Source organism: Bacillus sp. JJ1566 (assembly GCF_036962685.1).
Taxonomy (GTDB): Bacteria; Bacillota; Bacilli; order Bacillales; family Bacillaceae_L; genus Ferdinandcohnia.
Window position 1 is genome coordinate 1 of the sequence record NZ_JBALOP010000055.1, and the last position, 42,803, is coordinate 42,803.

The 42,803-nt window shown below is 37.9% G+C and carries 47 protein-coding genes and 1 pseudogene; 10 read left to right on the forward strand and 38 right to left on the reverse strand.

Annotated elements, in window-relative coordinates; all coding sequences use genetic code 11:
- Positions 1 to 234 precede the first annotated feature (234 nt).
- From V7112_RS19445 to V7112_RS19460, 4 genes are all read right to left on the reverse strand, one after another.
- On the reverse strand, positions 235 to 624 hold the full coding sequence (locus V7112_RS19445) for a VOC family protein (protein WP_335422954.1): 390 nt from the start codon (positions 622 to 624) through the stop codon (positions 235 to 237).
- Between the two features lie 164 nt (positions 625 to 788).
- Entirely contained in the window at positions 789 to 1,463 is a 675-nt protein-coding gene (locus V7112_RS19450; protein WP_335422956.1) for an HAD family hydrolase, read from the reverse strand.
- Between the two features lie 18 nt (positions 1,464 to 1,481).
- Positions 1,482 to 2,237, reverse strand: a complete 756-nt coding sequence (locus V7112_RS19455; RefSeq protein WP_335422958.1) for a class I SAM-dependent methyltransferase — start codon at positions 2,235 to 2,237, stop codon at positions 1,482 to 1,484.
- Between the two features lies 1 nt (position 2,238).
- Positions 2,239 to 2,970: a nucleotidyltransferase domain-containing protein gene (locus tag V7112_RS19460; protein ID WP_335422960.1), complete on the reverse strand. Its 732-nt coding sequence runs from the start codon at positions 2,968 to 2,970 to the stop codon at positions 2,239 to 2,241.
- A 146-nt stretch (positions 2,971 to 3,116) separates the two neighbouring features.
- Here V7112_RS19460 and V7112_RS19465 point away from each other — a divergent pair, with 146 nt between their 5' ends.
- Entirely contained in the window at positions 3,117 to 3,557 is a 441-nt protein-coding gene (locus tag V7112_RS19465; RefSeq protein WP_335422961.1) for a GNAT family N-acetyltransferase, read from the forward strand.
- A gap of 61 nt (positions 3,558 to 3,618) precedes the next feature.
- Here V7112_RS19465 and V7112_RS19470 read toward each other — a convergent pair whose 3' ends face one another.
- The 3 genes from V7112_RS19470 to V7112_RS19480 form a co-directional block, all read right to left on the reverse strand.
- Complete coding sequence (locus V7112_RS19470; RefSeq protein ID WP_335422964.1) at positions 3,619 to 4,050, reverse strand: hypothetical protein; 432 nt, start codon at positions 4,048 to 4,050, stop codon at positions 3,619 to 3,621.
- A 155-nt stretch (positions 4,051 to 4,205) separates the two neighbouring features.
- Positions 4,206 to 6,578 carry a polyprenyl synthetase family protein gene (locus tag V7112_RS19475; protein WP_335422966.1) on the reverse strand — a complete coding sequence of 791 codons (2,373 nt, stop codon included), beginning with the start codon at positions 6,576 to 6,578 and terminating at the stop codon, positions 4,206 to 4,208.
- 177 nt (positions 6,579 to 6,755) lie between these two features.
- The gene (locus V7112_RS19480) at positions 6,756 to 7,637 is read right to left on the reverse strand and encodes an aminoglycoside 6-adenylyltransferase (RefSeq protein ID WP_335422968.1); all 882 of its coding nucleotides are present in this window, start codon (positions 7,635 to 7,637) and stop codon (positions 6,756 to 6,758) included.
- A gap of 285 nt (positions 7,638 to 7,922) precedes the next feature.
- On the opposite strand from V7112_RS19480, the gene V7112_RS19485 reads away from it, so the two are divergent.
- Positions 7,923 to 9,740 carry a M6 family metalloprotease domain-containing protein gene (locus tag V7112_RS19485; RefSeq protein ID WP_335423162.1) on the forward strand — a complete coding sequence of 606 codons (1,818 nt, stop codon included), beginning with the start codon at positions 7,923 to 7,925 and terminating at the stop codon, positions 9,738 to 9,740.
- A gap of 102 nt (positions 9,741 to 9,842) precedes the next feature.
- On the opposite strand, the gene V7112_RS19490 is transcribed toward V7112_RS19485, so the two are convergent.
- Both V7112_RS19490 and V7112_RS19495 read right to left on the reverse strand, forming a co-directional pair.
- Positions 9,843 to 12,014: a DNA topoisomerase III gene (locus V7112_RS19490; RefSeq protein WP_335422969.1), complete on the reverse strand. Its 2,172-nt coding sequence runs from the start codon at positions 12,012 to 12,014 to the stop codon at positions 9,843 to 9,845.
- Positions 12,015 to 12,094: 80 nt separating this feature from the next.
- Positions 12,095 to 13,207, reverse strand: a complete 1,113-nt coding sequence (locus tag V7112_RS19495; RefSeq protein ID WP_335422970.1) for a histidine kinase N-terminal domain-containing protein — start codon at positions 13,205 to 13,207, stop codon at positions 12,095 to 12,097.
- Between the two features lie 163 nt (positions 13,208 to 13,370).
- Between V7112_RS19495 and V7112_RS19500 the strand changes: the two genes are divergently transcribed.
- Complete coding sequence (locus V7112_RS19500) at positions 13,371 to 13,817, forward strand: hypothetical protein (protein WP_335422972.1); 447 nt, start codon at positions 13,371 to 13,373, stop codon at positions 13,815 to 13,817.
- Positions 13,818 to 13,882: 65 nt separating this feature from the next.
- Here the strand turns inward: V7112_RS19500 and V7112_RS19505 are convergent, their stop codons facing one another.
- From V7112_RS19505 to V7112_RS19520, 5 genes are all read right to left on the reverse strand, one after another.
- Positions 13,883 to 14,281 carry a hypothetical protein gene (locus V7112_RS19505; protein WP_335422974.1) on the reverse strand — a complete coding sequence of 133 codons (399 nt, stop codon included), beginning with the start codon at positions 14,279 to 14,281 and terminating at the stop codon, positions 13,883 to 13,885.
- Positions 14,282 to 14,374: 93 nt separating this feature from the next.
- A complete protein-coding gene (locus V7112_RS19510; protein ID WP_335422976.1) occupies positions 14,375 to 16,291 on the reverse strand; it encodes a vWA domain-containing protein in 1,917 nt (638 codons plus the stop codon).
- A gap of 10 nt (positions 16,292 to 16,301) precedes the next feature.
- Complete coding sequence (locus V7112_RS19515) at positions 16,302 to 17,186, reverse strand: ATP-binding protein (protein ID WP_335422978.1); 885 nt, start codon at positions 17,184 to 17,186, stop codon at positions 16,302 to 16,304.
- A gap of 266 nt (positions 17,187 to 17,452) precedes the next feature.
- Positions 17,453 to 17,539 (reverse strand): putative holin-like toxin, encoded by an 87-nt coding sequence (locus tag V7112_RS23885; protein ID WP_223254366.1) that lies wholly within the window; start codon positions 17,537 to 17,539, stop codon positions 17,453 to 17,455.
- 104 nt (positions 17,540 to 17,643) lie between these two features.
- Complete coding sequence (locus V7112_RS19520; RefSeq protein WP_335422980.1) at positions 17,644 to 18,882, reverse strand: DHH family phosphoesterase; 1,239 nt, start codon at positions 18,880 to 18,882, stop codon at positions 17,644 to 17,646.
- A 184-nt stretch (positions 18,883 to 19,066) separates the two neighbouring features.
- Between V7112_RS19520 and V7112_RS19525 the strand changes: the two genes are divergently transcribed.
- Positions 19,067 to 20,431 (forward strand): MATE family efflux transporter, encoded by a 1,365-nt coding sequence (locus tag V7112_RS19525; RefSeq protein ID WP_335422982.1) that lies wholly within the window; start codon positions 19,067 to 19,069, stop codon positions 20,429 to 20,431.
- A gap of 166 nt (positions 20,432 to 20,597) precedes the next feature.
- Here the strand turns inward: V7112_RS19525 and V7112_RS19530 are convergent, their stop codons facing one another.
- Positions 20,598 to 21,428 carry a deoxyribonuclease IV gene (locus V7112_RS19530; RefSeq protein WP_335422984.1) on the reverse strand — a complete coding sequence of 277 codons (831 nt, stop codon included), beginning with the start codon at positions 21,426 to 21,428 and terminating at the stop codon, positions 20,598 to 20,600.
- A 231-nt stretch (positions 21,429 to 21,659) separates the two neighbouring features.
- Here V7112_RS19530 and V7112_RS19535 point away from each other — a divergent pair, with 231 nt between their 5' ends.
- Positions 21,660 to 21,785, forward strand: coding sequence for a hypothetical protein (locus V7112_RS19535; protein ID WP_335422986.1), 126 nt, complete (start codon positions 21,660 to 21,662; stop codon positions 21,783 to 21,785).
- Between the two features lie 370 nt (positions 21,786 to 22,155).
- On the opposite strand, the gene V7112_RS19540 is transcribed toward V7112_RS19535, so the two are convergent.
- From V7112_RS19540 to V7112_RS19550, 3 genes are read right to left on the reverse strand one after another with little or no spacing between them, the layout of a single operon-like run.
- Entirely contained in the window at positions 22,156 to 22,440 is a 285-nt protein-coding gene (locus V7112_RS19540) for a hypothetical protein (protein WP_335422988.1), read from the reverse strand.
- Between the two features lie 53 nt (positions 22,441 to 22,493).
- Positions 22,494 to 23,159, reverse strand: a complete 666-nt coding sequence (bshB2, locus tag V7112_RS19545) for a bacillithiol biosynthesis deacetylase BshB2 (protein WP_335422990.1) — start codon at positions 23,157 to 23,159, stop codon at positions 22,494 to 22,496.
- Between the two features lie 50 nt (positions 23,160 to 23,209).
- Positions 23,210 to 23,554 carry a YojF family protein gene (locus tag V7112_RS19550; RefSeq protein WP_335422992.1) on the reverse strand — a complete coding sequence of 115 codons (345 nt, stop codon included), beginning with the start codon at positions 23,552 to 23,554 and terminating at the stop codon, positions 23,210 to 23,212.
- Positions 23,555 to 23,726: 172 nt separating this feature from the next.
- Between V7112_RS19550 and V7112_RS19555 the strand changes: the two genes are divergently transcribed.
- On the forward strand, positions 23,727 to 23,960 hold the full coding sequence (locus V7112_RS19555) for a hypothetical protein (RefSeq protein WP_335422994.1): 234 nt from the start codon (positions 23,727 to 23,729) through the stop codon (positions 23,958 to 23,960).
- A 44-nt stretch (positions 23,961 to 24,004) separates the two neighbouring features.
- Here the strand turns inward: V7112_RS19555 and V7112_RS19560 are convergent, their stop codons facing one another.
- From V7112_RS19560 to deoD, 5 genes are all read right to left on the reverse strand, one after another.
- Complete coding sequence (locus V7112_RS19560) at positions 24,005 to 24,271, reverse strand: phosphocarrier protein HPr (protein ID WP_335422996.1); 267 nt, start codon at positions 24,269 to 24,271, stop codon at positions 24,005 to 24,007.
- 71 nt (positions 24,272 to 24,342) lie between these two features.
- Positions 24,343 to 25,152 (reverse strand): DNA-formamidopyrimidine glycosylase, encoded by an 810-nt coding sequence (gene mutM / locus V7112_RS19565; RefSeq protein ID WP_335422998.1) that lies wholly within the window; start codon positions 25,150 to 25,152, stop codon positions 24,343 to 24,345.
- Positions 25,153 to 25,245: 93 nt separating this feature from the next.
- Positions 25,246 to 25,485 (reverse strand): hypothetical protein, encoded by a 240-nt coding sequence (locus V7112_RS19570; RefSeq protein ID WP_335423000.1) that lies wholly within the window; start codon positions 25,483 to 25,485, stop codon positions 25,246 to 25,248.
- Between the two features lie 93 nt (positions 25,486 to 25,578).
- The gene (locus V7112_RS19575) at positions 25,579 to 27,771 is read right to left on the reverse strand and encodes an amidohydrolase family protein (RefSeq protein ID WP_335423002.1); all 2,193 of its coding nucleotides are present in this window, start codon (positions 27,769 to 27,771) and stop codon (positions 25,579 to 25,581) included.
- Positions 27,772 to 27,832: 61 nt separating this feature from the next.
- A complete protein-coding gene (gene deoD, locus V7112_RS19580) occupies positions 27,833 to 28,537 on the reverse strand; it encodes a purine-nucleoside phosphorylase (RefSeq protein ID WP_335423004.1) in 705 nt (234 codons plus the stop codon).
- Between the two features lie 131 nt (positions 28,538 to 28,668).
- On the opposite strand from deoD, the gene V7112_RS19585 reads away from it, so the two are divergent.
- Together V7112_RS19585 and V7112_RS19590 are read left to right on the forward strand one after the other, a co-directional pair.
- Positions 28,669 to 28,803, forward strand: a complete 135-nt coding sequence (locus V7112_RS19585) for a hypothetical protein (RefSeq protein ID WP_335423006.1) — start codon at positions 28,669 to 28,671, stop codon at positions 28,801 to 28,803.
- A gap of 14 nt (positions 28,804 to 28,817) precedes the next feature.
- Positions 28,818 to 28,964: a hypothetical protein gene (locus V7112_RS19590; protein ID WP_335423008.1), complete on the forward strand. Its 147-nt coding sequence runs from the start codon at positions 28,818 to 28,820 to the stop codon at positions 28,962 to 28,964.
- A 76-nt stretch (positions 28,965 to 29,040) separates the two neighbouring features.
- Here the strand turns inward: V7112_RS19590 and V7112_RS19595 are convergent, their stop codons facing one another.
- Positions 29,041 to 29,211, reverse strand: coding sequence for a YozD family protein (locus V7112_RS19595; protein WP_116350842.1), 171 nt, complete (start codon positions 29,209 to 29,211; stop codon positions 29,041 to 29,043).
- A gap of 144 nt (positions 29,212 to 29,355) precedes the next feature.
- Between V7112_RS19595 and V7112_RS19600 the strand changes: the two genes are divergently transcribed.
- Entirely contained in the window at positions 29,356 to 29,553 is a 198-nt protein-coding gene (locus tag V7112_RS19600; protein ID WP_335423009.1) for a hypothetical protein, read from the forward strand.
- Here V7112_RS19600 and V7112_RS19605 read toward each other — a convergent pair.
- The 3 genes and pseudogenes from V7112_RS19605 to V7112_RS19615 all read right to left on the reverse strand — a co-directional run.
- Positions 29,550 to 30,242, reverse strand: a complete 693-nt coding sequence (locus tag V7112_RS19605) for a hypothetical protein (protein WP_335423011.1) — start codon at positions 30,240 to 30,242, stop codon at positions 29,550 to 29,552. The genes V7112_RS19600 and V7112_RS19605 overlap by 4 nt on opposite strands.
- Positions 30,243 to 30,681: 439 nt before the next feature.
- The gene (locus tag V7112_RS19610) at positions 30,682 to 30,900 is read right to left on the reverse strand and encodes a YozE family protein (RefSeq protein WP_335423014.1); all 219 of its coding nucleotides are present in this window, start codon (positions 30,898 to 30,900) and stop codon (positions 30,682 to 30,684) included.
- A 65-nt stretch (positions 30,901 to 30,965) separates the two neighbouring features.
- Positions 30,966 to 31,183 (reverse strand): annotated as a pseudogene (locus tag V7112_RS19615) (YokU family protein); the annotation flags it as partial.
- An 82-nt stretch (positions 31,184 to 31,265) separates the two neighbouring features.
- Between V7112_RS19615 and V7112_RS19620 the strand changes: the two are divergent.
- Positions 31,266 to 32,705 (forward strand): hypothetical protein, encoded by a 1,440-nt coding sequence (locus V7112_RS19620; RefSeq protein WP_335423015.1) that lies wholly within the window; start codon positions 31,266 to 31,268, stop codon positions 32,703 to 32,705.
- Between the two features lie 317 nt (positions 32,706 to 33,022).
- On the opposite strand, the gene V7112_RS19625 is transcribed toward V7112_RS19620, so the two are convergent.
- The 11 genes from V7112_RS19625 to V7112_RS19675 form a co-directional block, all read right to left on the reverse strand.
- A complete protein-coding gene (locus tag V7112_RS19625; RefSeq protein ID WP_335423017.1) occupies positions 33,023 to 33,301 on the reverse strand; it encodes a YokU family protein in 279 nt (92 codons plus the stop codon).
- Between the two features lie 12 nt (positions 33,302 to 33,313).
- Entirely contained in the window at positions 33,314 to 34,726 is a 1,413-nt protein-coding gene (ablA, locus tag V7112_RS19630) for a lysine 2,3-aminomutase (RefSeq protein ID WP_335423019.1), read from the reverse strand.
- Positions 34,727 to 34,810: 84 nt separating this feature from the next.
- The gene (locus tag V7112_RS19635; protein ID WP_335423021.1) at positions 34,811 to 36,181 is read right to left on the reverse strand and encodes a sigma-54 interaction domain-containing protein; all 1,371 of its coding nucleotides are present in this window, start codon (positions 36,179 to 36,181) and stop codon (positions 34,811 to 34,813) included.
- A gap of 62 nt (positions 36,182 to 36,243) precedes the next feature.
- Entirely contained in the window at positions 36,244 to 37,098 is an 855-nt protein-coding gene (gene ablB / locus V7112_RS19640; protein WP_438823925.1) for a putative beta-lysine N-acetyltransferase, read from the reverse strand.
- Positions 37,099 to 37,136: 38 nt separating this feature from the next.
- Positions 37,137 to 38,408, reverse strand: coding sequence for a peptidase (locus tag V7112_RS19645; RefSeq protein WP_438823926.1), 1,272 nt, complete (start codon positions 38,406 to 38,408; stop codon positions 37,137 to 37,139).
- 17 nt (positions 38,409 to 38,425) lie between these two features.
- Complete coding sequence (locus V7112_RS19650) at positions 38,426 to 39,088, reverse strand: 3-oxoacid CoA-transferase subunit B (protein ID WP_335423168.1); 663 nt, start codon at positions 39,086 to 39,088, stop codon at positions 38,426 to 38,428.
- Positions 39,073 to 39,765: a CoA transferase subunit A gene (locus V7112_RS19655; protein WP_335423169.1), complete on the reverse strand. Its 693-nt coding sequence runs from the start codon at positions 39,763 to 39,765 to the stop codon at positions 39,073 to 39,075. The genes V7112_RS19650 and V7112_RS19655 overlap by 16 nt, the downstream gene beginning before the upstream one ends.
- A gap of 20 nt (positions 39,766 to 39,785) precedes the next feature.
- On the reverse strand, positions 39,786 to 41,141 hold the full coding sequence (locus tag V7112_RS19660) for an aspartate aminotransferase family protein (RefSeq protein WP_335423023.1): 1,356 nt from the start codon (positions 41,139 to 41,141) through the stop codon (positions 39,786 to 39,788).
- Positions 41,142 to 41,243: 102 nt separating this feature from the next.
- The gene (locus V7112_RS19665; RefSeq protein WP_335423026.1) at positions 41,244 to 42,164 is read right to left on the reverse strand and encodes an NAD(P)/FAD-dependent oxidoreductase; all 921 of its coding nucleotides are present in this window, start codon (positions 42,162 to 42,164) and stop codon (positions 41,244 to 41,246) included.
- A 194-nt stretch (positions 42,165 to 42,358) separates the two neighbouring features.
- On the reverse strand, positions 42,359 to 42,484 hold the full coding sequence (locus V7112_RS19670) for a YjcZ family sporulation protein (RefSeq protein WP_335423028.1): 126 nt from the start codon (positions 42,482 to 42,484) through the stop codon (positions 42,359 to 42,361).
- 130 nt (positions 42,485 to 42,614) lie between these two features.
- Positions 42,615 to 42,803, reverse strand: a 189-nt coding sequence (locus V7112_RS19675; protein ID WP_335423031.1) for a hypothetical protein, incomplete at its 5' end; no start/stop codon positions are given.

Below are 42,803 nucleotides of genomic sequence, written 5' to 3' on the forward strand. Positions count from 1 at the left end.
ACTTTTAAGACTAACCTCAAAATCTTTGGATTTTGTCTATTTTAGAGCAGTTAGTCGGAATCTCTCCGCTTATTTCTGCTTCTTAGGCCCCTACTATATGCATTAGCCGGAAATTCTCCGACTACGTAATCTTATACCTCCACGAAAATCAACAATGAACAATAACTATACCTATATTTTTACCATTAATACCATTTACACCATTGGTTTTAGAATCCAAATGGGTTATTAGATTTATCCCGTACAAGCCATAATTACATTTCCATCTGGGTCTTTGAAATTAAACCAAGCAAAGTTCTCTCCTACTCTTTCTATTTCTCTTACGATTTCAATGTCATTCGATTTAATAAAATCGTAAGCAACATCAATATCTTCAACTAGAAAATTAAAGATTGGGTTTGGTGAAGGTCTGTGGATGAATGTTGAATCAAAAGCGTGGTCATCCAGTGTTAAACTTGTTGTCCCCCTTATTGGAATGTTGAATACAGGAGATTGCACTTTATTTACATCGATCTCAAAACCTAAGATGTTGCTGTACCATTCAACTGAATTTCTTAAATCTTTAACGTGAATGAACACCCCGCCCATTATATTTTTAATTGGTGAAACACTAGAGATAGCCATATTTAACACTCCCTTATATAAAAATGTGATAATTCCTTTGGTGAAACTGAATCTGGTGCAATACCTCCGAGTAAAAAAGATGTTCAATCTGTAATAGACAAATAATCTGCTAATTTAGTAGCTATTATGGCATGCATGACCCGTGAACCCAATAGTCTCCCCCCTTAAGAACATTCCACATTTAACGTTTTTATTAGTGATGGCAGTACGCCCAAATCTTCGATTATATAATCAGCATCAACATTGTCCCACTGTGCATCTTTTTTCCATATTCCTTTTATTCCAACATTGCGGGCTGCTTTCACATCGTTTTCTGGATGGTCACCTACAAAAATACACTCAAATGGTTGAACGCCCAGTTGTTGAATGGCCTTGATAAATATCTGAGGATCTGGCTTTTTTATTCCTTCCAATTCAGAGACTAATATAATATCAAAATATTCTTCAATCCCTAGTGCCCTAATATTATCCAACTGAAATTGGCCTCTTCCATTAGTAATCATTCCTAACAGAAGTCCATTTCCTTTTAGTTCTTCTAACATTGATATTAAATTTGGGAAAGGTACACAATAATTCTTAAACATTAAGATATAATCCTGTAGAAGTTTTTTCCAAGTGATTGCCTCAATCTGAAATTCTTCAACTAATTGTTGATACACCTTGTCTTTCCAAACATACCCACGATGATCTAGTTCTATAAATCTCTTAATATAAGTTTCTTTTGGGATATGACCTACAAATTCATTTAGCCTATCATATTGAGTTGTAATAAACTTTTTTACAGATTCATCTCTATTTAATAATGTTCCATCTAAATCAAAAATAGCTGCTTTTATCATGTTAATACCTACTTTTAGTTATAATTTAAGGGCTTTAATAATCATCGTTGTTGGAAATCTTCGTGCTTTGTGTAACGAGTAATAACGGTCGGAAACCTCTTCTTCTATTGAATCAAAGTTACTTGATACATCGCTTTCGATCACCTTATCAATTGTAAAACCCGCTTTAATTAATTCATTTATATATGTACTCATTTTTCGTGTAGGAATGACCATTGGAGCATCTTCACCTTTGAATTTGCTGTAAGTAACCGTGTCTTCGTTTTGATATGAGCCATCCAAATAAATTCGCCCATTTTCACTTTTAAGATAAGGATATAAAGGATGGTCCCAACTGAATACAAAATACCCGCCAGACTTTAAATAGGAATGAATGAATGTAAAGGTGGTAGATAAATCTGTCGTCCAACCAATTGCATAGATGGAATAAACAGTATCAAAATATTCCTTTGGAATACTGATTTCTTTCTCCATTGGTGCACAAAATAAACGAGGATTCAAACCTTTTAGAGTTTCATTCGCAACTGCAATTTGGGTTTCTGATAAATCTACACCCCATAATTCGCCCGCTCCTTTTTCTGCCATATACTTTAATGAATGTCCACTTCCGCAACCAACATCAAGTATTTTTTTATTAGTTATATCATCAAACAGCCGCAACTCTTCTTCTGTTTGAGTAAAAGGTCCGTAACTAGGGAGTGCGTCCTTTCCGTTAAAATGATGTGCCACTATATCCCAGCTCTTCTTATTGTTTTTCAGAATTTCGTTTGTCATTTCACTTACCTCCATTTGTTTTCCCCAATGAAAAGCCTTCAAAATAACGTCCACCAAAAGGTTCTAAAATCTCATCAACCAAATGAATAACTTTAGATTTATCATCATTTCTATAAAAAGAATCAAATGCTGCAACAAAACGCTTAGCAAACTCCTCGTCTAAATCTTTTAGGGCACGATATACCCATTTAGAAGCTCCGACCCATTTTCGATTTATCCTTAAAATAAATTCGCTTGTCAGTTCTGCAAGATTATTTGCAATGAATATTGCTTCTTCTCTTTGTTCACAGCCTATGAAATCGTCAAGGACGTCTGTGATAAAATACCTTTTGAAATCTATCGTTTCCCTCGTCCATTCTTCAGGTCCGTTTTCTAAAATTTCCTTTGCTTCTTTTTTTATTGCTTCAAGTATTCCATCATCCTTAAGTACAATGCCTTCGTAAACCATCCTTGGCATGGACGGTCTTGCCCGCTTTTTATCCGTTTCAAAAAACTGTTTATAGGATGTTTCATTATGTACAAAAACCTCTATTGGCCAACTAAATTCGATTAAAGACTCTCTAAACGATGAAGGTATGTTTTTATCGAAAACTACGATGTCAAGATCAGATGTTTCTGTCGCTTCTCCTCTTGCTACGCTTCCCGCTAATATTGCAGCTTGGCAATTCGGATGATGTGTTTGAATAAATTGTTGGGCTGCCTCTAAAGCATTCTCTTTATGATTAGTCGTCAATATTACCACCTCAAATCTTTACCTTACAAAACCTACATTCTACAAATTTTGATAAATTCCTTTTTATTCCTTTAGAAAATCACGCAGGAAATTAAGCTTGATAATAGAATTATTATCCTAACAGTAATTAAGTGGAGGAAAAAATCATGTTAGTTGTAAAAAAAATCCATCCAGAAATGACATACGAATTAAGGCATAACATTTTACGCCCTCATCAACCGAAGGAGGCATGCATGTATGATACTGATTATCAAGAAGGTGGTTTTCATTTTGGGGCTTTTTATGAAGGCAAATTAATTAGCGTTGCTTCTTTTTGTCCTGAATTAAACCTGGAATTATCAAGCAAAAAGCAATATAGACTGAGAGCAATGGCAACACTTGAGGAATTTCGAAAGCTAGGTGCAGGACGTAAAGTAGTTAGTTTTGCAGAAAGTATTCTAAAGGAAATGGATACGGAGATTTTATGGTGCATGGGCAGAACAAGCGTTCAAGGTTATTATGAAAAGTTGGGCTTTAAACCGCATGGGGAAGTCTTTGATTATCCACCGATTGGTCCACATATTGTGATGGTGAAACAATTAATCTAAATGATAAAAGGAGAGTTCGGGATGAATTGTTTCATATCTCTCAACTCTCCTCCATTTTTCTTTAGAAACAAGTAAACGATTGGATTTGTCTTAGGCTTATACCGAAGTACATCCATCTAAAACCATTCCATCTATACCCGGAGACAGAACTTCTACCAACAAATGTTGGAAAGTACCAGAATTGCTCACGACCTCTCAACCAGACGTAGGTATATCTAAACAAACAACCTCGAATACTACCTGGATCGACTGCAAAGGCTTCCGCTTGCTGTTGTGACTGAGTTGGAACAAAGGATGGTGGCGGTGCTGTTGGTGGTCCTCCTCCCTGTCCTTGACCAGGTGTTCCAAAAGGTGGTCCTCCTCCAGGACTTTGACTAGGTGGTCCAAATGGTGGGAATGAACCCATTTGTCTTTCATAATCGTAATAATAATCGTAATCTGATTGGTATGGTAGTGATGACGCCATTAGACCATTCGGGTCGTAATAATACATCTTTTAATCACTCCTTATTCATAGGCTACTAGCATCCTATTCTATAGGCTTATGCCTTTCAACTTGTACCTCCAAAATGTGCTTTTACCTAGAACTATATAAGGGAGAAAACACCTGTCCTTAATCCTAGTTTAGAATTGAGAAACAGGCATTTTTTAATTGTTCCTATTCACAAAATAATTCAAAATTCGATTTAAAAAAGTTGTTTTAAGGGGTATCATTAGCAATGCTTCTGTCGCTAGACAATAATGTTCCCACATCGCTTTTTTTGCATCGTCTACTCCAAGGATGGAGACAAATGTTGAATGGTTGTTTTCCTCATCTTTACCAACCGATTTTCCAAGTACGTCTGTTGTTCCTTCTACATCTAATAAATCATCCTTAATTTGAAAAGCAATCCCCGCATGATACGCAAACCTTTTTAAAGATTCGATTTCTATTTGGTCAACATTTGCAAGAATGGAAGGCATGATAAGCGCAGCTTCAAATCCCTTTCCCGTTTTTAAAAAGCACATTTGATTTAGCTGTGCGAGCGTCAGTTGTTTTCCTTTAGACTCTAAATCCATCGCTTGACCCTTACACATATCCATCGTGCTCTCAGCCGAGTATTTGATTAACTTAAGCACTATTTTTGGATCGAAATGTGTAAGATTTGCTTGCTCAAAAGTAGCCCTTTGAGTCAGAAAAAGGCCGGTTAATTCCGCAACAGCAGAGTTATACACATGATGAACAGTTGGCTGCCCGCGTCGAAATAATGCATTATCCTGGGATGGAAGGTCATCATAAATTAAAGAAGCTGTATGCATGTATTCAATTGATTTTAAAAGTGGAAAAATAGCTTTTTCATCTAATCCATACTCCCTAACACCCATCATCCAGCTCACAATTGGTCTCAGCCTTTTCCCGTCACCTTCAAGACTATAATTCGCGGCGTTTGTTATTTGTGAAGAATCTTTATCATGATTTTGAATGTGTAATTTCTCATTTATCTTTGTGCGTACTTCATCAATCAACTCTGAAAAATCTTCCTGTTCTTTACTTTCATTTTTCAAATTGGAAACCATATGATCACGCAATAGTTTATCAAAGAAATCAACATCATCTGCTTTTCGAACCATTTTTTGAATCAAGTGATTAAAGGATGGATTACCTTTTGCAAATGTCTCCATAACCTCTTCATACACTTTCCTCCCGACCCGCTTTTTAAATCGTTTCAACCCATTAATGGCACGGTCCAATATAATTTCACAGGCCTTCGAATCGGAATCGTAAACGTTATGGATCAAATAAGATATCACAGCCCAATATAATTCATAGGGATTTACTAAATCAGGTCGCGTCTTGTGATATTTTAAATAATACGTATATGGAGTTACCGCACCTTCCTTCATGTCGGAAAACATATCTGCAAAGTCATCAGCAAGCTGATTGTAGATTCCATAACAAAATGTCCGTTTCTCGATATCCTCATCTGCAGGAGCATTTATTAAAGAACGAACAATCAGTCTTGAAGAGGATGACTTAATTATAATTGGAATAAATATATCTTCATTCGTGTACATTTCATTCGAAAGGTCTTTATCACGGTCGACTTCTTGTGAATGAAAAAACACATAGGATTGCTCGAAAAAGGAGTGTAACGTCTCTCTTGGCTGCTGGTTCTTAATGTAGTGAAAAGCTTCTGTAAGTTCCGAATGAACAAATTCTAGTAATTCCTTATTTTTTCCCTTCCAATCCCCTAATGGTGGTACTTCCTCGGTTAAAAGAGTAGTTCGTATTAAATTAGAATACCTCTTCTTTTCAACATCAGACATAACCGATGCATCCAAAAGATCATCAATAAAGGGATAAGTAAGACCGTAGGCATAGCCTAATCGAATAGCAGTATCAAGTTTTTTTGAACGTTCATCTGGTAGGAGGTTTTCTTCCATATCTTCGATTTCATTGATCATAACTCCTGCGATGATTTTAATTAACTTCCGCTTAGCATGTGTTGCATTCATTCCCTCAGGTATATTCCTAGATACAGTCCTTAGTCTATCCATCAACCAAATAATAGAGGATTCAATACCTTCCCTTTGACCCCATCTGTACAACCCTGCCATACTAAAATTATCTAATTCATCGGTTTTATCCTTTGATGTTGTTTGGATTAAATGGTCTTTCAAACTGGTAACCACGTTGGAAATCCTTGTTTGTGTATCCTTATTATTGAGGTCTTTTCCCATGTCTCTCATAAAAATATATGAAATACTTCGCTCCAAGTATCGATCTAATTTTCCGGTATAATTCAGCCATCTTATATAACTATAATAGTCTTGTGTTTCGGACTTTTTACTCCCTTTTTTCCGAAATGGAAGGACAGAACGATGAATATGATGCTGTTTCCAAGAATTGATGTCTTTTGTTAGGGTTTGTACATAATTCTGCTCCTTGACATCCTTATAAAGCGCGTGAAAATAGTGAGACGCCTTCTTCTCTGCTAGTTGATACCTTTTTTCAGCATTCTTTTTTAATCCAACATTCATATGTAGATACCTCAATCACCAATTTTTTATCCTACTCAATTGTATTCATATCATTCTTGTTTTAAACTATCATAATATTTTTTTCATCACCATAAATGTGCATTATAAATCGGAACATCTTCTCAATGTTGCTTAAAGTAAACACTATCCAATATTTATTTAGACTATACGTCCTATTTAATATATTTCGTTGGCATCTACCGGTAAATTTCTTACATGTTTCAAATAGTTAGTCATATTCAGGTCATCCTCGATTGGATATTTGAATGATAATTTTTCAGCAACTTCTTGTGCTAATGCCCTAAATAAATCACAAGTGGTAAAAACGGAATTCCAAAAGCTATCATAATCATGGTTCGAATATGTTCTTTCATACAACTGCCAATAGGATTCAGAAAGGTGATTCTTAAAATACTTACCCATTTTCCCTACCGAGACTTTGAAATTTGTCTCACAACCAATCCACCATGAGACCATTTCGTCTAAATGGGGCCTAATAACAAGTTCAAACATTTGTTTCGCGTATGGTAATTCGTCACGCCAAATTCCTTTGGCTACATTTTGTAAACACCACCAAAAATTATTGCAACTACTAAAATATCTGGCTTCAGTTGGCTGTTTAACATGATAATCAATATCGGTTGGAGCAGGGATTGATGGTAAAAACTTGTCTTTATCCAATAAAGGAACTGTTAGTTTATCAATACCATATTCTTCAAGCATTTTTTCTTTCGTTTCAATGTGCAGATCAATCCTGTTTCCATCTTTGAAAAGCATTAAATAACCGTAGGATTGATTAAAAGCAGATCGGCCACCCCAGGATGGGTCATTTTTATCAGGCTCCTGTAGCATCAGTAATTCACCAAAAATGGTTATCCAGCTTTCATCGTTTATAAAGGATTCAGTTTCGGTAACAACATATACGATGTCATAATCTTGGAAAATATCTTGAGGTACATTCTGATTTGTTCTTGAACCATTCATGTAGACGGCACGAATTCGCTGGTCATCCTTTGCGATGTTTAATATGAGGTCCATCATTTGTTTATCATTACGCATAAAAAAACTCCCTTACCATTATCTTGAATACTATTCATTTCTATTCCCGTAACAAATGTACCTGCATTTTTCCAAATAAAAATGGACAATCATTTTCTTTTTCACTAGCAAACTATGACCAACTTCCTAAGTCTAACCAACTAGATTTCTATGACTTTTTACCGATATGTTAAAAATAGGAATTAAGCCACAGATGCAGATAGGAAGAAGGCTTCTTACGAGTTTCGGAATATTCTGTTATATTTTTCCTATCATGCATAAAGGAGTGTGTTGTTATTGTTAAAGGTGCTCTCGAAAACAGGTTTAACCCTTGCTTTAGCGGGTGGCGTGATGCTTTCTGGATTTCAGTTGAATGAGTCCGCTACCAAAGAATCTAGCAATTATGACTTGAGTCTTGCGCATTATGTCGCTGCGACGCCTGAACTAGCCGACAAGGCAAAAGAGCTAGGTTTTGATGTTTCAAAGGCAGACCCAGCTGAGAAAATCGCAAACCACGGGAAGAAGTTTCAACAGGCTGGTGATAACCATGTTGCCTATAAAACAGCAACGGGAGACATACCTGTACTGGTTATTTTAGCGAAGTATAAGGATGGCGATGAACCTTTAGGTGACCTTGAAGGACAGGTGCCAGCAAGTTATTATGAGGACCTCATTTTTAGAGATAAATACAATCCATATGAATTAGATTATTTTAAACAATACGATGGTCCTGATGTCCCTAAGAATCGTACCATGCAAAATGCTTATACAGAATCTAGCTATGGTAAAGTAAATCTTATACATGATGGTGCTGAACTTGTTTGGGTAGAGCTTCCTAAAGGCGCCTCCTATTACCTAGATCAAGAGGGTACATATGCTGAAAATGGAAAGTATGTTTTAGGAAACGTAAATGGGGATGCTCATACTGGTGAGTTCGTTCGTGACCTTCTAAAGGCTGCAGATGATCAAATTGATTTCTCCCAATATGCTATTGATGGCGAAGTCCCGAATGTATTTGTAGTTCACGAGGGAACAGGAGCTGAGTGGAGTCGCGACCCGGCTCAATTCTGGTCGCATAAATGGAATCTATTAAGCGCATTATATTATGGCAAATACTATGAAACTGGTATACCAGCCGATGTTCATGCTGGGATGAGTCAGCCTGAATGGATTAACAGAACGATTGCTGAAGACATGACTTATGATGGCGTAGTCGTTAACAATTACAACATCCAACCTGCCATTGGTGGAAATGTGGCAGGATTTAATGCGGGAACTGGTGAATATGATAAAGCGTCTGTTACAGGTCCATACCCTGCACAAGTCGGTGTATATGCTCACGAATTTGGTCATGCGTTAGGATTACCTGATTTCTATGATACAGCGTACAACTCTGAAGGTGCAGGTAACTATTCAATGATGTCAGGTGGATCTTGGATGCGTTATCCTGATGCTTTACAGTACAACGGAAACTCACCTACACATTTCGATCCATTTTCTAAAATTTTCTTAGGCTGGGTTAAACCAATTGATGTGACGCCAGAAGATGGTGTTCAAGAAATTACTTTGCCTTCTATCGATAAAGCGAAAGACAACAACGGTATTGTTAAAATGGAAGTTCCAGGGTCAAACGGCACTGAATATTTCTTATTCGAAAATGTGCAGCAAAGCGGATTTAACCAGGGCTTAATTCGCCAAGGTGAGGATGCACATGGGTTAGTTGCATGGCATGTTGATGAAAACATCATTAATTTGTACCAAACTGCTGGTGTCCGTCCGAACAATGTAGCAAACTGGAAGAATAAGAGATTCCAATACAACCAATCTCAAACAGCTAGTAATGGTATAGTTGTTACACATTATGGGTTATCAGTACTACAAGCAGATGGCTTGTATGATTTAGAGAAGAATGTGAACCGTGGCGATGCAGGTGATTTCTTCAAGACCGGCGATCAAATCACACCTGTTTCAAGCAATGTCCACACTGGTTCCTACTACTTCTGGAAAGGCTATGGTTCTACTCCTGCTGATTCCGGAATCCATGTAACGGATATTGTAGAAAATGAAGATGGTTCTATCACTGCTACATTCTATTACAGTACGAACGAAGGTAAGAAAAAATAAACATGAAGAAACCTGGGCCAATTTGGCTCAGGTTTCTTTTGTTAAGGGAAACTGCGGGTACGAATTTGACACGGTGGAACCATGAGAACCGTCCCCCTGGTTCTACTTATCTAACTTTAGTTTTGCCAATGCATCAGCTAGTGCCGTGTTGATTGGTTCTTCATTTTGTTGTTTTTTCATGTAGTTCGATACTTCTTTTTTGGATAGTTTTCCTGATTGGTTTTTCTTCCGACGTTCATTGAAGGCAGATAGCTTTTCGCGATGTCCACATTTACATACGAATAATTGTCCTTCCCCTTCCCCACGCAGTTCCAACTTCTTATGGCAGTTCGGGCAACGAGCGTTTGTTAGTTTGGCGATGTTTTTTCGGTGGCCGCACTCACGATCCTGACAGACAAGCATTCTTCCCTTTTTCCCGTTAACTTCGAGCATCAATTTTCCACAGTCCGGACATTTTGTGCCTGTAATATTGTCATGCTTGAACTTTGAGTCGCTAAATTTGATTTCTGAAACTACTTCTTTAGTGTACTGCTTAATATCTGAGATAAACGCATTTTGCTTCAATCGACCTTTAGCAATTTGTTCAAGCTTTTGTTCCCACTCAGCTGACAACACTGGAGATTTTAAATCATCTGGAACAAGCTCTAACAGTTGTTTGCCCTTATTTGTGATGTGGATATCTTGGCCTCTTTTTTCAATTAAAAATGTATTGAATAACTTGTCGATAATATCCGCACGTGTTGCTACCGTGCCTAATCCACCAGTTTTCCCAATTGTTTCAATTAAATCCTTGCTTTCTCCAGCCATATATCTTGCCGGATTTTCCATTGCGGAAAGTAAGCTTCCTTCAGTGAATGGCTTTGGTGGTTGTGTTTCTTTTTCAATTTCCTTAACGGAAATGACATTCAGGCTCATGCCAGGTTGAATTAAAGCTGAAATTTGACCTTCATCCTCATGCTCATCAATCGAAGTAATGACTTCTTTCCAGCCTAATGAAGTAACGGTTATTCCTTTTGCAACGAATAATTCCTTGCCGATTTGTGCTTGAACATTCTTTTGCTCATACGTATATGGGGGAAGAAATACAGCTAAAAATCGTTTTATAATCAAATCATAAATTTTTTCTTCTTTCGCAGATAATGCCTGTAAATTTGGACGCTCTTCGGTTGGAATTATCGCGTGGTGATCAGTCACCTTGCTGTTATCGACAAATGACTTATTTGTTTTAATCCCATTTTTCAGGATTTTTGCACCAAGCTTTGCATAGGGCTGCACCATACATCCCTCAATGCGATCCTTTAGTGTATCAATGATATCTGTTGAGAGATATTTTGAATCAGTACGAGGATATGTGACCAACTTATGATGTTCATACAGCTTTTGGAGAACATTTAAGGTTTCTTTTGCTGAAAAACCGAACCGTTTATTTGCATCACGTTGAAGCTCTGTTAAATCATAAAGCTGTGGTGCGTAACTTTTCTTCTGTGATGTTTGCACATCGGTAATTTTCGCTTCCTGCCCCTGAAGAGAACGAACAATTGATGTGGACACATCCTTTTTAAAAATGCGCTGTTCCTTCGTTTTTTCATGCTGCCACTTGAGGGTTAAGCTGTCTGTTGTTGCTTTAATTTCATAATAAGGTGTGGGTTTAAAATTTTTAATTTCTTCCTCACGTTGAGCAATAATCGCTAAGGTTGGAGTCTGTACTCTTCCACACGAGAGCTGCGCATTAAACTTTGTAGTTAGTGCTCTTGTTGCATTTATTCCAACCAACCAATCGCTTTCAGCACGTGCTACTGCGGATGAATAGAGATTCTCGTATTCCTTGCCGTCTTTTAGAGTGGCAAAGCCTTGCTTAATCGCTTTATCTGTTACGGATGAAATCCATAAACGTTTGATTGGCTTACGGGTATTTGACTTCTCAATAATCCATCTCGCCACAAGTTCACCTTCACGACCTGCATCTGTCGCGATAATGATTTCATTGACATCCTTACGATGCATTTGTGTTTTAACCGCACTATATTGTTTGCCTGTTTGTTTAATGACAACAAGGCTTAAAGGATTCGGAATAATCGGTAGGTCCTCTAGCCTCCATGATTTATATTGGTCTCCATATTTTTCAGGGTCTGCTAACGTAACCAGATGGCCTAAAGCCCATGTTACGATATATTTATCCCCTTCGAAAAAGCCGTTGCCCTTTTTATGACAGTTTAATACACGGGCAATGTCTCTTCCAACAGAAGGTTTTTCTGCAAGAACAAGTGATTTCATTTCAATTCCTCCAATTCACTCTTCCTATTATAACAGAATCCAAAATTAAGGCATAAAGAAAACCCGGCCGGGTGCCGAGTTTACTGTTTATGTACGGGTAGGACGATTTGGAATTCTGTTACATTTAAATTAGATGTACATCCGATCGTGCCACCATGTTTTTCAATAATTTTTTTACATACAAAAAGTCCAATTCCTGTTCCGAATTCCTTTGTTGTATAAAATGGTTCAAAGATTGTATCCAATGATTCCTTTGGAATTGCAGGACCATTGTTAATGATTGAAACAACAATCTGATTATCGATTTGATATCCTTTAATCCAAATGTTTCGATCAAAATCCCTTTGTTTTAACGCATCAATCGAATTCATTAATATATTTAACAAGACTTGTCTAATTTCATCTTCATTAACGGTTATTAGTATGTTAGATTCAATATCAGTATGAACTTTTACATCACTGTCTAAAATACTCGCATAAATAAACTCTGTTATTTCAGTAAATAAATCGAATAACGAAACTTCATTTTCTTTGTTCTCAATTAATTTTTTTTTGGAAACGTGTAAGAACTGCGAAATCTTATAGTTTAGTTGATTTAATTCATGGCTGATAATATCTAAATATTTGATGTCTGGATTATCATTTCCTATTAATTTCACAAAACCAATGACAGCCGTAAGTGGATTTCGGAACTCATGAACAAATGTCGATGCCATTTGACCTAAAATTGTTAGGCGCTCTTGGTGACTCTGGTCGATGTATTGGATTTTTTCCTGGAGCTGTTTTTCTTTCATTTCTGTATATTTGGAAACGGCATGATAGGAAAACAAGTCAAATATTCGATTTACCTCTTCAAAAATAGAGTCCAATTGATCATGATCAATATTTGACCTATATATGTATTTTAATATTTCAGTTCTTCCTAGATTTACATTATAGACGAATTCCCCAATATTAATATTCGCCTCAACACGTTCTTCAGCTAGTTTATAAGCAAATAATTTTAGCTTTTCCTCATCGATTGGATTGAGCAATGAGTTTTTGACCATTTCAAACATTGTTAAACCGTTTAATACTAACTTTTCTTTATGAACATCAGTTTCTGACATCACGGTCTTTTCTTTCCATGATTTCAAAAAAATTGATAAATTGCTCTCGAGAAAATAAATGAGTTCACCAATTACAGGATTCATACGGTCAAGTCCTTTCAAGTCTATCTTTTATGCAAAATCCAAGTTATGTATAGTATTCTACATATTTCGCATAATCCCTTTTTGAATTTTTGAAAAATTGTAGACAAGTTTTATGGTGGGTCAAGCATACATTATAAGGAGACAAACTATAGGAGGGTTGATTATGAAATTTGTAGTGATTAAAAGGAGTTGGATTGTTACCGCTTTTGTTGCTGCAGTGGTACTGGTTGGAGGTTGGTTGTGGCTACAGCCAGAAATCATTCCTACGATTGCCCCACAGGCTGCTAAAAACGATGTTGTGATACATATTACAACAGGTGAACTAAAATCAAAAACAGATGATGGCAGAGAAATCGAGTCCTACTTCTGGAATCCAGGAACTGTCTATGTTCCTCAAGGCAAGGAAGTTACCTTCAATATTTACGGTGTAAATGGTAAAGAGCATTCCTTCTATATCGAGGGCACAGATATTAAAGGTACAGTCAGAAAAGGAGAAGAAATCACGGTCAAAGCGAACTTTAAGGAAGAAGGCATGTACCGTATCATTTGTTTAAATCACTCTGACAAAAATAATAACGGTCCGATGATTGGTTATATTGTTGTCGACTAACAAAAAAAGTGTAAGGTGCCTGGAACTAGACAATAAGAAAAACAGGAGAGTCGCCTCTCCTGTTTTTATCTTTTTCGCACCGTAATTGCATTGGTCGTTTTCTTTACAATACAGTCCTCGATATCTGCTTGTCCAAGCAGACCAAGGGTAATCGCAGCTTCAATTCTTTGTGGATCAGGCTGCTTAATGATTTGGATGCAATCAACGAGATTTAATTCTTCTAATTTCTTTACCGTTTTCTCGTCATGGTAGCTTTCTGAAGTCCTGATTTGTCGTTGTATCTTGTAATCTCCTACGACCGATTCTCCTTTCTCATGTTTTCCGACAGTTTCATCAAAATAAACATTAAGAACCTTCTTCATTTCTTTTAATTCTTTTTCAATTTCCTTCGCCTTTTCACTTAATGTGAAGTACTTTGATATAAGCTCCTCTGGAAGCTGCGTAAAATGCTTGGAATCCTGCATATTCATCACCCCTAATACCTTGATACTTCATCATATGAATGGGGTGGTAATAAAATTCTATTACTTAAAAAATCCAGCTATAAACAGCTGGATTTAAATACTTTTATACAACAACTTTTTCAGTAATGGGAATAAAACATCTGGCAATTGATCGATGTTTGGTACTAGAATGCTGTATTTTCCGTAAATATTTTGGATTGTTGTTTGCTGGCCTTCATCAATTTCGCCATTAGATAAGAAGACATTAATAACCTCAATCCCGTGTTTTCTGGCTTTAAGAACAGCTTCATGAGTATCGATGATTCCATTTTGCTCATAATCAAATGCCGCTGGCTCGCCATCAGAGAAGACGAGTAAGAATTTCTGTTTTTCAGTCCGCTGTAATAACTTTTTCGTTTGCAAGCGTATCGAAAAACCATCACGATTGTCTTCCTCCGGCTCAAGTTGCATGATTTCCGCACCATAGCTTCGTTTCAGACTAGAATCAAAATCAATCACTGTTTGCATGTAATTCGGCTGTTTCTTGCTATCTGCATCATTCGTGTCTTCCCAAAAACCTGTTACATCATGTGGAACCTGAACAGATTTTAACGCTTCATGAAATAGTGCAATACCAAGCTTTGTTTGGTCCATTTTATCGTACATCGAAGCTGAGCAATCGACTAATAACGAAAATACAGCATCAATTTGATGGGATGGCTGTTCTTTTTTATAAAATAATCTTGGATTATCATCTGTAAAAATACGAATGAGCTTTTTATTTAATCGTCCAAAATGTAAGTCACCTCTTGGAAGATTCTTTTTATGCTCCAATGTTTTTAAAATCATTTGCTTCAGTTTCTTCTGATATGGAGCAATAATAGCCTTGTTTTTTTCGTATTGAATAACCTCATCGTCTGAAGGTTTTCGTGCTTTTTTAAAGACTGGGTAAGCAAACCGATTTTCTTTTCCAAATTCGGTTTCTGATGATCCTTCTTTCTCTGAATGGATCATCTCCATGGCCTCAAGTTGGGAATAATCATTGTTTTTGCTTTTTTGAGACGAGCCCTGGGCAATTCCTAATGCTTGGTCACCCTCTTCTCCTTCTCTTGCCCCTTGACCCATAAGATTCGTTCGGGAGCCTTGTTCTAAGTCAAATTGTAAGAAGCTTTTTGTTGGTGTGCTTGTTTCTCGATGCCAAGTTTCGAACTTCTCCTCATGGATATCCTCGTCGCCTTTTTTCACATCATCAAGCACATCATTGTTTTTCAGCTTATCCTTGCGTTTTAAGTCATCGATTGTCAACCCGTCTTCAAGAGCTTCATAATCAAGCTCTGGTAAATGAAAATAGGTGTTCAACATATCCTCGTCCACGACATCCTCTAACACATCGATGATTTCTTCACAAATCTTAAAGATGTCTTTCGTTGATTTAGAATCATAGACTTTCGCAATTTGGCTTCGCAAAAACGGAATGACAAGATCTATTTTATCTTGAATCGACGGAATCACCTCGAGTGGAGATTGGGCTGTTAAAAGTAAAAATAGTGCATTAAAAAGAGCATCTGTTGGAACACTTTTGACCGTATTGACATGGAGCTGATCCTCATAATACGTACGATAAATTCTTCTTCTTTGGGAAAACGATTTTCGTGTACCAGGACGTTCTTTTATACAAAGCTCTTCTAGACGGAAATCTTCAAACAGCATGAATAGTTGTTTCGCAAAGCTCGGTAGCTTGCTTTTTCTACAGAATTTTAAATACTGGTCTATTACCTTAAAATCCGTGTATTTCATACTTCCTATTGTACGTAAAAAGACATCACTTAATAATCCATTTCGTTTGTCGCTATCTGGGCGATTGTCCCAAAAATGGCTGATGATCACTTTTTGTCGAATCGGGTCAAGATATGATTTATAGCCTAACTCCATTTCGAGTTCAGGATTTTTTGAGATCGTTTTAGCAAGGTCGGATAATTCCATGAATAAAAAGGAGTCGACCTTTTTATCATTAAATTGAATAAATCTCATTTTAAAAACCTCACTCAAACAAAGTTTCTGCTATATTTTTAACGGCTGCTTTCTCACGGTCATCCTCAAGTTTTTCAGTAATTCCACGCTCTATTGCCCGTAATGGCGGCATATACATTGCTAAATCACAAGTATCAATTAATGCACGAATGGACGCTGCCTCTTCAGATAGCATGCCACCACGAACCTGAGTGATTAAATCAGATGATAAGGAGACAAATTTATTGATTAAATTTTCATCCTGTAAGGCCGTCTGTGTTTGAAGAACTTCCTTTAGTGTATCTCCTTGAATATATGGAACGTCAATGACTACAAAGCGGTTTTTCAATGCTTCGTTTAAAGGTACAGTACCAACATAACCTTCATTGATTGCAGCTATGACACCAAAGCCATTTTCGGCACGAACTACTTCTGCAGTAAACGGATTGGTAATCATTTTTCGATAATCAAGCACACCGTTTAAAATTGGCAGAGTTTCTGGTTTTGCCATATTGATTTCATCAATGTAAAGGAGATACCCTTTTTTCATAGCGTTGATTACAGGACCTGATACAAATTCAATTTTCATTTTTCCGTCATGCTCTTGAATCGTTTTATAGCCAAGTAAGGCTTCTGCATCCAGGTCGACAGAACAGTTGATACTAAACATTGGTTGCTGAAATATATGAGAAATCGTTTCGGCAAGCTTTGTTTTACCTGAACCTGTTGGCCCCTTTAAGAGCACATTTTTCCCGATGCTTAGGGCAATGATTGCATCACGAATAATATTGATATCTGAAGGTGTATATCCCCCTTTGCCAATTAAGAGTTCATCACCGGTAACCCGGTTCATTCTATTTGAAATTTCGGTTTGAATATTTGTCGGTAACTTCAAATCTTCTAGTTGAATTGTCATGTAGCATCAAATCCTCTCATACATATCTTTATACCATCACGTATTTTACCGAAGTTTGTTGTGAGTAGCAATAAATTCAGCTTAGAATTCAAGTATTTATGACATTTTTGGTGAAGGTATGGTATGATAATTATAAATACTCGTAAAATACAAATAGACCGCAGATGTTGCGAGCATCTACGGCCTAGCAATAGAATGGTCCCACTAAGAGGATCAGCCTAATACAAAGATAGACCTCACCCGATTTTTAGCGGAAAAAGGGAGGTCTATTTTTTATTGTTGTCAAAAGATAAAATCGCAACAACAAGCGACGCGAACGAAAGCATAATCACAAGGCTCTCATAAATCGTCATATAGGCATCACCCCCTTTCACTTGGGAGCTTAGCCGACCACCCTTATGGACAACCTATTGCCATTTTATTATAGCACATTTTACCATACGAACACATGTTTCATTTAAAATTGGTTCTTAATACTCACTAACGCACCGTCTAGATTTGCCTTGATTGCATCTTCTTTCTTATTTAGATGCTCACCAATATAGGAAATAAGTTCATTGTCAAATGCTAACCCACTTGCAAATTGACGCTTCACAAAACGCTCCGCTTCAGCAAATAATGAAAACTTTACATCAAGTGTTTTCTTCTCATGATGAATGACCCAATTGTCCGCTTTTTTGAATACAAAAGACTTTTCGCCTTTTCGATTCACAAGAAGAGTCCCATTTTCGTTCTCTTTTACGTTAAGCTGGTTTTCAGGAGCATCGTGGCGAATTGCATACAATGGGAACGTATTTTTTACAAAAAGCTCAAATGCCGAATCACCAAGTGAACAGCCAGATGCCTTTGGATGTCCCCCGCCACCATATCGCTTTGCAAATTCTGATACATCGACATCGTCGTGGATTGTACGGAGACCAATCTTTTTCGTACCAACATTGATGAGCGCAATCAAGTCTAAGTGTGGGTTTAGCTTTCCAAGTGCATTTCCAAGCTCAGAAATATATTGCTCTGCATGAACCACTCCGACACAATAATTCTCAATAAACGTCTGAACGATTTGTCTATTTTTTGAATTGATATAGCGTTCAATTTTTTTATCCTCAGTATCTAAAAGGAATTCTTCACCTTCCGTTAACTGGAAGGAATCTCGGTTATTTTGAAGTCTATTAAGCATTTTTTCCTCAAATTCTTCAATTCCAATGATAAAAAATAAATCATTGAGTCGTTTAGCACCGACGCGATTTTCAGACTCCCATTCCCACGTATCATAGAGTCTTACTAACTCGATAAATTCTTCTAACCCTTTATGTTCTTCAATCAGTCTTTTTTCACGAAGAAATTCATAATAAAGTGAAGTTGCACACGTTTTCTTGCCTGATTCATATTCAGCTTGAACAAATCCCCAGTCATACTTATTAAAATGCATCGCCGTTTTATGATGGTCAACCATTTGTATGTAGTTTCCTGCTTTATGACGTTTTTCCAATGCTTTTTCGTTTTTGTCATTAACTGCAAGATCAGTTATGTATACTTTTGCTTGATTGTGTTCAGGATTTTCAATATATTTTTCCACACGTTCATTTAAGTTTCGGTAAGAGCAATAGGAGACATCAACATCATCACCAAATGCTAGCTTGGCAACAAGTCCACATCCTACTCCATCTAAATCACTATCTGAAAATAACTTTATCAAGTTGAATTCCCCCTTCACTCCTAGTTTCGTTTACAATGGCTATTTTCATACTCGTCTACTACTTTACACTAAAAATGCCAAAAGAACGAGTCTTGCATTTGTTACGAATAAATTTTTCCATCAATCATGTCGTTTTTGTGATATAATCCATTAATCAATATGGAAGGTAGAAGGAAATCGTTTAATGAATCAAACGTTTAGTTTAAAAGAAAAATATACTTTATTTTTTCATATCCTCTTCCCAATACTCGTTACACAGGTTGGTCTAAATCTTATCAATTTTGTTGATACGATGATGTCCGGCCGTGCTGGAGCAAATGATCTTGCCGGTGTTGCCATTGGATCGAGTCTTTGGGTACCAGTCTATACGGGGTTATCTGGAATATTAGTTGCAATCACACCGATAATTGCCCAATATGTAGGGGCAAAACAAAGGGATAAAGTACCCTTTTCAGTAATGCAAGGTGTTTATATTTCAATCGTTATCGCTATCGTAGTTGCAGTGATTGGTGGGTTTGTGTTAGATCCAATTTTAGGGACTATGAAGCTTGAATCTGAGGTTCGGGAAATTGCAAAAGAATATGTAATTGGACTATCTTTCGGGATTGTACCGCTTTTTGTGTATTCGGTATTGAGGTCGTTTATCGATGCACTTGGTCACACAAGAGTGTCGATGATTATTACTCTTTCCTCATTACCAATCAATGTGGTGTTTAATTACCTATTGATTTTTGGGAAATTTGGCTTTCCTGAATTAGGCGGTGCTGGAGCTGGATATGCAACTGCAATCACATATTGGCTAATCGTTATCATCGCTGTTTGGATTATTTTAACGAGAACACCATTTGTCGAGTATCGAGTTTTCCGCAAGTTCTTTCCTGTTTCGCTTCGAAGTTGGGGTGAAATATTGAAGCTTGGGCTGCCGATTGGGTTTGCGATCTTTTTTGAAACGAGTATATTCTCAGCCGTAACACTGTTGATGAGTGAATTCAATACTACTACCATTGCCGCTCACCAAGTTGCGATCAACTTTTCAAGTTTGCTTTATATGATTCCATTAAGTATTTCGATGGCTTTAACAATTGTTGTCGGCTTTGAGGTTGGAGCCAACAGATTTATGGATGCGAAACAATATAGTGTAATAGGCATTTGTATTGCTGTTCTGATGGCGCTTGTATGTGCAACAATTATTTTTGTTTTTCAAGAGCCAATTGCAAAAATGTATTCGACTAATGCTGCGGTTATCAAGTTAACAACGCAATTTTTAATCTATGCAATCTTCTTCCAGCTTTCAGATGCGATTGCTGCACCAATTCAAGGAGCCCTTCGCGGATATAAGGACGTTAACACAACCTTTGTGATGACACTAATATCCTATTGGGTAATTGGGTTGCCGGTTGGGTATGTGTTGACTCAGTATACGTATCTAGGTGCGTTCGGATATTGGATTGGATTGATTGTCGGACTTGCAGCAGGTGCGATTACATTGTCTGGACGATTAATTATAGTACAGAAAAAAGCTGCTCGAATAGAATTAAGCACGGATTAAGTGGAAAACCAGCCTTTTTAGAGGCTGGTTTTTTGTTATATATGGAGTTTTATCTAAAAATCAAATCCTATGGTCATTATATTGATTCTATGGACATTAATCCATTTTCTATGAGCATTATTTTGATTCTATGGTCATTAATCCACCTTCTATGGTCGTTAGCAAACTAGCCCATCATCTCATTCAAAAGTTTCATTTCATCTTGATGCGAAAAATGATTTTCATGCGGTGTTTCAAGCACAAACGGCATATCACTAAACACCGAGCTCGACAAAAATTCCTTTATTTGCTCGACTTTTATCTCACCAAACGGAATATTGGCATGACGGTCCTTCATCGATCTTGTTGGGTATGCGGAATTATTTAAATGAACAGCTTTTAGATGTTCAAAATAGCCAAGTTCAATTCCTTTTGCCTCCACCTTACTCCAATTGTCACCATTCCACACACCGCTTGCAAACAAATGGCACGTATCTAAGCAGAAACCAATTTTATTTGGAAAATTAGTTAGTTGCCTAACCTGAACGAGTTCCTCTAACGTTGTCCCAGTAGGTCCACTTTTCCCTGCATTATTTTCTAATAATACGAGTGCTTCTCCATCCCATTTAGACAAAACATTATTCAATGTTCCAATTAACCGTTGATAGCCCTCAAGTGGGTCAACTGCATTTTTCAGTACTCCAAAATGAACAACAACACCAATCGAACCGCATTCGTTGGCAATTTCTAAATCATTTAGTAGTGAATCTATTACAAGCTCTATTTGATCCTCATCTGCAACTAAATTCGTTGGATATGGAGTGTGTGCAATTGTTACTAAATCATGGGCTTTACAATATGTCGCACATTCTTTTGCATCATGACGATTAAATTCTTTTACTGACAGGCTTCGTGGGTTTTTCGGAAAATACTGAAATGCCTTTGCTCCAATTTTTGATGCATGACGGGCTGCACCTGAATACCCATCTCGAATACTGATATGACTTCCAAATCTCATGATTTTGTCTCCTATCAATGTATACGATTATAATTTTCAAATAAAGTAGAAACTATTCAGTAAAGTGAAACTTCAATCAGTGAACTGCCACTGAGGGTTAGTTGAACCAATCGGGCTTTTACTGGCAGTTGACCCCCACCGTTTTTCTTTGTTTATAAAGTTTCCAAAAGTAGGGTATTACTTCCAGTTAATGCGGGATAAATGGGCATACTAATTTTCGAGGTGAAGAAATTGGAATACTTTACATCAAAAGATGAGACGGTCGTAAATAAATCAATCGAGGAATTAGAAGAAGAAATGGGCCTATATATTGTTTCCCCAGAAAAAATGAGTCAGATAATAGAAGAAGAGCAATAAAAAAGAGCGAAGTCATTATCCTCGCTCTTTCGAATCATTAATGAATATGATTAATGAAAATACGACAATAGACTTGCAGCTCTCCAGACAATTACAAATGAACATAAACTAATAAACGTTGCGCTAATGATTTTGGCTACTCTTTTGTGAGTTCCTTTAAAAATTGAATGTGCGAAGGAAAATGCAAAGATCAAAAATAAGATCAATGAAATTTCCATATACATGTTCATCTCCATAAAAATACCCCTCTCATTACCCGATTTGCTGAGATATTTTGACGAGCCCTTCTTGTATATGCACCGATTATAAAGGAAACTCAGTGGTTGTACAACTGAGTTTTGAACTATTTGTAAATTTTTTCTTGTTTTGTTTACATTTTCTTCACATTTTCCATTTCTTCTAGGTAGACATGCTGTATATTAAGTTTATCTTCAATTGGCAGGCTAGAATCAAAGATTCGTTTAGTTGCCATAAAAAATTTTTCATACGGCGTTTTTCGTAGCCTTGGATGGGTTAATTCATCTAAAAGGTCTCTTTGAATTGTTGCCCGAAGGATGTCTTCGCTGCTGATGTCTTTATGCCACAACCTTCTGTTCATCCAAAGCGATTGATATGCTTTTAAAAGTCGTTCAAAATCAACGGGATAGTTCTCCATTTTCATAGAGCTCCTTTTAAGCCAAAAAGCCCAAAAACACAGGCTCTTAGCCCTTAATCATCAAATTTATACGTCCAATATACTTCTGTTCTTAGCCACTCCAGGACTTCACTATCCTTGTTATCGATTTTCTGAAGTAAATTGCCCATGAGCCCCTCTGTTTGGGAGCGATGTGCTTTTAAAGTTGCAAACTTCTTGTCTAACACTTCACTTACATCGAATTCGATGTCATGCTCACCGATCTTTTCGACACGGTCATGAGTAATGGCTTTGGCGTAAACTACAGGTCTATTTTCTTTCGGTATGCGCTTAACAGCACGTATCGTTGCTTCACCTGTTGCATCATGATCAGGGTGTACACCATGTCCAGGATAAAAAGTTATTACAAGTGATGGATTCACTTCTTTAATGATTTCTTCGATGGAGTCTGCAATTTTTTCAGGATCTAAAAATTCCAATGTTTTATCACGGTAGCCTAGCATACGCAGATCCGTAATGCCACAAGCCTTACAAGCTTCTCTAAGCTCTTTCTTACGAATTTCTGGTAATGTTTCACGGTTTGCGAAAAATGGATTTCCAAGGTTTCTGCCCATTTCACCAAGTGTAAGGCAGGCATACGTTACAGGTACCCCTTTTTGGGTGTTTAAACTGATAAAACCAGACACTCCAAATGCTTCATCATCTGGATGCGGTAACACAATTAAAATATGTCGTTCCATTTTACTACTCCTTTAATCAAAATATGCCAATATATAGTTGTCAAAAATTCTTAGAATGGGGTCGTGCTGATCTGAAGGGCGACTGCAAGCTTCCCTTCTTCATCATGTCCAGCAAGTAATAAACGATCCTTCTCGTCCAATTCCCAATCTGTTAAGCCTTCTGCATAAATCCAACCGATGTCCATCTTAAGGCCTACACGGTATGGATCATTTCCGACAATTTTTCCTTCTGTAAAAGTAACCAGGGCGTTTCGAATAAATGCACCCGCTGATGTTTTACGAGTACCTGAATGAACAGCATATGCGCCATTTGTCGTTTCAAGATGAATATATACGTTTTTGTTAGCAAAACGGTTGATTAAGTCCTGAATATCTTCTTTATTAATCGGTTTCAAATGTGAATCCTCCAAACTCAATATAAATAATCATACCTAAATATTAACGATTTTATCAATAAAATTCCAATAATGCGAATCGCAAAATGCAATAAGTTGTAATCCTTAGTAAATCTGGTATGATTTTCTTCGTATTGGTTATATTACGTATATGAAGAAGGTGGTGAACAAATTGGCAAGAGAAAACCTTGAACTTGTGAACAATATGGAATTTGGCATAACATCGAAATTCATTCCGAACTTATGTGAAGCAAAAACGTTAAAAGTTGTTGAAATAAATCAATCATCTGTTCGAATAGAACTCGAGTCAAAGCAAAAAGGAGTCTTCCCTCTTTCCCATTTTCAATACTTAATCCGCCATGGGGCATTGGTATTATCAAAGGAAGAAGACGAAGAAACAGCATAATAGAAAACAACCATCCGTTCAGATGGTTGTTTTTCTATTTTAGATTATTCACCTAAATTTTCTTCTTTTAAAACAGATTCAATTCCTTCTAATGCAGCATCTGCATCATTACCTTCAGTTTGAACCACAATTTGAGAGCCTTTAGGTACACCTAAAGACATTACACCCATAATTGACTTAAGGTTTACAGATTTTCCATTAAAGGAAAGCGTAATTTCTGATTGATATTGACTTGCTTTATGTACGAGCTTTGTAGCCGGTCTAGCGTGTAAGCCAGCATCACTTGTAATAGTAAACGTTTTTTCTGCCATAGTTATCCCTCTTTCTAATATCCTTCTCCTATAGAATAGCCATTAACTGCCTTGATAATCAAGTATATTTTTCAGATTTGGCAATTTGCACAAAAAAATGTTTTTCGTGAAGACACTTCTTTCTTCACAATCACCGAGCCACAGCGGACACATGGCTCCCCTTCTCGGTTATACACTTTATATTTTTCCTCGAAACCACCTGTTAGTTGATCTCCATTATAAAGTGGCATATCGATGTACCCACCAAAGCGGATTCCTTCCTGTAAAACAGATTTAAGGGATGAATGCAGCTTTTGCAGTTGAGTATGATTAAGTGAATCAAAAGTTCGAGTTGGCATAAGTTCTGCCGCAAAACAAATTTCATCAGAGTATCGATTACCGATTCCAGCAATAAATTGTTGATCGACAAGAGTTGTTTTGAGTTTTCCTTTTTTGTTTTCGGCTAATTCTTGAAATGCCTGGTATGTAAAGCCTGGTTCAAGGGGTTCCGGGCCTAAATCAGCAAATTCCTCTTCAATCTCTTTTGAAGTTAGGAGATGTAAGTAGCCTAACCGAAGACCAATAAAAGTAAGCCTGTGGGAAGTGAAACTGATAATAACTTGCTTTGTCCTTGAATTAGTGTCGTCATCTTTTTCGATGTACATTAAGCCACCCAACATAAGATGGAGGAGTAATTTTTTACCGCTCGCAAGGTCAAAAATGAGATGCTTTCCCCTCCGCTGAATTTGTGTAATTTTATTGCCAATAAGCTCTTTTTTAAAATCGGTAACTGAACTGTTGATTGATTTTTCACGGTTTACCTCTACGTCTTTTATTGTATGTCCTGCTATCTTTAGCTGGAGGAGGTTTTTATATGTTTCCATTTCTGGCAGTTCAGGCACTTTAACACCTCCATGTTATTTTCAATTAGCTTAAACACTTATCAAGAGTTTCATGTATGAAAAAGCCACGAAGATGTCCTCCGTGGCAGGTGGTTAATGTAGTTTTTCAATTTCATTTTGAAGCTGTTTTGTTCGCTTCGCATTTCCTTCAGCGAAATTAGCGAGTCTTTCTTTCAGTTCCCCGTTGTGATGAACCCTTTCAGAGGTAATCAAATAGCGTCGCATCAATTCAGATTCTGCTGAATAGGCTGTTTCCAGTATTTCCTTTAAAGCATCGTCTGTGAGTGCATCCTCACGGTCATGATCTCGATCAAAATCCTTCTCATGATTCATAATATAATCACCTCTCTAAAAGTATTTACGTTTTAATGGGGAATAAGGCTGTAAAAATTAGTCAAAAAAAGCGTCTCCTGCACGTTGACGCTTTTACTCAAATACTCCAATGATCGGTTGTCCATTTTTAACTTGTGTTAATACTCCAGATTCATCTTTGGCAATTTTTCCAGAGACGATGACATAGTCGACTCCTTTTGAAAGTGAGGCTGGCTTTTCTGCTGTTGCTGTGTCAATGATTTCATGGTAATCAAAAACCGTAATATCTGCCGTGGCACCTTCATCAAGCCTACCTCGGGTTGCCATCGCTGGTGCAATATCTTCAAGCTGTCTTGCGGAATGAATCGTAATCTTTTTCATCCCTTCCATAAGTGGCAGAACATCAAGATCACGGATATATCGTCCAATAAATCTTGAAAAAGTTCCTGCTCCTCTTGGATGATTAAATTCATTATCCATTATTGCATCACTACCGATCATACTATGATCTACCTGAAGTGCTTGAATGAGTTCTTTTTCTTCCATAGCATAGACGATAACGATTCCGCCTTTTTTACGATAAATCGGGAAGGTTTCCGCCGTAAGTCGCTCGGTCGTTCCAGCAACTTGAATATCTGAATAAGTGATGCCAAAGCGTGATTGCCAATCTCCAGCCATCCGTTCAAATGAAATATTAGTTGCCCATGAATCGTATGGATATACATCGTATGTGACTTGATAACCTTCAGAGCGTGCTTCTTCAATTAGCGCAAGAGCCTCTTCCATTGCACCTGTCCCACCTGTACTATGAAGGTGCATAAAATGTACCGGTGCATCTAATTCCCTTGCATATCCTAGGACTTCTTTTACAGAATCAATGCTAGTATGCTCACCGGTTAGACTCGAATGTCTGCCATGAAAATGAGTAACGAGCCTATATTCCTTCGCCACTTTCATAATAGCTTTGATTTCTTCTGGGGTAGTTCCTGGGTAATACTCAGGACTAAACGCAATAGCGAGTGCACCTTTTTTTACTTCTTCACGGGCCCGTTTTACCATATAATCGATTTGTTCCTGTGTTGGCGTACCGTGATTACCGAGACCTGCCTCATAACGCAAGCGAACGGCATACAAGGCACCGCCATAGTTTACTGAGGTCGGGTATTTGTCATATTGATTAAAAAATCCATTAAAATCCACGGTACATCCATGCATTGATAGATTCGTTGTAACGCCATCCCCAATTTTAAATTTCGCTCCCATCGGACTCGGATTGAACGAAAGCATATCAATAAAACCAGGACTTACGATTTTTTGGTACGCATCGATTTCGGTTATCCCTTGAATCTTTGCTTTCGTGACGGTAGCTACTTTGTCATCTTTTATTCCAACATGATAACCAATTTTTATCGTTTCTTTATCTGGATCAAGAACAATTCCATTTTTTATAACAATATCATATGCATCTGATGGTTGTTGATTAGTCGTGTCCGATTGCTTGTAATCGTATACTTTAATCTCAAGCTTGTCCTTCTTCGACTTAAAACCAACAAGCTGTTCGCCATCAAATAAAAACTTATCGCCATTTATTTTTGTTAGCTGCGTCGTTTGATTAGTTGTTAAATCATGAACATAAGCGGAAACCTTGCCTTGGTTCTTGATGGTATAGACAATCTGTTCAAGCTCAGGATTTGCGTCAACCCAATCAAGGGTTGCTTTTTTAGATGGCAGATCCACGACAAGCAAATCCATATGTGAATTGAATTCTGTTGTATTAAAAATGATTTCTGCGTTTTGCTTATCGGGATTCGTTTTCGCGTACAGCATCCCTTCCATGTACCCATTTTTAAATTTAATATTGCTGATGTCTGCCGAATTCTCAAATAGGATTTCAGAAATCGTTTCTTTTGTCGCTATATTAATGACTTCCATGAAATTGCTGCCATCTTTCTTTTTCCCATATATATACATCATGTGGGAATCTGGGTTTACTTCGACCCCGTGATAGGTTTTATTCGGATTGTTTGGAAGTTGAAAATCCTCCCACGGCTTAATGTTTTCAATGACGGATTGTTGGCGGTCCCCGATGTAAAGCTTTTTTTCATCTTTTTCTTCAAGCATGGCGAGAACTTGATTCCCATAAAACGTAATCCCGTCTATTTTGAAGCCGTTTACAATTAATTGACTTTTAACAGTTTCATCTGTATCCGTATAGACCTCCTTTGGTGAGATGATTTTTGAACCGAAAAAGACAACTAACAGAACGATTACAAGTGTTACGCCATATTTTACAAAACGATTTTTCATAGTTTATCACCCTAATAAAAGAGGAAAAAATCTCGAAATTCGAAATCTTTTCCCCCTACGTTTATTCTTTCAATGCTGCTTCAAGTGCAACCTCGATCATATCATTGAATGTAGTTTGTCGTTCTTCCGCAGTTGTTTCTTCTCCAGTTAAAATATGATCGCTAACCGTTAAAACAGATAATGCGTTTCGACCAAACTTCGCTGCTAATGTATATAATGCAGTTGTTTCCATTTCTATAGCAAGTATACCGTATTGTGCCCACTTTTCTAATTCGGCGTTATCGTTGTAGAATACGTCACTTGTGAAGACATTTCCTACTTTTAGCTTTAGCCCTTTTTCAGTACCCGCATCATATGCTCTTTTTAATAAATCAAATGAGGCTGTAGGCGCATAGTCCACAGTTCCAAAGTTAATACGGTTCATCTGAGAATTTGTTGATGACGTCATTGCTAAAATGACATCGCGCACTTTCACATCTTTCTGAATCGCACCGCAAGTACCGACACGAATTAAGTTTTGGACACCATACTCATTCATTAATTCATGTATGTATATGGAAATGGATGGAACACCCATCCCTGTGCCTTGTACGGATACGCGCTTTCCTTTATATGTACCGGTAAATCCGAGCATTCCTCGCACTTCATTATAGCATGTAACATTTTCAAAAAAGTTTTCTGCAATATATTTTGCACGCAAAGGGTCCCCTGGCAGCAATATCGTTTCAGCGATATCCCCTTGCTTTGCACCAATATGTGTACTCATTCATGTTCCTCCTATGTAAATATTGCACTTTTCATATCTTACCACAAATACATTCTATACAAAAATAAACATGAACGCAAAAATATGGGGAAAGCTATGGGTGTAACATTTCTTAAGGAGGGTATTTATCCGTGGCTAACGAAAAAATGAGCAAAAAATTGCGACAGGCTGTTGAATATGCAAATGCTACCGACACCACTAAGGGTATTGGAAATCCACCAAATACATCGAAAAAAGAAAAAGATGGCTTTATCCAGCCTAAATAATTGGAGGGATTAAATTGGGTAAGAAAAATCGTGCACGAACAGGAGCACCAAAGAAGAATAATCACGTACCACCAGAGGCAATCGAGGCGGAACAAATTGCTCACGGGAAAGAATTCTCTGCAGCTGGTGGACGTAAAAATGGGCCAGGGAATAATGAGTAAATAAAAAGAGGTGTCCAAATTATTGGACACCCTTTTTGATACAAAAAAACGACGGGCTTTCCCGCCGTAATATGTACTAATCTTCTCTTTCTTCATCAATTACACATTTATAGAGCAAATATTCAAATGTAATATCGGCTAGCTCTTCTAACTCTTCCTCACCTGGGGCAAATCCCCTTTGGACAAGCTCGTTATAGAAAAACTCTGCAATTTCCTCCGTATCAATAACAACCTCAATTTCCTTCAGCATGATCGCCCCCTTACTTAAGATGTATGTTCTAACAAGAACACCTATGTCATTTTCGTATGTATTTTATTTTTTAGTCATGAATTCAAAATTTCATACATAGGATGGAATATAAAGTTTGGACAAGCTAATGGAGGGGTTCTCATGACAAAGCATGCCGTTATCTTAAAATTCCCAGTAAAAAAAGAAGTCAAAGAGACAAATAAATTCCTTGAATTTATTGACGGAGAAGGGTTCGACAAAGTGTTAGGAAAGGTAACAAATGGATTATTTTCTGCTATTTTATTTTTAGGGATCCCTTATTTCATTTATGTGTTAGTACAAGTATTCCTCATGGGTTAATCGTTACCTTTCCCAGACTCAAATTTTTGTAGATTTTTCATAGCTAAATCCATAACGTCCTTATATTTTTGATCCTGGAACATATCGTACAGGATCTTGTAGTCGTTATACACATCAAGTAAACCGTCAATGATTTCTTTTTTCTCTTTTTTGATACGCATAGAATCTTTTTCAGATTTACGATAGATATCCATATTTTCATACATCCCCGCATTTTTGTTTTTCTTTTTCACAAAATACTTCAGCGAATATTTTTGAAGGAATGTTTCGGCTTGATCAAAATCTGCAAGAAGTGTCAGCTCATCCTCTCCCGCTTCGAGCCATTCACCATCTGTCACTCGCGCTAGTTCGTAAATCACATCCTCCCATGCACCCTCTTTGTATCTCCAAATCTCCGTGTGTATCCCGACAATTTTAAACACATCATTTTCATATCCTTGAACAAAGACAAGGTCACCAAAATAATATTTATATTCAATTTCAATTTTTTCAATTTCTATCGGCTTTGCTTTGTATTCCGAGAGTAATGTTAACGCCGACTCCGAGTAAAATGCCTCGCCTTTATTTACTTTATAAAGAAAATTCCCATCAAGCTTGCGGATATCTGTCACAGACCCAACTGTTCCATATAACGTAACAACGACGATATCCCCGATTTTGTATTTTGGCTTTTTGATTTTATCATCCATATCCTCATCCCTTTTGCTTTTGTGTCGATTTGAAGGGTGTGAGATAGTATATGCAAGTCTTTTGTAAAACGGCATTCGATTAGGGCTTGTGAGATAAGAAAAATTAACGGGTGACGAGCCTAAAATTAGAGGAGTTTTTGGTGTTCGCTTTAGAGGTCCTGAGCGGACGTTAATTTAGGCTAGTGGGAGTATTTTCGTGATAGTGGGAGTAAATCCTGGTTAGTGGCAGTATTTTTGAAATAGTGGCAGTAAATCCTGACTAGTGGGAGTATTTCGGGATGGGGTAAGAAAGTTTGGGTTAGTGACAGTAAAAATTGGATAGTGACAGTATTGTCAGCATAGTGACAGTATTTTATAAAAGATATGATAAAAGCCGCTTGTGAAATAGCTCTAATAAATAGAAATACCACCAAGAATCTGCCATCTCGGTGGTCAAAAATCAATCTTCGTTTTGATAATGCTCCCAGGCTTTATCAAAAATGGACATGCTTTTTATATACTGGCCGTTTAGCTCCAAATAAGAGCTCAATTCATCATAATCCATCGAATAAATTGGAAAGCTGTGATCCAAATAAACGTCATTTGCAAATTGACTAATCTCATCCTTCGCTTTAGCAGCTCGAAACTTCACAATATAATGATAAAATGACTTCCCCATAACAACCACTTCCTATTTTTGCGTTCGTTTTTTTGTCATTTTATCATGTCAGAAGATCATGTCAACTAAAAACGGAAATAGTTAAGCTTTAAAAATCTAGGAATCTCCATGAGTTCCTTGTACTGAATTGTTTTTGAAATTTTTTTGTATCGATTAACATGAGTTGATTATCGATTTCATTGACAATCTTTTCTTCTTGATATTCCATACTACAATCTTCACATTTAACGCTAGGTGTTTCAGTGATTTCGATTGCGCGCGTACCGTCTGGTAAATACCAAAAGAAAAATACCTAGTCATTTTACACATGTTTAACTTGGAAGCATACATTAATAAAGAATGATAAGAGAGGTGTGAATGCTATCGTGAGAAGTTTATATTTTAGACAAACTGGTCCTTATTTTATTAAACAACCACAATATTATTACTTCAATTCTCCTTATACATACCAACCTAATCGTAACATGGGGCCAAACTCACCCTTATCGCAAAACCCTACTTACCAAGTTTATCCTTATATTCCAACTCAGTTTAACTCAAATATGCCAAATATAGTTCCAAGCCCTCCATTATCGCCAAGCCAAACTTACCCTGATATTCCATATCCAGGTCCTCATCAAAATTGGATATATCAACCAAGCAATACTTATTTTTTCCTAGGGGACCAAAACGCCAGCTACTACACTTTTCCGTATGAGGTTGATCCCAAAACCGAAATTGTAATCAGAGGGCGATATCCCTATGCAAGATATTTTACTTATAATATAGCTAGTATTCCATCTCATCGTTTAGTTGATTCAGTAGTCGGGAGTGAGTTAATTCCTGACCCAGGAAGTACGAACCCCTTTTTGCCTGGTGCTAATTGGGATGCAACAAACCGCAACTATACCTTAAAAATCCGCTTTACTGCCCCTCCAGAGGGATCCAATCATTTTGTTCCTGGAGCAGGTAATAATGTGATTTACGCGGGAACTTTGGAAAATGGGGAACCAAATAGATTTGGGTTGATTATATTAAGAATTTACGTTCCGAGTATAGGCTATGATAAAACAGGAGGTGTCGATCTTCCCTTTATCACGTATTCTACAAGAAGGATAGAAAGAGGACATCGAACCCATTGCAAGGTTGAAAGTAGTAGTCTTTCTTCTGCAGCATTTCAAAACACAATCCAGCAAAACAACAATGAACAGAATCAGATGGATTTTGATGACTATATTAATTTAAATTATTTTGCCAATAGTAATAAAAGAAATAACATGAAGATGGATTTTAGACAGAGTTCCGCTTTAACTTGGAAGCGATTTGCACCAGAATTTCTTCAACCTGAAGGAAATACGGTCTATACCATATCCAATCTAATTGATAGGGACCCCAGTAAGTTGTTGTTCATTCGCTGGAAAGCCCCTACATTCCCGGATACGTATCATAATTTCGGAATCGTAGGTGATGAAGATATGCAATATTGGAGTATGAGTTTTATAACACCAATTAATATTATGGGACTCTATACAATCTCAGATTATCAGACAATTATTGATAAAAAAGGGTATGTAAATCTGGTTATAAGCTTTGGAGCCCCACGTCCAACATCCGTCACCTCCGAAAATGGATTTACTTGGGTTGACGCTAGCCAACTTCCTTTAGTCCCGCTTTTCCTTTTTTACAGAAATAATCAAATATCACAGAACTTTCTGCATCATACAGCGTCGGATGTTCCAAAGAACGAAATAGTTACCCCTCAAGACATGGGAAAATATTATCCATCCGGTAAATATGTAGACACTATGTATTTTGAACAGACATAATAATGAGTGTTGGCACAAACTATGCCAACACTCTTTTTAGTTACTAAATTTCTTTCACTTGACCCATATAACCAAAAAGAAGTGAAACTTACCATAGTTGACAAAAAATTTGGTGTGGAATTCCCAAATACTTCTACACAACATACTTCTGACAAACAGCAAAAATGAACTGAATCACTTTTGAACAATCCAAGTTTTATGCAAGCTGTAATTGAAAAGGTAACTCAAAACATATCAAAATAATAGATACACGGAACCAATTATTTGATTCCGTGTTTTTTCTTTAAATAAGTTCTAGTGTCTCAGTCATTTACATTTTAAGAAGAAAAATCAAAATAATTTTTCTTCAATAATCTAGGTAGTTCCATTAACTCCCTATACGTTATCTTACCATCAATTTTCTTTGTATCTACTAAGAATAGTTGGTCTTCAATTTCTTTGATAATGCGTTCTTCCTGATATTCCATTCCACATTCTTCACAATACACACTTGGTGTATCTGAAATTTCGATTGCACGCGTTCCATCTGGTAACTCCCAAAACACGCTATTCGTTGTTTCAATCGCTTTTTCGGATTCACACCACATACATTTCAACAGTATTACCTCCTAACTAGATGCTTCCTCTTCTTTACCGCCCTGCATTTTTTTCAATGTCGATTGATATTTTTTCTCCTTCAATTCATCACGTTTGTCACGTTTATCCTTTAATGTACTGTGAGTTGGATCTTCAATGTATTTCTTTCTGCGAGAAATTCGGTTGATACCTTCTGGGACAAGATTGAATCCTTCCCCCAACAGACCTGCAATTCCAGCAGTTGATTTTTTATCATCAAGAGAGCCAACATGCTCTGTAAAATAAGCGTCCGCACGACCAGGTACATAGTTCTCTGGCTCCGGATAAGTTGTAATCACACCTTCAAAGTTTCTCAGCACCACTTTTTCTGGACTTTGTGAAATCAGATAATTTGGCTGCACCGCAATTTTTCCGCCACCACCAGGGGCATCTACTACAAAGGTTGGGACTGCATACCCCGAAGTATGTCCTCGCAACCCTTCAATGATTTCTAGTCCCTTTGATACAGGTGCTCTAAAGTGGCCGATTCCTTCAGATAAATCACATTGATAAATATAATACGGACGAACTCTGATTTTAACTAAGTCATGCATCAGTTTTTTCATGATTTCTACGCTGTCGTTAATGCCTGCTAAAATAACGGATTGATTTCCGACTGGAACCCCACTGTTAACCAACATTTCACACGCTTTTTTCGCTTCTTCAGTAATCTCAATTGATGTGTTGAAATGGGTATTTAACCAAACAGGATGGTATTTCTTTAAAATATTGCAAAGGTTTTCGGTAATACGCTGTGGGAACACAACCGGTGCTCTTGTTCCAATTCGAATGATTTCCACATGTGGAATTCCGCGTAAATTTTTCAAAATGTACTCAAGGATATTGTCATTAATAAGCAGACCGTCACCACCGGAAATGAGGACGTCACGCACTTCAGGTGTGTTTGCGATATAGCCAATTGCAGCATCCAGCTGTTTTTTCGGCACCCCCATGCCGATTTGGCCGGAAAATCGTCTTCTCGTACAATAGCGGCAATACATTGAACATTGGTTTGTTACTAAAAAGAGGACACGGTCTGGATAACGGTGGGTCAGACCAGCAACCGGTGAATCCTCATCTTCTTCAAGGGGATCCTCTAAATCGTATTTCGTCTTATAAATTTCCTTCCCAATGGGCACTGACTGCATCCGAATCGGACAGCGTGGATCATCTGGATTCATTAATGAAGCATAATAAGGCGTTATATTTAAAGGAATCGTCTTTGTCGAAATTAAGACACCCTCTTCTTCCTCCGGTGTTAGGTTAATTACCTTGCGTAAATCATCAACCGTACGGATTGTATTCGTTAATTGCCAAATCCAATCATTCCATTGCTCCTCTGTTACATCCTTCCATAATTCAATGTCCTTCCAATGACGCTTAGGTTTATATAAGTTCATCTGCATAAAAAATCTCCTCCCTACGATTAGTAACATGCAAGTAGCATGCCAACTATTAAGTAGGAAGGAGGATTTCAGTAAATTGGACTATTAGTTCTTCTTTTGTAATTTGTATTGTAAGGTTTGGCGTGGGATTTCAAGGAGTTTTGCGGCTTGATTAACGTTCCCGCCTGATTTTTTCATTGCAGCTTCAATTAAGGAATTTTCCGTTTCTTTTACGGCCAATCGCAGTGGTTTTAACGCTAGGTTTGTAGATATAGCCTTAGATTCGACAAGATGATTTGGAAGTAAGTCCTTTGTGAGACTCGAGCCTTCTGCCATGATCATCGCGTGTTCAATAATATGTTTTAACTCACGGACATTTCCCGGCCATTTGTAGTCAGCAAAAAGTTCAAGAACATCATCGTCTACTTTTGAAATATTTTTTTGAAAGCTATGGTTATAGAGCCTAATAAAATGGTCCACTAAAAATGGGATATCTTCAATACGTTCTCGCAATGGCGGAATATCGAGTGAAAAAACATTCAATCTGTAATACAAGTCCGGCCGTAATTCACCTGCATCGACACATTCAGACGGATATTTGTTTAACGCAACAATTACGCGGACATCGACTTGGAGGGCTTTCGGGCTACCGATTCTGCGCACCATTCCATCCTCAAGAACACGAAGTAATCGTGTTTGAAGTTCAAGCGGCATCGAATTAATTTCGTCTAAAAAAAGTGTCCCACCATGGGCAATTTCAAATAACCCGGCACGGTCGACCGCACCTGTATAACTGCCTTTTACCGTTCCAAATAAAATGCTTTCTAATAAACTTTCAGGTAATGCCGCACAGTTTTGTGCGATAAATGGTGCCTGTCGACGTTGCGATTCATTGTGAATTGCTTGAACAACAAGCTCTTTTCCAGTACCGGTTTCCCCGTACACCAAAACCGTTGATGAAGATTTCGCAACCTTGGTTGCTTGCTGCTTCACATGGTTAAAGCGCTCATTTCTCGTCAGGATGTCATGAAAAGTGTATTTAGCTCCGTAAATCTCATTCGGCTTTTTCGTAACACCGTGAACCTTTGATTGAAGGTCCATCAATTTATTGGATAAGTCTTTGATCTTTGAGTAATCTTTTCCAATCTCAACGGCACCAATGAAGGTACCGTTTATTTTAATCGGAAGGGTTGTATTCACTGTATCGATTAGCTTTCCCCATTTATTTTTATAGGTTTGGGGGAGATGAAAAATCGGCTGCTTAGTGCGGATGACCTTTAAAAGTGTGCTAGAATCTTCATTTAAGGAGGGAAAAACCTCAAGTATGTGCTTTCCAAGGACCTCCTCACGGTGAAGCCCATCATGCTCTGCAGCAACCTGATTATAGAAGATGGTGATTCCTTCCTCGTTTACCACATGAATGGCTTCATCAATACTATCTAAAATGGCGATAACTAGTTCTTTTCCGATTTGCACAGCATCCCACCTCCCTAATCACATGATGAAATTCTGGCGCTCGATGCCGAAAATTCGGCATATTACATCTTAGCGAGATCTTTCACCCACACATTCATATCTTCAATCTTGTCAAAAATATAGCAATTGTTTGTGACTCTGCCAGTATAAGAGTAGCCTAACTGATAGAAACTTTTGTTCATCCCATATGAAAGGGCCCTTGCAATCGAATAGGCACAATAAATTCCATTATTCATAAGCTCTTTTTCAAGTTCAACTAAGAGCTTTTTCATTAATCCGTGCTTCCGGTATGCATCAAGAGTCGCACAATCGGTGAGTTCTGCATTGAAAAATGTTGGATTTACATCGGCTGAAGCACTACTTACGATCACACCATTGTCCTCAACTACATAAAAAATCGTTGAATCCTTCATCACTTGCTGAATATAGTCTGGTTTGTTTAATGGTGTTGGATAAATTTGAAACACAGTATTATATAAAGCGGATAGCTGGACTGCGTCTTCCACTGTTGCTTTGCGGATTAAAAAATGGGTGTCTGTTGGTTTGTTTTCCCGTGGGTTTCTAAGGATATCAGTAATGATTCTTTCTTCTTCCATCCATTTTTCACTATTTCGTCGTTCATTTGTAAAATATTTCGTGACAAAATAGGCATCACTGCCATTAAAATATTTTTGAAGCATTGCTTCGATCATATAACCGCGAGCCATAAAATTAGACAAGTCCTCACGTTTTGCCATAATAATAATTTTTTCAAAGGAATGCTTTTCGGCAATCTCATTAACCTCATCCAAAAGGGAATAAAGATGACCACGATACTCTAATACTCGTAGCCTACGATTAAAATAATCAACGACGATATTTGCTTGATATGTAGCGGCGTTTATTAGTTTTTGTTCACTGTACTTCTTAACTGACACATCAAACCTCCTATAAAATCTTTTCTACTATCATAACACTAATCTTCTGAAACTTCACACCACTGTAAAATCGTTTGAGCAATGATTTCCGCTGATTCGAACATGCGTTCAAGCTCTATATACTCATTCGGGTAATGGGCAACCTCTGTTGTTCCTGGACCAAAAACAATCGTTGGGATATTACCAACCGCTGTTAAAAGTCCACCGTCCGTGCCCCAAGGCGATGCTTCAATTACCGGTTCCTCGCCCTTCACCTGTTTAAAGCTACTTTTTAAAAGATTTATAAGTTCGTGTTCAGGATCAATCGTCCCTGGTACCCATCGTGCTCCAAACCACTCAAGTCCAACCGGATGGTCTTGGAACCATTTATCAATCTCAGATAATTTTTCGAGCCATTGTTGCATTTCGGATTTTGCGTTGTCGATCGTTTCCTCTGGTGCAACCCCCATTCGACCTTCAATTGTGACAACGTCCGGAACAGAGGATGGCCACGTTCCACCCTGAATTTTTCCAATGTTAATCGGGACAGGAATTGGTGTATTTTTATACAAAGGGTCATTAATCGCACCATTGCGAATCATTTCCAGTTTTAAAAGATGATTGATAACGATCATAGATTTTTCGATTGCACTAACACCCTCGTATCTCGTTCCCCCATGTGCAATCCGCCCAAAAATATCAATTTTAAACCAAAGAGATCCTTGCTGCTTTGGAAATATCTTCATATTTGTCGGCTCTGGGATGATTGCCCCATCTGCTTTATAACCTTTTAAAATGGCCGCAAGCGTACCAGCACCACCACTTTCTTCTTCTATAACACTTTGAAATATAATGTCTCCTTTTAAGTGAATGCCAGATTCCTTGATAGCTTGGATGGCCAAAAGGAGGGCAACATTTCCACCTTTCATATCGGTGGAGCCGCGTCCGTATAGTTTTCCATCCTTCACTTCAGCAGAGTATGGGTCCATATCCCATTGCGTGATATCACCTTCTGGAACGACATCGATATGACCATTTAAGAGAAGGGATTTTCCACCTCCTGTCCCTTTAAGGACCCCTACAACATTGGGACTGTCAAGAAAATTGGTTCGAAGTGACACAAAATAAGGATGCTTTAACAGTTCTGTGCCATTTGGCTCCCAGATGTCAATTTCCATCCCAAGCTGCCTGCATTTTTCAATGATGATTGCCTGCGAGGATCGTTCATTCCCTTGGAGACTCGGTTCTTGAACGAGTTTTTTTAAAAGACGGATGCCCTTACTCTTGTTTTCCTGTATCCACTTTTTAACTTTCATATTATAATCACTCACACACTTCTCCTCCCCTTTTAGGATAGTTGTGAGATCGTTTCATCCCACTTCAATTCAGCACTCGTATTTTTAACGACATCCTCTACTGTAAAAGGAGCCATTACTTCAAGTAAATGAAGACCTTCCTCCCTTACCTCGATTACAGCCATATCAGTGATAATGAGATTGACACAGTGTTTCGAAGTGAGTGGCAGACTGCATTCTTTGACAATCTTGGAGTATCCATGTTTGTCAACATGATTCATTAAGACAATCACTTTCTTTGCTTTTTGGGCAAGCTCCATCGCCCCACCCATGCCCGGGACGCGTTTGCCTGGAACAATCCAATTTGCGAGGTCACCTTTTTCACTGACCTGAAGTGAGCCTAAAATTGTTATATCAATATAACCACGACGAATCATGCCAAAGGCGATAGAACTATCAAAATAAGACGAACCTGTGACAGTAGTTACTGGGTAACCGGCAGCATTGCAAAGATTCTCATCCTCTTCACCCTTGTTTGGGCTTGGACCGATTCCTAAAATACCGTTTTCCGCATGAACCATGACGTTTATTCCTTCAGGTAGGTGATTTGGAACGAGGGAAGGAATCCCAATCCCAAGATTAACAATCATTCCATCCTTGATTTCCTGTGCAGCCCGTTTTGCAATTCGATTGCGAATATCTACTCCCATACCCATTTCCAATTCACCCCTCCCGTTTCGATAATCATATCGACATATATTCCTGGTGTAATGATTTCCTCAGGGTCAAGCTCTGAGAGAGGTACAATTTCTTCAACCTCGGCAATCGTGAATTTTCCAGCCATTGCGACGAGTGGATTCATATTTCGGGCACTTTTGTCATAGACCAGGTTACCGAATGGATCGCACTTTTTCGCAAAAATGATGGAAACATCGGCAGTAAGCGGCTTTTCTAAAAGATAATTCGTACCATCAACGGGAATAATTTGTTTTCCATTCGATACGATTTCATTATCAATTCCGACATCTACTAAAATGCCACCAAGCCCTACTCCACCTGCACGAATTCGTTCCGCAAGCGTCCCTTGAGGAGAAAATTCGATGTCCATTTTTCCTTCTGTCATTAATTGTCCTGCAACGGGGTTTGAACCAATGTGAGATACAATGCATTTCTTCGCATGACCACGACTTACAAGTTTCCCAATTCCGATATTAGGAAAACCAGTGTCATTTCCAATCAAAGTCAACTCCCTTACATCTTTATCTAACAAACCATCAATAAGTGTTGGGGGACTTCCTATCCCACCAAATCCCCCAAACATTACAGTTGTTCCATCATTGATATGTTTGAGTGCCTCTTCTAAAGTTGAAATCTTATTGTAGCGATTTTGAATCAATCTATGACACCTCCATATTATGCTGTAATAACACCTTTATTCTTTAGTTCTGTTTCCACATCCTTTAAGGTTTGATCAAGGAGTTCGATTAGTTCATTGATTTGTTCTCTTGTGATTGTTAGTGGTGGTGCAACAAGGATGGCATCGCCGCCAACACCTTCAATTCCAGCCGCAGCGGGATAGAGTAAGAGACCATTTTTCTGACCCCGGCTAACAACAAGTGACGTTAAATCAATTTCCTTTTTAAATGGAAATTTTGTCATCATGTCGGACACAAATTCAATTCCACACATTAATCCTTTCCCGCGAATATCACCAATAATCGGGTGCATTTTTTGTAATTCTTGTAGTTTCGAAATGAGGTATATTCCTTGTTTCTCAGATTTTTCAACGAGATTATGAGTTTCGATGTAATTAATGACTGCTAAAGCCACTGCTGCCGACTGAGGGTTCGCACTAAAGGTGTGTCCGCTCATAACCAGCTTTGAGCCCTTTTGTATAGGCTCCATCACCTTTTCACTTACGAGTGTTGCTGCAACCGGTGTGTAACCCGCACTCATCCCTTTTCCAAGGGCAATGATATCTGCTTTTGTATCCCAATGTTCAAGGGCAAACATTTTTCCAGTTCGCCCCATTCCTGTCATGACCTCGTCGGCAATAAATAAAATATTGTGCTTTTCACAGATTTTTTTGATGACTTGATAATAGCCTTCAGGTGGAACGATTGCACCACCTGCTGCACCTATAATAGGCTCGGCAATAAAGGCTGCGATATGGTCAGCACCAATTCGGTTAATCGCTTGTTCCAGCTCTGTTGCACACATAAGGTTGCAGGCCGGATATGTGGTGTTAAACGGACAACGGAAGCAATAAGGCGGCTGTATCGTTGGATAGTCCTCTAGTAAAGAAACAAAGCGAGCCCTTCTTCCGGTGTGACCGGACATCGAGAGTGCACCAATCGTGATCCCGTGATAGCTCATCCAACGCGATAAAATTTTATTTTTTCCTTTGATACCTTTTTCCTGATAGTGCTGGATCGCAATTTTCATTGCCGTTTCAGTTGCTTCAGAGCCGCTGTTCACAAAAAAAGACCAGTATTCACCGCTTTTAGCTAGGTCACTTAGTTTTTTTGCTAATTTTTCAGCGGGCTCACTGGTGAATTGTGACCTGTACACAAATGAAATTTTGTGAGCTTGTTTTTCGATTTCTTCAATAATTTCCTTCACGCCATGACCGATGCTTGCCGTGATGGCCCCAGATGAGCCATCGATGTATTTTTTTCCGTTTGTATCATATAAATAGATTCCATCTCCATGGCTAATCATCGGATAATCCTTATCCAATAAAGGTTTAATTAAGCGGGTTTCGTCCACACGAACCCCTCCTCGCCAAAATGGTATTACCAAAATTGTAAGCGCTTTAAAAATTAAATAGCCCATTACTACATCATATGTATGTGAAGAATGATAATTTCGTTAATCCAAGGTTTTTTCATCCAAAAGGCTTTTATGTATCCAGATAGCAGCTTGCATGCCATCTCCCATGGCAATTGTGGTTTGCTCGGAATGGACGGCAATATCTCCTGCAGCCCATACAAACTCAATATTCGTCATTTTAGTTCTTGGATCGACGATGATATGTTTGTTTTCCAACCGTTCCACACCAAGCTGGTTTGCTAGTTCTGAACGAACTTCATTTCCTGCAAACCCCAAAAACCCGCGTTCACCCGGAATGGGACTTCCACTTTTCAGGAGTACGCCGGTAAAATCAGAGGTATCTTTATCAAGCATTATCTCCTCCACTTCATCTTGGATATGTGTAATTCCCTTTTCCTCAAATTTGTTCATTACGTCGTAATCAAGCTTATTCCAATCATAATTGATAAATGTGATGTCACTTGTAAAATAAGCTAGTGTGAGCGCCATACTCGCTCCAGGTTTTCCAGAACCAATCACAATCACATGCTTATCAATCACTTCATAGCCGTCACAATCAGGACACACATAAACAGATATGCCCAGACATTTATAAATATTTTTTATGGAAGGAATATTGTCCTTCACACCAGTAGCAAGCAGCAACCGTTTTGCAGCAAATGTATCGCCACCTCGGCATTGGATTTGAAACATATTATTATGTTTATCTATTTTTATTGCTTCATTTTGTATAAAAGAAACACCGTAACGTTCAGCATGTATCTTTCCTAAATTTCTTAATGTTTCGCCACTGACTCCATCTGGCCAGCCTAAGATATTGTGGTAGTTTCTGCAAATGGTAGATCGACCGTCATTTGAATCAATTACCGCAATTTTATGCTTGTATCTTCCAAGTTGAATCGCCGCTTGCAATCCAGCAATTCCCCCTCCAATAATGATGACTTCATATTGTTTGACCATACCCTCACCTCAGCTAAAGACATATACCTTTTATCATGTGTTTTTTGGGTAAATATCTATTCAAAATTTTATAAAGTTAACATAACGTTATTATGATAAACCTATCTTGTTTTTGTTATATTTTGTCGCGGACAAAAAAAGCTCCCTCCACTATTTGTGAAAGGAACCTTCTTAATAAATGCTTTCGTATATGTTTAGCGTACGTATGAAGCACCAACAATTATCAATAAGATAAACAGCACAACGATTAATACAAAGCTGTTGTTGTATCCAAATCCACCATATCCATATCCGCAGTGATCGTGGTATCCGTAGTTCATCGTGTCATCTCCCTTTCTTTTTTGTACACTGTTATGATATGAGCCTATGGGTTGTACTGTATGTGCTAGTGCCCATTTTTACATAATTTTTAACTTTATTCTGCAGAAGTCACAACTTCTCTGAATCAAGTTAAAGCCTCCGGCGGATGGCACGATTTTTCAAAGGAAATTTTTCAGCATTAACTGCCACTAAGCCATCACAGAGGGCAATTGCCAGTAAAATCCTGATAAAGTGAACGAAGACTAAGAACGCCACGTCGTGTGGCAACGTCTTCGTGACCCACATCCTGTGGGCCTCAACTAACAATCTGTGGATAAA

What these genes read in the sequence shown, in the direction of transcription:
- V7112_RS19445 (WP_335422954.1), bottom strand. Translation starts at nt 624, where the DNA reads ATGGCTATCTCTAGTGTTTCACCAATTAAAAATATAATGGGCGGGGTG.
- V7112_RS19450 (WP_335422956.1), bottom strand. Translation starts at nt 1,463, where the DNA reads ATGATAAAAGCAGCTATTTTTGATTTAGATGGAACATTATTAAATAGA.
- V7112_RS19455 (WP_335422958.1), bottom strand. Translation starts at nt 2,237, where the DNA reads ATGACAAACGAAATTCTGAAAAACAATAAGAAGAGCTGGGATATAGTG.
- V7112_RS19465 (WP_335422961.1), top strand. Translation starts at nt 3,117, where the DNA reads ATGTTAGTTGTAAAAAAAATCCATCCAGAAATGACATACGAATTAAGG.
- V7112_RS19470 (WP_335422964.1), bottom strand. Translation starts at nt 4,050, where the DNA reads ATGTATTATTACGACCCGAATGGTCTAATGGCGTCATCACTACCATAC.
- V7112_RS19475 (WP_335422966.1), bottom strand. Translation starts at nt 6,578, where the DNA reads ATGAATGTTGGATTAAAAAAGAATGCTGAAAAAAGGTATCAACTAGCA.
- V7112_RS19480 (WP_335422968.1), bottom strand. Translation starts at nt 7,637, where the DNA reads ATGCGTAATGATAAACAAATGATGGACCTCATATTAAACATCGCAAAG.
- V7112_RS19490 (WP_335422969.1), bottom strand. Translation starts at nt 12,014, where the DNA reads ATGAAATCACTTGTTCTTGCAGAAAAACCTTCTGTTGGAAGAGACATT.
- V7112_RS19495 (WP_335422970.1), bottom strand. Translation starts at nt 13,207, where the DNA reads ATGAATCCTGTAATTGGTGAACTCATTTATTTTCTCGAGAGCAATTTA.
- V7112_RS19500 (WP_335422972.1), top strand. Translation starts at nt 13,371, where the DNA reads ATGAAATTTGTAGTGATTAAAAGGAGTTGGATTGTTACCGCTTTTGTT.
- V7112_RS19505 (WP_335422974.1), bottom strand. Translation starts at nt 14,281, where the DNA reads ATGCAGGATTCCAAGCATTTTACGCAGCTTCCAGAGGAGCTTATATCA.
- V7112_RS19510 (WP_335422976.1), bottom strand. Translation starts at nt 16,291, where the DNA reads ATGAGATTTATTCAATTTAATGATAAAAAGGTCGACTCCTTTTTATTC.
- V7112_RS19515 (WP_335422978.1), bottom strand. Translation starts at nt 17,186, where the DNA reads ATGACAATTCAACTAGAAGATTTGAAGTTACCGACAAATATTCAAACC.
- V7112_RS23885 (WP_223254366.1), bottom strand. Translation starts at nt 17,539, where the DNA reads ATGACGATTTATGAGAGCCTTGTGATTATGCTTTCGTTCGCGTCGCTT.
- V7112_RS19525 (WP_335422982.1), top strand. Translation starts at nt 19,067, where the DNA reads ATGAATCAAACGTTTAGTTTAAAAGAAAAATATACTTTATTTTTTCAT.
- V7112_RS19530 (WP_335422984.1), bottom strand. Translation starts at nt 21,428, where the DNA reads ATGAGATTTGGAAGTCATATCAGTATTCGAGATGGGTATTCAGGTGCA.
- V7112_RS19540 (WP_335422988.1), bottom strand. Translation starts at nt 22,440, where the DNA reads ATGGAGAACTATCCCGTTGATTTTGAACGACTTTTAAAAGCATATCAA.
- bshB2 (WP_335422990.1), bottom strand. Translation starts at nt 23,159, where the DNA reads ATGGAACGACATATTTTAATTGTGTTACCGCATCCAGATGATGAAGCA.
- V7112_RS19560 (WP_335422996.1), bottom strand. Translation starts at nt 24,271, where the DNA reads ATGGCAGAAAAAACGTTTACTATTACAAGTGATGCTGGCTTACACGCT.
- V7112_RS19570 (WP_335423000.1), bottom strand. Translation starts at nt 25,485, where the DNA reads ATGAATCATGAGAAGGATTTTGATCGAGATCATGACCGTGAGGATGCA.
- V7112_RS19575 (WP_335423002.1), bottom strand. Translation starts at nt 27,771, where the DNA reads ATGAAAAATCGTTTTGTAAAATATGGCGTAACACTTGTAATCGTTCTG.
- deoD (WP_335423004.1), bottom strand. Translation starts at nt 28,537, where the DNA reads ATGAGTACACATATTGGTGCAAAGCAAGGGGATATCGCTGAAACGATA.
- V7112_RS19600 (WP_335423009.1), top strand. Translation starts at nt 29,356, where the DNA reads ATGACAAAGCATGCCGTTATCTTAAAATTCCCAGTAAAAAAAGAAGTC.
- V7112_RS19605 (WP_335423011.1), bottom strand. Translation starts at nt 30,242, where the DNA reads ATGGATGATAAAATCAAAAAGCCAAAATACAAAATCGGGGATATCGTC.
- V7112_RS19610 (WP_335423014.1), bottom strand. Translation starts at nt 30,900, where the DNA reads ATGGGGAAGTCATTTTATCATTATATTGTGAAGTTTCGAGCTGCTAAA.
- ablA (WP_335423019.1), bottom strand. Translation starts at nt 34,726, where the DNA reads ATGCAGATGAACTTATATAAACCTAAGCGTCATTGGAAGGACATTGAA.
- V7112_RS19650 (WP_335423168.1), bottom strand. Translation starts at nt 39,088, where the DNA reads ATGGGTATGGGAGTAGATATTCGCAATCGAATTGCAAAACGGGCTGCA.
- V7112_RS19665 (WP_335423026.1), bottom strand. Translation starts at nt 42,164, where the DNA reads ATGGTCAAACAATATGAAGTCATCATTATTGGAGGGGGAATTGCTGGA.
- V7112_RS19670 (WP_335423028.1), bottom strand. Translation starts at nt 42,484, where the DNA reads ATGAACTACGGATACCACGATCACTGCGGATATGGATATGGTGGATTT.